This is a genomic window from Pseudomonas sp. NPDC087814, assembly GCF_044742865.1.
In the GTDB taxonomy this organism is placed as follows: Bacteria; Pseudomonadota; Gammaproteobacteria; order Pseudomonadales; family Pseudomonadaceae; genus Aquipseudomonas.
The window spans coordinates 55,849-110,434 of record NZ_JBIUVK010000016.1 but is presented as its reverse complement, the minus strand read 5'-3'; the positions used below and the strand labels follow the sequence as shown (position 1 = coordinate 110,434).

At 62.1% G+C, this 54,586-nt stretch carries 58 protein-coding genes (2 of these 58 running past the window's edge); 20 read left to right on the top strand and 38 right to left on the bottom strand.

The window, feature by feature from the left end:
* Positions 1 to 1,506, top strand: the final stretch of a protein-coding gene (locus ACIOMR_RS15140; protein WP_401194986.1) for an AAA family ATPase. 2,133 nt of this gene lie to the left of the window's left edge; the window shows 1,506 of its 3,639 coding nt (coding positions 2,134-3,639); its start codon lies off the left edge, out of view; it ends in the stop codon at positions 1,504 to 1,506.
* Positions 1,503 to 2,096, top strand: coding sequence for a glutathione S-transferase (locus ACIOMR_RS15135; protein WP_401194983.1), 594 nt, complete (start codon positions 1,503 to 1,505; stop codon positions 2,094 to 2,096). Before ACIOMR_RS15140 ends, ACIOMR_RS15135 begins: the two co-directional genes overlap by 4 nt.
* 131 nt (positions 2,097 to 2,227) lie before the next feature.
* Here ACIOMR_RS15135 and ACIOMR_RS15130 read toward each other — a convergent pair whose 3' ends face one another.
* From ACIOMR_RS15130 to ACIOMR_RS15110, 5 genes are all read right to left on the bottom strand, one after another.
* Positions 2,228 to 2,407, bottom strand: a complete 180-nt coding sequence (locus tag ACIOMR_RS15130; RefSeq protein WP_003211212.1) for a hypothetical protein — start codon at positions 2,405 to 2,407, stop codon at positions 2,228 to 2,230.
* A gap of 156 nt (positions 2,408 to 2,563) precedes the next feature.
* Positions 2,564 to 3,739, bottom strand: a complete 1,176-nt coding sequence (locus ACIOMR_RS15125; RefSeq protein ID WP_401194981.1) for a lactonase family protein — start codon at positions 3,737 to 3,739, stop codon at positions 2,564 to 2,566.
* On the bottom strand, positions 3,726 to 4,022 hold the full coding sequence (locus ACIOMR_RS15120) for a DUF5629 family protein (RefSeq protein WP_177055131.1): 297 nt from the start codon (positions 4,020 to 4,022) through the stop codon (positions 3,726 to 3,728). The genes ACIOMR_RS15125 and ACIOMR_RS15120 overlap by 14 nt, the downstream gene beginning before the upstream one ends.
* A gap of 118 nt (positions 4,023 to 4,140) precedes the next feature.
* Entirely contained in the window at positions 4,141 to 6,516 is a 2,376-nt protein-coding gene (locus tag ACIOMR_RS15115; RefSeq protein ID WP_401194978.1) for an RND family transporter, read from the bottom strand.
* Between the two features lie 15 nt (positions 6,517 to 6,531).
* Positions 6,532 to 7,572 carry a YCF48-related protein gene (locus ACIOMR_RS15110; protein ID WP_008435949.1) on the bottom strand — a complete coding sequence of 347 codons (1,041 nt, stop codon included), beginning with the start codon at positions 7,570 to 7,572 and terminating at the stop codon, positions 6,532 to 6,534.
* A 428-nt stretch (positions 7,573 to 8,000) separates the two neighbouring features.
* Between ACIOMR_RS15110 and ACIOMR_RS15105 the strand changes: the two genes are divergently transcribed.
* Positions 8,001 to 9,116, top strand: coding sequence for a Gfo/Idh/MocA family protein (locus ACIOMR_RS15105; protein WP_087694111.1), 1,116 nt, complete (start codon positions 8,001 to 8,003; stop codon positions 9,114 to 9,116).
* Positions 9,117 to 9,218: 102 nt separating this feature from the next.
* Here the strand turns inward: ACIOMR_RS15105 and ACIOMR_RS15100 are convergent, their stop codons facing one another.
* The 5 genes from ACIOMR_RS15100 to ACIOMR_RS15080 form a co-directional block, all read right to left on the bottom strand.
* The gene (locus ACIOMR_RS15100; protein ID WP_401194975.1) at positions 9,219 to 12,332 is read right to left on the bottom strand and encodes an efflux RND transporter permease subunit; all 3,114 of its coding nucleotides are present in this window, start codon (positions 12,330 to 12,332) and stop codon (positions 9,219 to 9,221) included.
* Positions 12,329 to 13,600 carry an efflux RND transporter periplasmic adaptor subunit gene (locus tag ACIOMR_RS15095; protein ID WP_401194972.1) on the bottom strand — a complete coding sequence of 424 codons (1,272 nt, stop codon included), beginning with the start codon at positions 13,598 to 13,600 and terminating at the stop codon, positions 12,329 to 12,331. The genes ACIOMR_RS15100 and ACIOMR_RS15095 overlap by 4 nt, the downstream gene beginning before the upstream one ends.
* On the bottom strand, positions 13,593 to 14,831 hold the full coding sequence (locus ACIOMR_RS15090) for a TolC family protein (protein ID WP_401194969.1): 1,239 nt from the start codon (positions 14,829 to 14,831) through the stop codon (positions 13,593 to 13,595). The genes ACIOMR_RS15095 and ACIOMR_RS15090 overlap by 8 nt, the downstream gene beginning before the upstream one ends.
* 96 nt (positions 14,832 to 14,927) lie before the next feature.
* A complete protein-coding gene (locus tag ACIOMR_RS15085; protein WP_177009771.1) occupies positions 14,928 to 15,272 on the bottom strand; it encodes a hypothetical protein in 345 nt (114 codons plus the stop codon).
* A 300-nt stretch (positions 15,273 to 15,572) separates the two neighbouring features.
* The gene (locus tag ACIOMR_RS15080; RefSeq protein ID WP_003219728.1) at positions 15,573 to 16,478 is read right to left on the bottom strand and encodes a hypothetical protein; all 906 of its coding nucleotides are present in this window, start codon (positions 16,476 to 16,478) and stop codon (positions 15,573 to 15,575) included.
* A gap of 368 nt (positions 16,479 to 16,846) precedes the next feature.
* Between ACIOMR_RS15080 and ACIOMR_RS15075 the strand changes: the two genes are divergently transcribed.
* Both ACIOMR_RS15075 and ACIOMR_RS15070 read left to right on the top strand, forming a co-directional pair.
* Positions 16,847 to 17,530 carry a response regulator transcription factor gene (locus tag ACIOMR_RS15075; RefSeq protein ID WP_003219726.1) on the top strand — a complete coding sequence of 228 codons (684 nt, stop codon included), beginning with the start codon at positions 16,847 to 16,849 and terminating at the stop codon, positions 17,528 to 17,530.
* A complete protein-coding gene (locus ACIOMR_RS15070; RefSeq protein ID WP_008435962.1) occupies positions 17,508 to 18,905 on the top strand; it encodes a cell wall metabolism sensor histidine kinase WalK in 1,398 nt (465 codons plus the stop codon). Before ACIOMR_RS15075 ends, ACIOMR_RS15070 begins: the two co-directional genes overlap by 23 nt.
* Before the next feature lie 126 nt (positions 18,906 to 19,031).
* Here the strand turns inward: ACIOMR_RS15070 and ACIOMR_RS15065 are convergent, their stop codons facing one another.
* The 3 genes from ACIOMR_RS15065 to ACIOMR_RS15055 are packed head-to-tail and all read right to left on the bottom strand — an operon-like array spanning position 19,032 to position 21,296.
* Positions 19,032 to 19,448 carry an SRPBCC family protein gene (locus ACIOMR_RS15065; RefSeq protein WP_102369400.1) on the bottom strand — a complete coding sequence of 139 codons (417 nt, stop codon included), beginning with the start codon at positions 19,446 to 19,448 and terminating at the stop codon, positions 19,032 to 19,034.
* 29 nt (positions 19,449 to 19,477) lie between these two features.
* Positions 19,478 to 20,275: an SDR family NAD(P)-dependent oxidoreductase gene (locus tag ACIOMR_RS15060; protein WP_401194963.1), complete on the bottom strand. Its 798-nt coding sequence runs from the start codon at positions 20,273 to 20,275 to the stop codon at positions 19,478 to 19,480.
* A 16-nt stretch (positions 20,276 to 20,291) separates the two neighbouring features.
* Positions 20,292 to 21,296, bottom strand: a complete 1,005-nt coding sequence (locus ACIOMR_RS15055) for an aldo/keto reductase (protein WP_003219721.1) — start codon at positions 21,294 to 21,296, stop codon at positions 20,292 to 20,294.
* 118 nt (positions 21,297 to 21,414) lie between these two features.
* On the opposite strand from ACIOMR_RS15055, the gene ACIOMR_RS15050 reads away from it, so the two are divergent.
* Positions 21,415 to 22,356, top strand: a complete 942-nt coding sequence (locus ACIOMR_RS15050; RefSeq protein WP_177035703.1) for a LysR substrate-binding domain-containing protein — start codon at positions 21,415 to 21,417, stop codon at positions 22,354 to 22,356.
* Positions 22,357 to 22,428: 72 nt separating this feature from the next.
* On the opposite strand, the gene ACIOMR_RS15045 is transcribed toward ACIOMR_RS15050, so the two are convergent.
* From ACIOMR_RS15045 to ACIOMR_RS15025, 5 genes are all read right to left on the bottom strand, one after another.
* A complete protein-coding gene (locus tag ACIOMR_RS15045; RefSeq protein ID WP_080673247.1) occupies positions 22,429 to 22,638 on the bottom strand; it encodes a YXWGXW repeat-containing protein in 210 nt (69 codons plus the stop codon).
* A 237-nt stretch (positions 22,639 to 22,875) separates the two neighbouring features.
* Positions 22,876 to 23,352, bottom strand: a complete 477-nt coding sequence (locus ACIOMR_RS15040) for a periplasmic heavy metal sensor (protein WP_003219717.1) — start codon at positions 23,350 to 23,352, stop codon at positions 22,876 to 22,878.
* Entirely contained in the window at positions 23,349 to 23,780 is a 432-nt protein-coding gene (locus ACIOMR_RS15035) for a hypothetical protein (RefSeq protein ID WP_003219715.1), read from the bottom strand. The genes ACIOMR_RS15040 and ACIOMR_RS15035 overlap by 4 nt, the downstream gene beginning before the upstream one ends.
* Positions 23,777 to 24,358: an RNA polymerase sigma factor gene (locus ACIOMR_RS15030; protein WP_177040030.1), complete on the bottom strand. Its 582-nt coding sequence runs from the start codon at positions 24,356 to 24,358 to the stop codon at positions 23,777 to 23,779. Before ACIOMR_RS15030 ends, ACIOMR_RS15035 begins: the two co-directional genes overlap by 4 nt.
* A gap of 47 nt (positions 24,359 to 24,405) precedes the next feature.
* On the bottom strand, positions 24,406 to 24,726 hold the full coding sequence (locus ACIOMR_RS15025) for a YXWGXW repeat-containing protein (RefSeq protein WP_003219711.1): 321 nt from the start codon (positions 24,724 to 24,726) through the stop codon (positions 24,406 to 24,408).
* Positions 24,727 to 24,996: 270 nt separating this feature from the next.
* Here ACIOMR_RS15025 and ACIOMR_RS15020 point away from each other — a divergent pair, with 270 nt between their 5' ends.
* Positions 24,997 to 25,140 carry a hypothetical protein gene (locus ACIOMR_RS15020; protein ID WP_166742173.1) on the top strand — a complete coding sequence of 48 codons (144 nt, stop codon included), beginning with the start codon at positions 24,997 to 24,999 and terminating at the stop codon, positions 25,138 to 25,140.
* Positions 25,141 to 25,144: 4 nt separating this feature from the next.
* Here ACIOMR_RS15020 and ACIOMR_RS15015 read toward each other — a convergent pair whose 3' ends face one another.
* On the bottom strand, positions 25,145 to 25,393 hold the full coding sequence (locus tag ACIOMR_RS15015; protein ID WP_008435982.1) for a DUF1652 domain-containing protein: 249 nt from the start codon (positions 25,391 to 25,393) through the stop codon (positions 25,145 to 25,147).
* A gap of 243 nt (positions 25,394 to 25,636) precedes the next feature.
* Here ACIOMR_RS15015 and ACIOMR_RS15010 point away from each other — a divergent pair, with 243 nt between their 5' ends.
* Entirely contained in the window at positions 25,637 to 26,581 is a 945-nt protein-coding gene (locus tag ACIOMR_RS15010; protein ID WP_401194955.1) for a sensor domain-containing diguanylate cyclase, read from the top strand.
* Between the two features lie 287 nt (positions 26,582 to 26,868).
* On the opposite strand, the gene ACIOMR_RS15005 is transcribed toward ACIOMR_RS15010, so the two are convergent.
* The 4 genes from ACIOMR_RS15005 to ACIOMR_RS14990 all read right to left on the bottom strand — a co-directional run bounded on the left by ACIOMR_RS15005 (position 26,869) and on the right by ACIOMR_RS14990 (position 29,303).
* Positions 26,869 to 27,129, bottom strand: a complete 261-nt coding sequence (locus ACIOMR_RS15005) for a hypothetical protein (protein WP_003219703.1) — start codon at positions 27,127 to 27,129, stop codon at positions 26,869 to 26,871.
* Between the two features lie 4 nt (positions 27,130 to 27,133).
* Positions 27,134 to 27,580: a GNAT family N-acetyltransferase gene (locus ACIOMR_RS15000; protein WP_401194952.1), complete on the bottom strand. Its 447-nt coding sequence runs from the start codon at positions 27,578 to 27,580 to the stop codon at positions 27,134 to 27,136.
* 91 nt (positions 27,581 to 27,671) lie between these two features.
* The gene (locus ACIOMR_RS14995) at positions 27,672 to 28,571 is read right to left on the bottom strand and encodes a helix-turn-helix transcriptional regulator (RefSeq protein ID WP_401194949.1); all 900 of its coding nucleotides are present in this window, start codon (positions 28,569 to 28,571) and stop codon (positions 27,672 to 27,674) included.
* A gap of 36 nt (positions 28,572 to 28,607) precedes the next feature.
* Positions 28,608 to 29,303 (bottom strand): fumarylacetoacetate hydrolase family protein, encoded by a 696-nt coding sequence (locus ACIOMR_RS14990; protein ID WP_102369405.1) that lies wholly within the window; start codon positions 29,301 to 29,303, stop codon positions 28,608 to 28,610.
* 172 nt (positions 29,304 to 29,475) lie between these two features.
* Between ACIOMR_RS14990 and ACIOMR_RS14985 the strand changes: the two genes are divergently transcribed.
* Positions 29,476 to 30,027, top strand: coding sequence for a DUF4262 domain-containing protein (locus ACIOMR_RS14985; protein ID WP_003219697.1), 552 nt, complete (start codon positions 29,476 to 29,478; stop codon positions 30,025 to 30,027).
* Positions 30,028 to 30,030: 3 nt separating this feature from the next.
* Here ACIOMR_RS14985 and ACIOMR_RS14980 read toward each other — a convergent pair whose 3' ends face one another.
* Entirely contained in the window at positions 30,031 to 30,360 is a 330-nt protein-coding gene (locus ACIOMR_RS14980; protein ID WP_023658946.1) for a hypothetical protein, read from the bottom strand.
* A 213-nt stretch (positions 30,361 to 30,573) separates the two neighbouring features.
* On the opposite strand from ACIOMR_RS14980, the gene ACIOMR_RS14975 reads away from it, so the two are divergent.
* Positions 30,574 to 31,119, top strand: coding sequence for a hypothetical protein (locus ACIOMR_RS14975; protein ID WP_003219695.1), 546 nt, complete (start codon positions 30,574 to 30,576; stop codon positions 31,117 to 31,119).
* A gap of 62 nt (positions 31,120 to 31,181) precedes the next feature.
* Here the strand turns inward: ACIOMR_RS14975 and ACIOMR_RS14970 are convergent, their stop codons facing one another.
* From ACIOMR_RS14970 to ACIOMR_RS14960, 3 genes are all read right to left on the bottom strand, one after another.
* A complete protein-coding gene (locus tag ACIOMR_RS14970) occupies positions 31,182 to 31,820 on the bottom strand; it encodes a hypothetical protein (RefSeq protein ID WP_134326911.1) in 639 nt (212 codons plus the stop codon).
* Positions 31,821 to 31,937: 117 nt separating this feature from the next.
* Entirely contained in the window at positions 31,938 to 32,258 is a 321-nt protein-coding gene (locus ACIOMR_RS14965) for a multidrug efflux SMR transporter (protein ID WP_087693029.1), read from the bottom strand.
* Between the two features lie 67 nt (positions 32,259 to 32,325).
* A complete protein-coding gene (locus ACIOMR_RS14960) occupies positions 32,326 to 32,772 on the bottom strand; it encodes a carboxymuconolactone decarboxylase family protein (RefSeq protein WP_029615984.1) in 447 nt (148 codons plus the stop codon).
* A gap of 195 nt (positions 32,773 to 32,967) precedes the next feature.
* Between ACIOMR_RS14960 and ACIOMR_RS14955 the strand changes: the two genes are divergently transcribed.
* From ACIOMR_RS14955 to ACIOMR_RS14945, 3 genes are all read left to right on the top strand, one after another.
* Positions 32,968 to 33,570, top strand: coding sequence for an FMN-dependent NADH-azoreductase (locus ACIOMR_RS14955; RefSeq protein ID WP_087693030.1), 603 nt, complete (start codon positions 32,968 to 32,970; stop codon positions 33,568 to 33,570).
* A gap of 17 nt (positions 33,571 to 33,587) precedes the next feature.
* Positions 33,588 to 35,000, top strand: coding sequence for a PLP-dependent aminotransferase family protein (locus ACIOMR_RS14950; protein WP_177040036.1), 1,413 nt, complete (start codon positions 33,588 to 33,590; stop codon positions 34,998 to 35,000).
* 77 nt (positions 35,001 to 35,077) lie between these two features.
* The gene (locus ACIOMR_RS14945) at positions 35,078 to 35,677 is read left to right on the top strand and encodes a TIGR00730 family Rossman fold protein (protein WP_401194940.1); all 600 of its coding nucleotides are present in this window, start codon (positions 35,078 to 35,080) and stop codon (positions 35,675 to 35,677) included.
* A gap of 55 nt (positions 35,678 to 35,732) precedes the next feature.
* On the opposite strand, the gene ACIOMR_RS14940 is transcribed toward ACIOMR_RS14945, so the two are convergent.
* From ACIOMR_RS14940 to ACIOMR_RS14930, 3 genes are all read right to left on the bottom strand, one after another.
* Complete coding sequence (locus ACIOMR_RS14940) at positions 35,733 to 38,222, bottom strand: TonB-dependent siderophore receptor (protein WP_401194937.1); 2,490 nt, start codon at positions 38,220 to 38,222, stop codon at positions 35,733 to 35,735.
* Positions 38,223 to 38,311: 89 nt separating this feature from the next.
* Positions 38,312 to 39,256 carry a FecR family protein gene (locus ACIOMR_RS14935; protein ID WP_008435992.1) on the bottom strand — a complete coding sequence of 315 codons (945 nt, stop codon included), beginning with the start codon at positions 39,254 to 39,256 and terminating at the stop codon, positions 38,312 to 38,314.
* A complete protein-coding gene (locus ACIOMR_RS14930; RefSeq protein ID WP_003219688.1) occupies positions 39,253 to 39,798 on the bottom strand; it encodes a sigma-70 family RNA polymerase sigma factor in 546 nt (181 codons plus the stop codon). The genes ACIOMR_RS14935 and ACIOMR_RS14930 overlap by 4 nt, the downstream gene beginning before the upstream one ends.
* A 174-nt stretch (positions 39,799 to 39,972) precedes the next feature.
* Here ACIOMR_RS14930 and ACIOMR_RS14925 point away from each other — a divergent pair, with 174 nt between their 5' ends.
* Entirely contained in the window at positions 39,973 to 40,284 is a 312-nt protein-coding gene (locus ACIOMR_RS14925; RefSeq protein ID WP_401194935.1) for a hypothetical protein, read from the top strand.
* A gap of 51 nt (positions 40,285 to 40,335) precedes the next feature.
* Here the strand turns inward: ACIOMR_RS14925 and ACIOMR_RS14920 are convergent, their stop codons facing one another.
* The gene (locus ACIOMR_RS14920) at positions 40,336 to 42,483 is read right to left on the bottom strand and encodes a TonB-dependent receptor family protein (RefSeq protein WP_401194933.1); all 2,148 of its coding nucleotides are present in this window, start codon (positions 42,481 to 42,483) and stop codon (positions 40,336 to 40,338) included.
* A 216-nt stretch (positions 42,484 to 42,699) separates the two neighbouring features.
* Here ACIOMR_RS14920 and ACIOMR_RS14915 point away from each other — a divergent pair, with 216 nt between their 5' ends.
* From ACIOMR_RS14915 to ACIOMR_RS14905, 3 genes are read left to right on the top strand one after another with little or no spacing between them, the layout of a single operon-like run.
* Entirely contained in the window at positions 42,700 to 42,858 is a 159-nt protein-coding gene (locus tag ACIOMR_RS14915) for a hypothetical protein (protein WP_003219684.1), read from the top strand.
* A 4-nt stretch (positions 42,859 to 42,862) separates the two neighbouring features.
* Entirely contained in the window at positions 42,863 to 43,501 is a 639-nt protein-coding gene (locus ACIOMR_RS14910; RefSeq protein WP_008436005.1) for a helix-turn-helix domain-containing protein, read from the top strand.
* A gap of 60 nt (positions 43,502 to 43,561) precedes the next feature.
* Positions 43,562 to 44,083 carry a hypothetical protein gene (locus ACIOMR_RS14905; RefSeq protein ID WP_043225000.1) on the top strand — a complete coding sequence of 174 codons (522 nt, stop codon included), beginning with the start codon at positions 43,562 to 43,564 and terminating at the stop codon, positions 44,081 to 44,083.
* A 262-nt stretch (positions 44,084 to 44,345) separates the two neighbouring features.
* On the opposite strand, the gene ACIOMR_RS14900 is transcribed toward ACIOMR_RS14905, so the two are convergent.
* Both ACIOMR_RS14900 and ACIOMR_RS14895 read right to left on the bottom strand, forming a co-directional pair.
* Entirely contained in the window at positions 44,346 to 45,674 is a 1,329-nt protein-coding gene (locus ACIOMR_RS14900) for an LLM class flavin-dependent oxidoreductase (RefSeq protein ID WP_401194929.1), read from the bottom strand.
* A gap of 74 nt (positions 45,675 to 45,748) precedes the next feature.
* A complete protein-coding gene (locus tag ACIOMR_RS14895) occupies positions 45,749 to 46,273 on the bottom strand; it encodes a MarR family winged helix-turn-helix transcriptional regulator (RefSeq protein ID WP_003219677.1) in 525 nt (174 codons plus the stop codon).
* Positions 46,274 to 46,393: 120 nt separating this feature from the next.
* On the opposite strand from ACIOMR_RS14895, the gene ACIOMR_RS14890 reads away from it, so the two are divergent.
* A complete protein-coding gene (locus ACIOMR_RS14890) occupies positions 46,394 to 47,194 on the top strand; it encodes an SDR family oxidoreductase (protein WP_003219675.1) in 801 nt (266 codons plus the stop codon).
* A 14-nt stretch (positions 47,195 to 47,208) separates the two neighbouring features.
* Here the strand turns inward: ACIOMR_RS14890 and ACIOMR_RS14885 are convergent, their stop codons facing one another.
* The gene (locus ACIOMR_RS14885; protein ID WP_003219674.1) at positions 47,209 to 47,463 is read right to left on the bottom strand and encodes a hypothetical protein; all 255 of its coding nucleotides are present in this window, start codon (positions 47,461 to 47,463) and stop codon (positions 47,209 to 47,211) included.
* An 86-nt stretch (positions 47,464 to 47,549) separates the two neighbouring features.
* Entirely contained in the window at positions 47,550 to 47,855 is a 306-nt protein-coding gene (locus ACIOMR_RS14880) for a putative quinol monooxygenase (protein ID WP_003219672.1), read from the bottom strand.
* Between the two features lie 152 nt (positions 47,856 to 48,007).
* On the opposite strand from ACIOMR_RS14880, the gene ACIOMR_RS14875 reads away from it, so the two are divergent.
* On the top strand, positions 48,008 to 49,723 hold the full coding sequence (locus ACIOMR_RS14875; protein ID WP_401194924.1) for an amidase: 1,716 nt from the start codon (positions 48,008 to 48,010) through the stop codon (positions 49,721 to 49,723).
* Here ACIOMR_RS14875 and ACIOMR_RS14870 read toward each other — a convergent pair.
* From ACIOMR_RS14870 to ACIOMR_RS14860, 3 genes are all read right to left on the bottom strand, one after another.
* Positions 49,714 to 49,989: a hypothetical protein gene (locus ACIOMR_RS14870; protein ID WP_003219667.1), complete on the bottom strand. Its 276-nt coding sequence runs from the start codon at positions 49,987 to 49,989 to the stop codon at positions 49,714 to 49,716. The two genes, ACIOMR_RS14875 and ACIOMR_RS14870, sit on opposite strands and share 10 nt — an antisense overlap.
* 138 nt (positions 49,990 to 50,127) lie before the next feature.
* Positions 50,128 to 52,278, bottom strand: a complete 2,151-nt coding sequence (locus ACIOMR_RS14865; RefSeq protein ID WP_401194921.1) for a phosphocholine-specific phospholipase C — start codon at positions 52,276 to 52,278, stop codon at positions 50,128 to 50,130.
* A 54-nt stretch (positions 52,279 to 52,332) separates the two neighbouring features.
* Positions 52,333 to 53,544: a DNA-binding transcriptional regulator gene (locus ACIOMR_RS14860; protein WP_003219663.1), complete on the bottom strand. Its 1,212-nt coding sequence runs from the start codon at positions 53,542 to 53,544 to the stop codon at positions 52,333 to 52,335.
* Between the two features lie 153 nt (positions 53,545 to 53,697).
* On the opposite strand from ACIOMR_RS14860, the gene xylA reads away from it, so the two are divergent.
* On the top strand, positions 53,698 to 54,586 hold the 5' portion of the coding sequence (xylA, locus tag ACIOMR_RS14855) for a xylose isomerase (RefSeq protein ID WP_401194918.1). 428 nt of this gene lie beyond the right edge of the window; 889 of the gene's 1,317 nt are visible here — the first part of the coding sequence; its start codon is at positions 53,698 to 53,700; the stop codon falls past the right edge of the window.

Sequence of the window (54,586 nt, the reverse complement as noted above, 5' to 3'; positions counted from 1 at the left end):
AGCCTCACCCAGGACGAGCAACGCCAGGGCGCCCTGCTCAACCTGCAACAGAACGCCGGGCGTTTGCAGCAACAACTGCAAGCCGCTCAGGACGCCAGCCAACAGGCGCGCCAGTTACTGATCGACCAGCAACGGGAACTGTCCAACGACCGCGAACGCCTGGACGAAGAACTCAACGCCTTCGCCAGCCTGCTGCCCACCGAGACCCTCGAAGGCCTGCGCAGCGAGCCGGCGGCGACCTTCATGTTGCTCGACCAGCAGGTCAGCCAGCGCCTGGAACAGCTCGACAACCAAAAGGAAGAATTGGCCGAGCAGCTGCAGCGCCAGCAAGCCATCGAGAAAGAGCAGGACCGCCAGCAACATCGCCAGCAGCAGCTGGAGACTTTGCACAAACAGCTCGCCGAACAGAGCGCCCTGCAACACGCCGCCGAGGAAAAGCTCGCCGGTCTGCTGGGCGAAAGCCCCAGCGCCGAGCACTGGCAACAGCAGCTGGACCAGGCCGTCGAGCAGGCTCGCCAGCATGAGAGCGAGGCCAACCAGCAGTTGCAGGACACCCGCAACCAGTTGATCCAACTGGCCGCCGACCTCAAATCGCTGCAAGAACGCCAACAGTCCCTGGAAACCGAACACGCGGCCCTCACTACGCGCCTGAGCGACTGGCGCGCGTTGCACCCGGAACTCGATGACGAAGGCCTGGCGCGCCTGGTGGCCTTCGATGAGCCGCAGGTGGCCGAGCTACGCCAGCAACTGCAACACAGCGAAAAAGCCATCGAGCAGGCCAAGGTGTTGCTGCAAGAGCGCGAACAGCGGCTCAAGGATCACCAGGCGCTGCACAACGGCAACCTCGACGCCGAGCAACTGGACAGCGCCCTGGCCGAACTCAATGCCGCGCTGATCATTGGCGAAAAACACTGCGCCGAACTGCGCGCCCAACAGGCCGACGACCAGCGCCGCCAGGATGCCAACCAGGCCTTGGCGGCCGAGATCGCCAAGGCCTACGACGAATGGCAACGCTGGGCACGCCTGAACGCGCTGATCGGTTCGGCCACCGGCGATACCTTCCGCAAGATCGCCCAGGCCTACAACCTCGACCTGCTGGTGCACCACGCCAACGTCCAACTGCGCCAACTGGTGCGCCGCTACCGCCTCAAGCGCGGCGGCAGCATGCTCGGCCTGCTGGTACTCGACACGGAGATGGGCGACGAACTGCGTTCGGTGCACTCGTTGTCCGGCGGCGAGACGTTCCTGGTGTCGCTGGCGCTGGCCTTGGGCCTGGCGTCGATGGCGTCGAGCACGTTGAAGATCGAGTCGCTGTTTATCGACGAAGGCTTCGGCAGTCTCGACCCCGAGTCGCTGCAACTGGCGATGGACGCCCTCGACGGCTTGCAGGCCCAGGGCCGCAAGGTCGCGGTGATTTCCCATGTGCAGGAAATGCACGAGCGGATTCCGGTGCAGATTCAGGTCAAGCGCCAGGGCAATGGCTTGAGCACCCTGGAGGTCAAGTGAGCGAGGCCGTGTTGTATTCGTTCCGCCGTTGCCCCTATGCAATGCGGGCGCGGATGGCCCTGCGGTATTCAGGGCTGGCGGTGCAGATCATCGAGGTCAGCCTCAAGGCCAAGCCGGCTGAGATGCTCGCGTTGTCACCCAAAGGCACGGTGCCGGTGCTGAGCGTGGATGGCCGGGTGATCGATGAAAGCCTGGCGATCATGCGCTGGGCACTGGCACAGAACGATCCTGAGGGTTGGTTGCTTGGGGATGATCGGGCGACGCAGGCGCTGATTGAAGAGAATGATCAGGGCTTCAAACATCAATTGAATCGATACAAGTATGCCGAGCGCCATCCGGAGTATCCGATGGAGCATTATCGGGCCGAGGGTGAGGTGTTTTTGATGAAGCTGGAGGGGTTGCTGGCGGAGCGGGAGTATTTGCTGGCCGGGCATTTGAGCCTGGCGGATGTGGCACTTGCGCCGTTTGTGCGGCAGTTTGCCCATGTGGATCGGGAGTGGTTTGGCCAGGCGCCCTATCCGCGATTGCAGGGCTGGTTGCAGCGCTTCCTGGAATCGCCGTTGTTCATCGCCGTGATGGCAAAAACCTGAGACTGTCGCAGGACAAAATGTGGGAGCGGGCTTGCTCGCGAAGGCGGTGTATCAGTCAGCCCATGTATAGACTGACCCGGCGCTTTCGCGAGCAAGCCCGCTCCCACATTTGATCTTCATCAGCTTCAAGATCAGTTCTGGATTTTGTGGTCCAGCGCTGCGTAGAAGTTGGCGCTTTGTTGCAGGTATTTCTGGGTGTAGGCGCTGGTGCTGGTTTTTTTGCTGCTGATTTCAACACTGGCGCTGGCTGGCAACGCTACGGTGGCGGAAACAGCGGAAGCGGCGATGATCGAGAAAAGATTGAAGTTCATGTCGGTAACCCTTGTGTTCGGTTGGCTTGGTGGCCTGTGTTGGCCTTGGAACCAAACTTACGCCCGAGGGGTTAGCCTTAGAAATTCATTGAAACACTAGCCGCTATTAATAGTATTAATACAACAAGTCAGGCCCCGCACTGCGGGGCCTGTGGCTTATTGCCGCACCAGGAACTTGAGGTCGCTGGGGGCATCAATCGCCAGTTTCTGCACGGTTTTGCCCAAAAGACCGGTCTTGGGATCGCGCTCGACGACCACAATCTCGTTGCTCTTCTGGTTGGCGATCAGCAGGAACTTGCCGCTGGGGTCCAGGGCGAACTCCCGGGGATGGTCACCTTCCACCGATCGGCGCTGGATCTCTTTGAGCTGCGCAGTGGCCGGGTCGATGGCAAACACCAGCATCTGGTTGGCGGTGCCACGGTTGCTCACGTAGAGGAACTTGCCGTCGCTTGAGGTGTGCAGTGCAGCACCGGCCTTGTCGGACACCGGCTGGCCATCCGCGAAGTTGACCAGTTGCTTCTGGGTCAGCTTGCCATCGTTGTAGTCGAACACCGCCACTTGCGCGCTCATCTCGGTGGTCAGCCACGCGTGCTTGCCGTCTGCGGTGAACAGCAGGTGCCGCGGGCCGCTGCCCGGTGGCAATTGCACAAACGCAGGGGCCGCCGGGGTCAGCGGCAGTTCATGGTTGGCCTTGGGGTCGTAGTGGTAGGCAAAGATCTTGTCCGCCCCCAGGTCCTGGACAAACACGTATTTGCCGTCCGGCGAAGACACTACCGAATGCACGTGGTTGGACGCCTGACGCTCCGGGTTGACCCGGCTGGCCGGGTGCCCGCTCAACTGCACCGGCGGCGACAGCTTGCCCTGGGCATCTACCGGCAACACCGCGAGGCTTCCTCCCGGATCTTCCAGCACCGAATAGTTGGCCACGAACAGATAGCGCCCATCACTGGCCAGGCTGGAATGGGTCGGCTCGTTGCCCAGGCTCTGCACCTGGTTGATCAGGGTCAGTTGATGGTTCTTCGGGTCGATGCTGTAGCTGCTGACGCGCCCCACCGGGTCTTTTTGGCCCGGGCCGTTTTCGTTTACCACAAACAGGTGCTTCTGGTCCTTGGACAGGGTCAGCCACGACGGGTTGGCCGCCTTGGCGGCGAGCACCGGCTGGCCGTTGAACTGCCCGGTACGGCTGTCGAACTGCAAGCGGTAGATACCTTCACTGGTGCCGGCGGTGTAGCTGCCCACCAGCAACTCATAGGTGTCCACCGGCGCAGCCTGGACCGACATTGCGCCTACGCTGCCGGCCATCAGCAGGGGCCAGAATTTACGCATCATCATCCGCTTCATCCTCGTCATTATTGTTGCCGGTGACGCCGCTCATGCAGACCAGGCGGTGTTCGCCCGAGTCACCGGTAAGGGTCCAGCTTTGCAGGGTTTGATCAAAGGTCGCCGCCTTGACTTGCTCCAGGGTGAAACTCCAGCGCTTCTCGGCGCGACCGTCCATGCAGATGATCGATAACGTCTGGTCATCCAGGCTGAAATCGAAGCTGTGCAGGCCATCGATTTCGACCATCTGGCAGTCTTCAAAAGCGTCGGGCAAGGTAGCGGTGTCGGCAGTCATAACCATCAATCATCAAGAGGAAAGACCTCATGATAGGTCAAATCGTTGCATCGGCCTAAGCCCGCGCAATGCAAAACGCCGTGGCACAGGCCACGGCGTTTTGGCAAACAGCGTTGGATCAGTGGGCGAACAGCGAATTGCCCTTCTGCCCCGCCAGCTTCTCGGGCTTGATCAGGAAGCGTGCCAGCGCCGGCAGCAGCCACAACGCGCCGAACATGTTCCACAGCAGCATGAAGGTCAGCATCAGCCCCATGTCGGCCTGGAACTTGATGGCCGAGAAGATCCAGGTGCATACGCCGATTGCCAGGCACAGGCCGGTGAACAGCACGGCTTTACCGGTGGACTTGAGCGTCTGGTAATAGGCTTCCTGCAACGGCAGGCCGGCCCGCAGGAAACTCTCCAGGCGGCTGTAGATGTAGATGCCGTAGTCCACGCCGATCCCCACCCCCAGCGCCACCACCGGCAAGGTCGCGACCTTGACACCGATGCCCATGAACGCCATCAGCGCGTTGCCCAGCACCGAGGTCAGCACCAGCGGCAGCACGATGCACAGGGTCGCCGCCCACGAGCGGAAGGTGATCATGCACATGGTGGCCACGCACAGGTACACCAGGATCAGGATGGTCAGCTCGGACTCCTTGATCACCTCGTTGGTGGCCGCCTCGATCCCGGCGTTACCGGCGGCGAGGATGAATTCCAGGCCGTCCTTGTTGTTCTCCTTGGCGAAGTCCTGCACCGCATGCACCGCGCGGTCGAGGGTTTCGGCCTTGTGGTCGTTGAGGAACACCAGCACCGGCGCCAGCGAACAGTTGTTGTTATACAGGCCATCGGCACGGGCAATGGAGTTGTTCAGCACGTCCGGGTTGCGCGACAGGGTTTCCCATTTCAGGTTGCCCTCGTTCATGCCCTTGATCATCTGTTTGGACACGGTCACCAGCGAGATGGCCGACTGCACGCCTTCGGTGTTCTGCATCTTCCACATCAACTGGTCGATGGGCGCCATGGCTTCATACCGCGAGCAGCCTTCGGGCGGAGTCTTGACCATCACCACCAGCACGTCGGAGCTGGTGGAGTAGTTGTTGATGATGAAATTGTTGTCCTTGTTGTAGCGCGAGTCCGGGCGCAGTTCCGGTGCACCCTGATCGAGGTCACCGATCTTCAGGTTCTGGCTGTACCAGAGGCCGCCACCAAAGGCGATCAGCGCCAGGGCAATCGACACCGGCGCGACCCTAGGGCTGGCGAACTTCGACAGCAGGCGCCAGAACGGGTGTTCGCGGTGCGCATCCTTCTTGCTCTTGGCGATGGCGCGTTTGCTGATGCCGACATAGGAGATCGCCACCGGCAGCAGGATCAGGTTGGTGAACACGATGACCGCCACCCCCACCGAAGCACCGATTGCCAGCTCGCGGATCACGCCGATATCGATGATCAACAGGGTGATAAAACCGACCGCATCGGCGAGGATCGCGATCATGCCCGGCAGGAACAGCTGGCGGAAGGTACGCCGGGCCGCGGTCAGGGCGTTGTCGGCATCACTGGATTGCAGGGCGATGCCGTTGATCTTCTGTACGCCGTGGGAAATACCGATGGCGAAGATCAGGAACGGCACGAGCATCGAGTAGGGATCCAGCCCGAAACCCAGGGCATGCATCAGCCCGAGCTGCCAGATCACCGCCACCAGCGTGGTGCTCAACACCGCGACGGTACTGCGCAGGCAGTTGGTGAACCACAGCAGCAGCACCAGGGTGATGACGAAGGCGATACCGAAGAACATCACCACCATCACCAGGCCGTCGATCAGGTCGCCGACCTTCTTGGCGAAACCGACAATGTGGATCTTGACGTTGGGGTTCTGCGCTTCGAACTTGTCGCGGATCTTGTCTTCGAGCTCATGGGAGAACTTGCGGTAGTCCAGGGCCAGCAGCTTGCCCTGGTCCTGTGGGTCCGGATAGGACTCCAGCAGCGGAATGTCGACGATGCTCGACTTGAAATCGTTGGCCACCAACCGCCCGACCTGCCCGGACTTCAGCACGTTGTTGCGCAACTGGTCGAGGCTTTCCGGCGAGCCGTTGTAGCTCTGCGGGATCACTTCACCGCCGGCAAAGCCTTCTTCGGTAACTTCGGTCCAGCGCACGCTGGGGCTCCACAGGGACTTGAGGCCGGAGCGGTCGACGCCGGAGATGTAGAACACCTCATCGTTGATCTGGCGCAGGGTCTCCATGTACTCCTTCGTGAAGATGTCACCGTCCTTGGCCTCCACCGAAATGCGCACCGTGTTGCCCAGGTTCGCCAGGTCGTTGCGGTGCTCCATCATCCTCTCGATGAAGGGGTGCTGGAGGGGGATCATTTTTTCGAAGCTGGTGGACGGGCGAATCAACGTCGCCTGCCAGAACAGGAAAATACTCACCAGCAGGCAGATCGTGATGACTGCCGGGCGGTTATTGAAAATCAGGCGCTCGAGAAACGTGGCCTTGTCGTTGTGATGACTGCTCATTGTGTCCCCGCCTTCTTATTGTTTTGTCGGCTCGGCGCCGGTTGGACTGGCCACGCGAACGCCGCCCTGCCCCGCCAGAATCAAGTTGCCGTTGCCCGCCGCGGTGACCGCCGACAGCGAAATGCGGTCCGGGCGATTGAATACGCTGAAGGTCAGGCCGTCGTCGTGGCTGACCACCACGCTGCCACCGTTGCCCACCACCACGATGGAACCGTCGTCCAGCAGGGTCGCCCCCGACAAACCGAATTCCAGCGCGCCACGAGTGGCGTTCAGCTCCACCGGCTCCCAGGTGCTGCCAAAATCCGTGGAGCGGAACAGGTTGCCACGCAGGCCGTAGGCCAACAGCGTCTGCGCCTGGGCGGTGCCGATCACGCCGAACAGCGAGCCCTCGTAGGGGCCTTCGAGTTTTTCCCAGGTCTGCCCCTCGTCATGGGAGCGGAACATGCTGCCCTGCTCACCGACGATAAACAGCCCGGCGTCTTTCACCTGGGCGATGGCGTTGAGGTGGTATTGGTCTTCGTTGTCGAGGCGGTCGCTGACGTCGTCCCAGGTCTTGCCCCCGTCGGTGGTTTCGATCAGCGCACCGTAGGCACCCACGGCAAAGCCGTTGCTGGCATCCTTGAACCAGACGTCGAGCAGCGGTGCTTCGCGCTTGAGGTCCTGGAATTGTTGGGTCCAGGTCACGCCGCCGTCGGTGGTGGCGAGGATCTGTGCGTCATGGCCCACCGCCCAGCCGTGTTGGTCGTCGGCGAAAAACACGGCGGTCAGCAGTTGCCGGGTGGGGACTTTGGCTTGGGTCCAGGTGACACCCTGGTCGTCGGAATAGAGGATGTGCCCGCGATCACCGACCGCGACCAGGCGCTTGCCTGCGTGGACCACGTCGATCATCAGGCTTTTGGCGGCCTTGGGGGAGTCAATGGCGAACACCGCGGCGGCGGTGGTTTCTGTGGCGGCATGGGCCGGTGTCGACAACGCGACAACCCCCAGCAACGAGAGCGCTGTGGCCAGCAATGCGACCCTGCGCGTGGCCTTCGGGCGGAAAAACACCACACCCATGACAGGCTCACTCATAGACCTTTCTCCCATTTATTATTGTTAGGTCGTCTTGCCGTGGGGAGCCCTGAAACCTGCAATCTAGAGCGCCTTGGGCAAGCTGGGCCATCCTAGCGGGCTTTGGAATCGTCTGACAATCGGCGCTACGTTATGTTTTGTTAACTGGAGGGGTTTGGGTCGGTGCTGAATGTAGTGCTATCAGCGGCGGTGATCCGTGGAGGGGGGCTGTTGGGGTGAGGGGGCTTGCTTCCGCTGGAGTGCGCAGCGCTCCTACGCTTTTTGGGGCCGCTGCGCAGCCCAGCGGGAGCAAGCTCCCTCGCCACGGGATGAATGGAGAGCCCTGGAATGAATTTTTATTCTATGTGTTGAGTTTTGGGAATATTTATTCCATAAATAGGCTCCTCAATACAATAATTCGAAGGAACCCGGCTATGCGCGAACTCGGAATCGGCCTGATTGGTACAGGCTTTATGGGGCGTGCCCACGCCTTGGCGTTCAATAACGCGCGGGCGGTGTTCGAGCTGCCGGTGAAGCTCACGCTGGCCGCCCTGGCCGATGCCGATACCGAGCGCGCAATACGCTGCGCCAATGACTGGGGGTTTGCCCAGGCCCATGGCGACTGGCAGCAGTTGATTGACGATCCCAAGGTGGATGTTGTCGCCATCACTACTCCCAACCATTTGCACTACCCCATGGCCATGGCTGCACTGGCGGCAGGCAAGGCGGTGTATTGCGAGAAGCCGCTGGCGGTGAGCCTGGAGCAGGCGGCCGCGATGCGTGATGCGGCGAGCAAGGCCGGGGTGGTGACGCGGGTGGGTTACAACTATCAGCACAACCCGATGATTGGTTTGGCCCGGCAGTTGATCGCCCGCGGTGAGTTGGGCGAGATCATCAGTTTTCAGGGGGAGTTCAGCGAGGATTTCATGGCGGATTCGGCGTCGCCGTGGTCGTGGCGCTGTGAGGTGGGACATGCCGGCGGTGCGTTGGCGGATCTGGGCAGCCATTTACTGTCCATGGCGCGCTATTTGGTGGGGGATGTGGTGAGTGTGTGTGCCGATACGCAAACGGTGCACGGGCAGCGGCCTGCCACCGCCGGGAGTGAGACGCTGCGGGAGATTGCGGTGGATGACCAGGTGCATGCGTTGTTGCGGTTTGCCAATGGGGCACGGGGGACGGTGAGCAGTAGCTGGCTGAAGCATGGGTATAAGAATCACCTGAGCTTTGAGATCAGTGGCACCCGAGGCACGTTGTTGTTTGATCAGGAACGGCTGAATGAATTGCAGCTGTTTCGGGTTGGGCAGGAGGGGTTTCAGCGGGTGTTGGCGGGGCCTTCGTTGCCAGGGTATGCGGCGTTCAGTCCGGCGCCGGGGCATCAGTTGGGGTACAACGAGTTGAAGACGCTGGAGGTGCATGAGTTGGTGATGGCGTTGGCCGGCAAGGGCAGTGACGGGACGGATTTTGCGGCGGCTTGGGAGATTGAGCGGTTGGCCACGGCGATTCGGGTGGCGGCCAAGGAGGAGCGGTGGGTCAGGCTGAATGAGGTCTAAATGTGGGAGCGGGCTTGCTCGCGAACGCGGTGGGTCAGCCACGGCATCTGGCGACTGACACACCGCTTTCGCGAGCAAGCCCGCTCCCACATTTGATTGTCGTTAGCTTTTGGATTTGCGCATTAGCCTATATGCCGCCGGGATGACGAAGAGGGAGAGCAAGGGCGCTGTGAGCATGCCGCCAATCATGGGCGCGGCAATCCGGCTCATGACTTCGCTGCCGGTGCCGCCGCCTAAAAGGATCGGCAGCAAGCCGGCGATGATTACGGCCACAGTCATCGCCTTGGGCCGCACGCGTAATACGGCACCTTCGGTGATGGCTTCCAGCAAGGCCTGGTCCCCTCCTCCCTGGCGTTCGGCCCAGGCGTTTTTCAAATACAGCAGCATGATCACGCCGAACTCCGCCGACACCCCCGCCAACGCGATAAATCCAACACCAGTCGCCACCGACAGGTTGAAGCCCAGCCAGTACAGCAACCACACCCCACCCGTCAGCGCGAACGGCAACGTGGCGAGGATCAGCAGCGCCTCATCCACCCGCCGGAACGTCAGGTACAGCAGCACGAAGATGATCAGCAAGGTCGCCGGCACCACCAGTTTCAGGCGCGCATTGGCCCGCTCCAGGAACTCGAACTGCCCCGAGTAGCTGAGGCTCATGCCCGGTTGCAGTTGCACGTTCTGGTTGATCGCCTCGCGCAAGTCCTTCACCACCGACGCCAGGTCGCGATCACGCACGTCGATGTACACCCAGCCGGAAGGCCGGGCGTTTTCGCTCTTGAGCATCGGCGGGCCTTCGCTGACCTTGATCCTGGCCACGGTGCCCAGGGTGATCTGGCTGCCCGACGGGGTATAGATCGGCAGGTTGCTCAACGCGCTCACCGAGTCGCGCCATTCTTTCGGGTAGCGCAGGTTGATGGGAAACCGCGCCAAGCCTTCGACGGTCTCGCCGATGTTTTCCCCGCCAATCGCCCCGGAGACAATGGACTGCACATCGGTGATGCTCAGGCCATAACGCGCGGCGGCCGGGCGGTCGATATCCACGTCGATGTAGCGCCCGCCCGTCAGGCGTTCCGCCAGCGCCGAGCTGACGCCGGGCACCGTCTTGGCGACCTTTTCCACGGCCTGGGTCACGGCGTCGATGTCCATCAGGCTGGAACCCGCGACCTTCACGCCGATCGGGCTTTTGACCCCGGTGGCGAGCATGTCGATACGGTTGCGGATCGGCGGAATCCAGATGTTGGTCAGCCCCGGCACCTGCACCACCCGGTCGAGTTCCTTCACCAGTTTTTCCGGGGTCATGCCCGGCCGCCATTGGTCTCGCGGCTTGAACTCGATGGTGGTTTCGAACATTTCCAGCGGCGCCGGGTCGGTGGCGGTTTCGGCGCGGCCGGCCTTGCCGAACACGTGGGCGACTTCCGGCACGCTCTTGATCAAGCGGTCTGTACGTTGCAGCAATGCGCCGGCAGTTTGCGTCGACAAACCAGGCAACGCCGACGGCATATACAACAGGTCACCCTCATCCAGCGGCGGCAGGAATTCACCGCCCAGGTGCGACACTGGCCATAGCGCACTGGCGACCATCAGCAGCGCGACCAGCAAGGTCATGCGCGGCCAGCGCAGCACCGCGTCGAGGGCCGGTTGGTAGAGTTTGATCAGGCCGCGATTCAGCGGGTTGCGTTGTTCATCGGGAATACGCCCGCGAATCCAGTAGCCCATCAGCACCGGGATCAGGGTCACCGACAACCCCGCTGCAGCGGCCATGGCATAGGTCTTGGTGTAGGCCAGCGGCCCGAACAAGCGGCCTTCCTGGGCTTGCAGGGTGAACACCGGGATAAACGACAAGGTGATGATCAGCAGGCAGAAAAACAACGCCGGCCCCACCTCCACTGCCGCATCGGTGATGACCTTCCAATGCGCCTCCCCCTTCAATTCCTGGTTCGGATGCGCGTGGTGCCAGGCTTCGATTTTCTTGTGGGCATTCTCGATCATCACCACCGCGCCATCGACCATCGCGCCGATGGCAATCGCAATCCCACCCAGGGACATGATGTTCGCGTTGATGCCCTGGAAGCGCATGACGATAAAGGCAATCAACACCCCCACCGGCAACGAAATGATCGCCACCAGCGAGGAGCGCAGGTGCCACAGGAAGATCCCGCACACCAGCGCCACCACCAGGAACTCTTCGAGCAGCTTGTGGCTGAGGTTGTCCACGGCGCGATCGATGAGTTTGCTGCGATCGTAGGTGGTGACGATTTCCACCCCGGGCGGCAGGCTGGTTTGCAGTTGCTCCAGCTTGGTCTTGACCGCCGCGATGGCCTCGCGGGCGTTCTTGCCGCTGCGCAGGATCACCACGCCGCCCACCGCCTCGCCTTCGCCATCCAGTTCACTGATGCCCCGGCGCATGTCCGGGCCCAGCTGGATCGTCGCCACATCCCCAAGGGTCACCGGCACGTTGTGGGTGTCGAGCCGCAGGGGAATGCCGCGAAAGTCCTCCAGGGTTTTCAGGTAGCCGGACGCACGCACCATGTATTCCGACTCACCCATGTTCAGCACCGAACCGCCGGTTTCCTGGTTGGCCTTGCCGATGGCTTCCACCACCTGGGCCTGGGTAATGCCGCGACTGGCCAGGGCCAGCGGGTCGATCTGCACCTGGTACTGCTTGACCTGGCCGCCGATGGTCGCCACTTCGGCGACATTGGGCAGGGTCTTGAGCTCGAACTTGAGGAACCAGTCCTGCAACGAGCGCAGTTGCGCCAGGTCGTGTTTGCCGGTGCGGTCCACCAGCGCGTACTGGTAGATCCAGCCGACACCGGTGGCATCCGGGCCCAGCGCCGGCTTGGCCGACGCCGGCAAACGCGCCTGCAACTGGCTCAGGTATTCCAGCACCCGCGAGCGCGCCCAATACAGGTCGGTGCCCTCGTCGAACAGCACGTAGACGTAGCTGTCGCCGAAGAACGAAAAGCCACGCACGGTCTTCGCCCCCGGCACCGAGAGCATGGTGGTGGTCATCGGGTAAGTGACCTGGTTCTCGACAATCTGCGGGGCCTGGCCCGGGTACGGCGTGCGGATGATCACCTGCACATCCGACAGGTCCGGCAAGGCGTCCACCGGGGTGTTCTGGATCGCCCACAAACCCCAGGCCGTCACGAATAAAGTCGCCAACAACACCAAAAAGCGGTTGGCCACCGACCAGCGAATCAACAGGGCGATCATGGCCGGGCTCCCGGTTGCATGCTCATGCCGTCCATGGCCCCCTCATCTGAAAAACCGCCGGACGATTGAGTGGTAATTCCCTTCAAACTTGCTTCGGAGTCCAGCAGAAATTGACCGGAGGCCACCACCTGCTGGCCTTCCTGCAGGCCGGCGAGGATGACGGTGTTGTCCTGGTTTTCTGCACCTACCTGGACTTCTACCGGGCGATATCGCCCGCCCTCCTCGGCCACCATCACCAGCACGCGTTTGCCGGTGCGAATCAACGCCTCGCTCGGCAGCAACAGCACCGATTGGCCGCTGGATTGGGCCAGGCGCACCTGGGCGGTCATACCGGGGCGCAACATACCGTCAGGGTTGGGCAGTTCGACCCGAACCTGCACGGTGCGGCTGTCCATGGCAGTTGCCGGCAGAATCGCGGCGACGGTGCCTTTGACGACCTGTCCCGGCAACCCGACAAAACGGCTCTCGACCGTTTGCCCAACGGCCAGCGCGGCGCCCTGGGCTTCAGGCACGGCGACCTGCAGCCACACGGTGCCCAGGCCATTGACCCGCGCCAGGGTTTGGCCCGCCGCGACAGTCATGCCTTCGCGTACGTCGAGGGTTTGCAACGCGCCGCCCAGCGGGGTGGTGATGGTCATCACCGATTGCGCCCGGCCGCTGCGCTCCATCTGCGTGATCAGCCCGGCGGGCATGCCGCTCAAGCGCAGACGCTGGCGGGCGGCAGCCAACAAACCTGGATCGCTGTGTCGCAGAGCAAGGAACTCTTCCTGAGCGGCGGCCCATTCGGGCACCAGAATGTCCGCCAGAGGCGCCTGAGCCTTGAGCACATCCCCCGGCGCACGGGCGTAAACCCGCTCGACAAATCCCGCAGCGCGCGCCTGCACCACCGCCACATCGCGGTCGTTGAAGGCGAGGATTCCCGACAGCTCAAGACTTGACGCCAGCACCCCACGGCTGACGCTCGCCAGGCGCACGCCGATGTTCTGGGTCAGGCTGGGGTCGATCTGAATCGCCGTACTCTCCTCGGCGCCACCGGCGTAGCGCGGCACCAGTTGCATGTCCATGAAGGGCGACTTGCCCGGCTTGTCGAATTTTTGCTGCGGGTACATCGGGTCGTACCAGTACAGCGCCTTTTTCTCGTCCGGCGCCCGCATCGTCCCGACCATGGCCGGCTGTGCCTCGCGTGTCTGCGCCAGCCAATAGCCGCCACCCAGACCCAGCAGCAGGACGCCGCCCAACAGGGCCATATTCACGATTCGGTTATTCATTGGCGGGTTCCCCGTAAGCAAAATACAGCTGGGCGCCGGTCAGGGCGCGCTGTTCAATGGCATCAATCTGTTTGAAGCGCGCCTCGACCCACTCGCGGCGGGCGCTGACCACGCTCATCAGGTCGCCCTTGCCCGCGCGATACCCCGCCAGGCTCAGCGACACTTTCTCCTCGGCCAGCGGCACCAGGCTGTCCTGGCTGCGCTGCACGGCGCGGTCCAGGCGCTGGTAGTTGGCCAGGTCGTCTTCGAGTTCCTGGGTATGTTCACGGGTCTTGGCTTCGCGTTCGGCGTCCAGTTGGTCGAGTTCGGCCTGCTTGGCGGCGATACCGGGGTTTTGTCGGCGACCGGGGAAGATCGGCAAATCGAAGGTGAATTGCAGGCTGACCATGTCGCCGTACTCACGGCCTCGGTGCTGGTAGTCCACTTCCCAACTCCAGTCCGAGGTCTTTTGCGCCCTGGCCTCGTTCAGCCGGGCTTCGGCCTCGCGGGTGCGCGGTGCAAAGGCTTGCAGAACCGGGTGCTGGTGCAGGTTGTGGGTGAAGCCGGTGGTGTCGATTTTCCAGTTCGGCAATTGCCCGCTGGGGGCTTCGCTGGCGGCCGGGCCGATCCAGCGCTTGAGGGCCGCCCGGGCCTGGGCGCGTTGCTGGATCAGCTCATCCTCGCGCTCGGCCAGGTCAGCCGCTTCCTGCTTCGGGATCACAGCGTCGGAAGGCTGCCCGCGACCGCCGGCCAGTTGCGCACGCACGGTGTCTTGCAGCAGGCGATTCTGCTGATAGAAGTCCTTGAACAGTGCCTCTTTGCGCTCCACCGCATAAGCGCGAATCCACGCCTGGGCGGTGGCCTGACGCACATTCAAGCGCTCGATCCGGCCTTCGGCGGCAGCCGTGTCCACGCTGGCCGACGCCAACTCAACCCGTGCCTTGCGCTTGTCGCGGCTGGGCACTTGTTGCTGGATGCCGATCATTTGCTCGGTCATGTCATCGCCATACAACGTGCCGCGATTGGGCCCGCCGACGGGGAAATTTTGCAGGCCTACTACCAGTTTCGGGTCCGGCAGTTCGCCGGCCGGAATCGCCGCCTGGGTCGCGGCCTGCAATTTGGAGGATTCAGCCGTCAGCGACGGCGCGTTGTTTTGCGCCAGGCGCAAGGCCTCATCCAGGGTCAGCGCAGACGCCAGCGTCGGCCACGCCAGCACGCCCATCACCAGGGCACGCACGCATAGGAAATTCATCTTGAAGTGTCCTGTTCTGTTGCGCTGCGCACCGCTTTACGCGGCCCACAGCAAGGCCGTCCCGGTTCAGGGACGAGTCTTCAGGTGCAACAGGATTCAGCGACGGGGCGGGCGCCAGACGCCGGACGGCGTGCGGTCGGGAATGAAGTCGGAAGAGACGCTGACAACCAGCGCATTGGAAGCAGTCACCGGGGCCTTGAGCACCGGCATCGACAATTGCAGCATGCCGCCGGTCTTGCACTCCTGGCCGGGCTTGCAGCTTTTGCCGTGGTCGGCGGCTGCGCCGTCCTGGCAACAGTCAGGGGCCATGTCGCTCATCATCTGCATGTCGGACATCTGCATCGGGCACGGCTCGGTGCTCGACGGCACACCCGCCATCCCGGTCAGGGGAAGCGCAAGACTCAACAGCAGGACCAGGAAAAAACGCAGATAGCGGCTCATGGGACGGGAGCTTAGCCAAAAGGCGGTTAAGCAACAATTAACAAAATCCGGAGATTTCGCCTTCGCCCGGAATGCAGCAACGACACAAAACAAAATGTGGGAGCGGGCTTGCTCGCGAAAGCGGTGTATCAGCCAGTTCATATGTGACTGATACACCGCTTTTTTCGCCAGCAAGCCCGCTCCCACATGAGGACCGAGCAAGCCTCAGGATCAGTGCATGAAGATCGCGATCAGGATAATGACCGGGATAGGCACACCGAGGAAAAACAGCAGTAATGAGCGCATGACGTTCTCCTTGAATTAACGAACGGAAGTGGTGTGGGGAGTGGTTTCCAGATACACCACGGCATCCCGGCGACGACCACCAAAGGTTGCAGCGAGGCTGGCAAAAAACGCACCGATCAACAGCGCCACGAAGGTCCACAGCGACGTGTAGGCAGCCACTTTTGCAGCCGTGTCGGCAGCCTGCTTGGCTTTCAACTTGGCGTCATCCAGGGCTTTTTGAGCCTGGCCATAGACCTGGTCAACACGCGCCTCGGCATCGGCCTGGCTGAGGTTGGTCCGCTGGCTGATCAACTGTGCAAGGTACGCACGGTCTTCAGGTGCCAGCTGACCATTGTTGCTCACGGTACGAGCGAAGATGCGAGCGACCACACCATGCACCGCGTCATCACTGACGGCGGCCGGGCGATCATCACGGAACAGGCTGTCGACGTAGTAGCCAAAGTCTTCGCCCTTGGAGGCAGCGCCAGCCACCTGGCTCATGCCACTGACGGCACCCGAGGCCACACTGGCACCGGCCTTCACACCACCGCTGACCACACTGCTGACCGAACCGACGATCAGCACCGCCGTCACCAGTGTCGCCACGGCCCAGGCCAGGAAGCCATGGGCGGTGTCGCGAAAGTACACCTCATCGCCGTGCATATTGGCCCATTTCACCCGCAGGCGACCGGCGATGTAACCGCCCATCCCCGACGCGATGATTTGCGTAACCGCCAGCCAGACAATGGTAGAAATGCCAAGCCCTTTGGCGCTGATGCCACTGTCGGCCCACGGCGACACCGCCGAAAAGCCCAGGCCGAAGCCCAGCAGTACCAGAATCAAGGACAGCGCAGCCGCGGCAGCGGCCCCGGCAAAGATCGCGCCCCAGGAAACCCCGGAGAGCGTGCTCGACTCTTGCAGCGTGGATGAGGATGTAATCATTGTTGTTTTGCTCCAGGCATGAAAAATAGTGTTACAAGTCTCAAAAGGGACAGTGCAGGCGACGTGCCAGAAGCTCTAAAATTAAAACATCATATATTTCAACAACTTAATTAAGTTGAACTAATTTGAACCATGCAACTTGCAAGAAATGGCCTGGAGCGGCGGGCGTATTGCATTCCTCGTAGGAAATAACCCGTACGCACCCCATGGCATGCAAAAAACCCTACACACACAGCGTTCGTTCAGATTCAGCGGGTTATGGTGAATTGTGTCGTTTGTGCCTACATAAATTTTTATTTAGGAAGCGGGCTATCATTTCTTGGCAAAATGCCCGCACTTCAGTGTGAATCGCTCACCAGGTAATCCTTATGACCCGCATTTTGACCATCGAGGACGACGCCGTAACGGCCCGCGAGATCGTTGCCGAGCTGAGTAGCCATGGACTGGACGTAGACTGGGTAGACAATGGCCGCGAAGGCCTGGTCCGTGCCGTCAGCGGTGATTACGACCTGATCACCCTCGACCGCATGCTCCCGGAACTGGATGGCCTGGCCATCGTCACCACCCTGCGCACTATCGGCGTATCCACGCCGATCCTGATGATCAGCGCCCTCTCCGATGTGGATGAACGGGTACGCGGCCTGCGGGCCGGTGGTGATGACTACCTGACCAAACCGTTCGCCTCCGACGAAATGGCCGCCCGCGTCGAAGTGCTGCTGCGGCGCAAAAGCACGGTCAAGGAGTTTGAAACTGCCTTGCGCGTGGCGGATCTGGAACTGAATCTGATCAGCCGTGAAGCCAGCCGCGCCGAACAGCCCCTGAGCCTGTTGCCGACCGAATACAAACTGCTGGAATTCCTGATGCGCAACACCGGGCAAATTCTCTCGCGGATGATGATCTTCGAGGAAGTCTGGGGTTATCACTTCGACCCGGGCACCAACCTGATCGACGTGCACATCGGTCGCCTGCGCAAAAAAATCGACCCGCCGGGCCTCACGCCGCTGATCCGCACGGTACGAGGTTCCGGGTATGTCATTGCTGAACCCCTCTAAAGGCTGGCGCTCTTCCAGCAGCCGGCTGCTGGCGCTCTACAGTTCGTTGTTCGTGGCCTGGAGCTGCATCCTCATGGGCGTGCTGTACTACGAGGTGTCCGGTTACCTGGGCGACCTCTCGCGCCACTCCCTGATGCAGCGCCAGCACCTGTTCCAGCGGTTTGACGGCGAAGAGCTGGTGGAAGCCCTGACCACCAGCATGACCTTCGACATGAAGGGCGTTGACGCCTACGGCCTGTTCGACAATCAGTTCAACCCCATCAGCGGCCCGATCCGCGTGATACCGCCCGACCTGCCAATGGACGGGCACATCCACGCCCTGGCCAACTGCATCGACTCCGACGACCCGAAACTGCCGCGCGACAGCTGCGACGCCGTAGCCACCCACACCGAAGACGGCCGCTGGCTGATCCTGGTGCGGGCCAACGGCTCGCTGTTCGGCGTGACGCGGATCATCCTGCACGCCTTGCTGTGGGGGATCACCCTGACGATCATTCCCGGCGCGGCTGGCTGGCACCTGCTGCGACGGCGTCCGTTGCGACGGATTCGCGGGATCCAGGCGAGTGCCGAAGCCATCGTGGCCGGCGACCTGACCCACCGTCTGCCATTGTCCGACCGCCGCGACGAACTGGACATGCTGGCGGCCATCGTCAACGCGATGCTCGACCGCATCGAGAAGCTGATGAACGAGGTCAAGGGCGTGTGCGACAACATCGCCCACGACCTGCGCACCCCGCTCACACGCCTGCGGGCGCAGCTGTACCGAATCCAGCAACAGGCTGATGAAGACGCGCCCCACGCCCTGCAACTGGACGCGGCCATCGCCGAGACCGACACCTTGATGGCGCGTTTTCGCGGCCTGCTGCGGATTTCCGAACTGGAAGACCATCAGCGCCGCTCGGGCTTCCTGGTGCTTGATCCCCTGCCCTTGCTGCAGGAACTCCACGACTTCTACCTGCCCCTGGCAGAAGAAGGCGAGATGGAACTGCTGCTGCAAGTGCCGGACTCATTGCCCTGGATCACCGGTGACCGCGCGCTGCTGTTCGAAGCCCTGGCCAACCTGCTGAGCAACTCGATCAAGTTCACCCCGCCGGGCGGCGAAGTGATTTTGCGCGGCGTGAACGATGCCGGCAGCACCCGCATTGAAGTGCTCGACTCCGGCCCCGGGATTCCCGCAGCTGAACGTGCGGCAGTGTTCCAGCGGTTTTACCGGGTGGACGAAGGCAATCAACAGCAAGGCGGGTTTGGCTTGGGGCTGTCGATTGTCGCCGCGATCATCAACCTGCACGGTTTCAAACTGGAAGTCGGCAGCAGCGAACGAGGCGGCGCAAAGCTGATCCTCGAATGCCGCCAACAACTGATGCCCGAAGCCTGAAGCCTGAAGAACACCACAAAACCAATGTGGGAGCGGGCTTGCTCGCGAATGCGGAGTGTCAGTCAACCCATCTGGCACTGATCCACCGCATTCGCGAGCAAGCCCGCTCCCACATTTGATCTTCATTCAGCCCGGAAAATTACCCCGCAACGCATCCAGCCCACCGCTGTAGACACCGCTGAACAACTCCTCCACCGCCGCATCCGTCACACCGGCCACCGGAGTGAACACGCCCGACCAGGTCACCTTCGCGGAGCTGTCACCCAGCGCCTCAACCTTCAACGTCGCCAGATACTCACTCACCGGAAACGGCGACTCGCTGATCGAATAACTGTAGGTACGCGCCGCATCATCAAAGCGTTGCAACCGTTCCACCACCACCCCGCCATCCGCCGTTTGCAGGTGGCGCACGCGCCCGCCTTCACTCGGCTCGCTCTTGACGATAAAGGGCAGCCAGTCCGGCAGCGAATTGAAGCCGCCGACCAATTGCCAAACCTGTTCGGCCGAAACCGGGATTTCAATAACAGCAGATGCTTTTGCCACGATTAACACTCCAAACCATTCAAGAAAAATCAGATCGCCATGCTGTCGACAACACCGCCGTCGACCCGCAACGCGGCACCGGTGGTGGCAGAGGACAACGGTGAAGCAATGTACGCCACCAGATTCGCCACTTCATCCACATTCGCTGCGCGCTGGATGATCGACGTCGGCCGCGCATTGCGCACAAACACATCGGCCTCGTCCCGCGCACTGCGCCCGGACTTGGCCACGGCGTCCTTGAGCATGTGCTCCAGGCCATCGGTAAAGGTCGGCCCCGGCAGGATCGAATTGACCGTCACCCCGGTGCCCGCCAGGCGTTTGGCCAAGCCATGGGACACCGCCAGGTTGGCGCTTTTGGTCACGCCGTAATTGATCATGTCAGCCGGCGTTGCCACCCCGGATTCCGACGACACAAAGATCACCCGGCCCCAGCCCTGCTCGACCATGCCCGGCGTGTAATGCCGCGACAAACGCACACCGGAGATCACGTTGACCTCGTAGAAACGCGTCCACTCGCTGTCGGGGGCGTCGAAGAAATCGACGTCGTTGAAGATCCCGAGGTTGTTCACCAGGATGTCGGCGCGCGGCTCGGCGGCGAACAGCTTTTCAGCGCCCTCGGCCGTACCGAGGTCCGCCACCAGCCCACGCAGATCCGCGCCGGGCACGGCCTGGCGAATGGTCGCCAGCGCCTCGTCGACCTTGCCCGATTCACGCCCGATCACCACCACCGTAGCGCCGGATTGCGCCAGCGCCTGGCTGATGCCCAGGCCTATGCCGGCGGTGCTGCCACTGACGATTGCGACTTTGCCACTGATATCAATTTTCATGTTCGCGTTCCTGTGGTTAGAGCGGCAGCGGTGCACGGGCCGAAATCAATCGTGCCTCGCGCAGGGCCTGCCAAAAGGCTGCGGGAATCTTCTCTGACAACGCCGCGACGTCTTCAGCAATGCGCCCCGGACGACTGGCACCCGGAATCACTGCCGCCACTGCCGGGTGGGCCAGGGAGAATTGCAGTGCAGCGGCTTTCACACTCACGCCATGGGCCGCGGCAATCGCCTTGATCTGCTCGACCTTGCTGATGATCGCCGGGCTGGCTTTCTGGTACTCAAAATGTGCGCCGCCCGCCAGGATCCCGGAGCTGTAAGGGCCACCGACCACGATCTCGACGTTCTGCGCCTGGGCTGCATCCATCAAGCGCTGCAAGGCGCGTTCATGGTCGAGCAAGGTGTAGCGACCGGCAAGCAGGAAACCGTCGGGCTGGGCTTCGGCCAGGTCCAGGGTCAACTCGCAAGGCTCGACCCGATTGACGCCCAAGCCCCAGGCCTTGATCACGCCTTCTTCACGCAGGCGGGTCAGCACCTTGAAAGCACCGGTGCGCGCCTGATTGAAGTAGTCCAGCCATTGATCGCCGTAGAAATCCTGGGCGATGTCGTGAATCCACACGATGTCGAGGCGGTCGGTTTGCAGGCGGTTGAGGCTGTCTTCGATGGAGCGCAGGGTGGCATCGGCGCTGTAGTCGTTGACCATCTTGTTCGGCCGGCCATGTTCAAACACGCCGCTTTTCTCGCCGAGGTCGCGGGCGCTTTCTTCCACTTCATCCAGGATCACCCGGCCGACCTTGGTGCTGAGCACATAGTCGTCACGGTTGTACTTGGACAGGGCCTGGCCCAGGCGGATTTCCGAGAGGCCCGAGCCGTAGAACGGGGCGGTGTCGAAGTAACGCACGCCCTGGTTCCAGGCTGCTTCAACGGTGGCTTGCGCCTCCTCTTCAGGAATCGCACGGAACATGTTGCCCAAGGGGGCGGTGCCAAAACCCAGCACGCCGGGCAGTTTGTCTTTCAAGCTCATGGGGTAAATCCTCAAGATTGTTCAAGGTCGCTGTGTTGACCGTTGAGCAGATCGTAGATTGCAGAGATCGGACCGTCCAAGACATACTGCGACCAACTTGAGTCCCTTAAGGTCTGACATGATCGACTTCCGCCAATTGCGCTACTTCGTTGTAGTCGCTGAAGAAGAACACGTGGGGCGTGCTGCCGAACGGTTGCACATCTCCCAATCGCCCCTGAGCCGGCAGATTGCCCAATTGGAAGAGCGCCTGGGCCTGACCCTGTTCGAGCGCAGCCAACAGCGCATCCGCCTGACCCGCGACGGCCAGACGTTCCTCGCCGAAACCAAGGCGCTGCTGACCCACGCCAACCGCCTGGAGTCATTGGGCCGGCGATTGGGCAAAGGCGAAGAAGGCGGACTGTGCATCGGCTACATCGAAAACGCCATGCACGCGGGGGTGCTGCCCAACGCCCTGAAGGTACTGCGTGACGCGCGGCCCAACGTGCATATCGCCCTGTACAACCTGCCCTCCGCCGAACAGCTGGAAGGCCTGCGCCAACGCAGCCTGGATATCGCTCTGGTGGGTGAACCACCGGCGGCGGATGACCCGGACCTGATGGCATTGCAAGTGCTGGACGATCCGATGCTGCTGGCGCTGCCCGAGCAGCATCCGCTGGCCAGCGTCAGCGAGTTGCTGCCTGAGCATCTGGCCGAGCAGCAATGGATTGGCGTGCAGCGCAAAGCGGGTGCAAACCCGGCGGATGACTTTGTTGCGGCGTGCATTCGGGCAGGGTTTACCCCGCAGATTCCGATGGAAGCCAGCGAGCCGTTTACCGCGTTGGGATTGGTAGCGTCGGGGTTGGGTGTAGCGATGGTGCAGAAGGGTCTGAGCCGCAATGCGCCACCGGGTGTGGTGTTGCGAGAACTGCCGTGGCTGACCTACACCACGCCGCTGTGGGCGGCGTGGCATCGGATCAACTTGCGGCCGCTGGTGGAGACATTCAGGAAAGTCCTGACAGAGCCCCTATCACCTGTGGGAGCCGGGCTTACCCGCGATGCAGGCACCTCGGTCTGTCAGTAACACCGCGGTGACGCCATCGCAGGCAAGCCAGCTCCCACAGGGTTTAGGTGTCGCAGTTGAACGTGTGGTGGATCAGTACCGCCAATGCCCCGGCACCCATAACCACTGCCCGTTCCCCCAGCGATAGTGCCCCCGCACCCACTGATACCCTGGCGCCGGCGCCACCGGCACCACCTCGACCAAAGGCGGCGGACGCCGCGGATGAACAGGCTCGACAATACAACCGGACAACGCAGCCGCCATCAACGTGGCGGCCAGCGTAGCTTTGAATAGGCGGGACATGGCACGGTTCCCCAATGAGATTGGCCTTCGCCTGAGTGGCGGGCCTACCCGGGTTAAACGCCGCGACCCGGGAAAATCCGTCGCCCGTCTCGGTTATTAATGCTCGTTCCCACGCTCTGCGTGGGAACGCATACCGTGACGCTCCGCGTCACCACTGCGCAAGACTTGAACCTTGCATCGCCAACTGGACGCAGAGCGTCCGGGGCGGCGTTCCCACGCAGAGCGTGGGAACGATCATCAGTGGCTCTTGGCGACCTTGCCCTTCGCCTGCCCCTTCATATACAACGCCTCCACCAACCGCTGGCGCTCATCCCGGGGCAAGGTGCTGGCGAACTGCGCCAGGGTGTTGTCCACCAGCGCCCTGAGCGCCATGTCCGCCTCCCGGGCCTTGCCCAAATCCGTCACCAACGCCTCACGGTCGAGAGTCGGCGCCTCCAGTTGCTTGATCACGTCCAGCCGCGCCTCGCGCCCGGCAAGTACCAGCGGCTGGCTGTCGGCGCGGTTCTGGCGCAACAACTGGCGCAGTTCCTTGCGCCGTTCCGGCGGCAGCTTGACCATCGCCTGGCGCAGGCCATGCTGGTTAACCACCGCCTCGGCGGGCTTGGTGTTCGCCAACCAATGGTACAAGCCACCGCCGACACCGCCGATCAAAAACACGTTGAACAACACCGACACAACCAGCAGCGGCTTCAGGTACTTGGGTGACGGGGTCATTGCTCGCTTTCCTCGGCGTTGACGGTGAAGACGACTTCGGCGTCGCCCTGGTCGAAGACACTCGGCAGTACTTCAGGGCCAAGCATGGGCAACGGCACGCTCAACGATGCCACCAGGATTCCGGCGGCGACCCCGGCGATGCCCACGCCAACAAAACCGGCCGGCGACAGCCAGCCGGCGTAGCGCGCCCAGAAGGACTGGCGCTGGGGAAACGATTGACGAATCTGCCGCGCCAGCGCCGGGTCGACGGGTGCCAGTTGATAGCCGTCCAGCTGGCCGTCGAGCCATCGCGCCTGATGCAGCACCTCAAGGAGGCTGGCATCGCCTGCATCCAGCAGGGCCTGGGCCTCGGCCTGTTCGGCGCGCGGCCAACGGTGCAAGTGGCCGCCGTAAGCCTCGGCCAATTGGGCAAATCGTTCAGGCGTCATGGTTTTCCCCTTCCTGGGCGGGCGGGCCCGGGTGTGTCGTCAAGGTAACTGCGCAGGTTGCGCCGGGCCCGTGACAGCAAGCTCTCCAGTGCCTCGACGCTGATGTTCATCAGCGCCGCGGCGTCGATATTCGACAGCTCTTGGTAATACTGCAACACAATCGCCTCACGCTGGCGATCAGGCAGCGACGCTAACGCCGCCGCCATGTGCTCACTGCGGGCGGCCGCTTCCAGCTGTTCATCGGGCGCAGGCGCTGTGTCGACCACCTCGCTCATCGCCTCCTCATCGTGCAGCGGGCGCTCCTTGCGCCGACGCAAATGGTCTTGGCACAGGTTGAGTGCCACGCGGTGCAGCCAGGTGTCGAAACGCGCTTCGCCACTGCGCCAGCTTGCAGCCTGGCGCCAGATACGCAGGAAGCTTTCCTGGGCCACGTCCCTGGCCTCGTCGGCATCCCCGAGGATCCGACTGGCGAGCGCGAGCAAACGCGGCAGTTTGCGCGTCACCATTTCGTTGATGGCCGCCGGTTCGTTGTTACCGATGCGGGCCAACAGCTCAACGTCCGGATCAGTGTCTTTCAATAGGGCAAGTCTCGGTCCGGTGGCTAAGGGTCAGGTTGACGGAATGCTCAGCGGATCCAGTGCCCTTCTCTCCAGTACCAGTTGGGGCCGCGCGATTCCCAGTGGCCAGGTTCCCAACGGGCGTTGCGCATCACCGGCTGCCAGTGGCCCGGTACCCAGGCATAACCGCGCCCTTCGTAGCGCCAGTGCCCGCGATCCCACACATAGCCAGGGCGTTCGACGGGAACGGCCTCGACGCGCATCGGCGGTGGCGCTTCGCGGATGATCACTTCGGTCTGGGCAAAGGTCGGCGTGCTGACCAGGGCGGCCAGTGCCAGCGGGATCAACAGGGCATAACGTAATTTGGCCAGCGGTCGTGCAAGTCTCATGACAACTCCTTCATCGGCGATCGCCAGTGATCGCAGTTGTAGGGTTGAACGGCAGGTGTCCGAAAATCCGTCGCAACAAAAAGAACTTTTTATCGCGACCGCTCAGGACGGCAGGCAGGGCCAGTATTGCCCAGGGTTTGCGGGGAGTTGATGAAATTGTTGAAAGGTCGCGACGGATTTATCCATATGGCCGCGTTCAAGGGTTAACCGTTGGTAATCGACAGGCGCGTTCTGTTGGTTGGCGACGCCCATCACCTTGAGGAAATCACCATGTCTCGTCGAATTTCACTGCTGGTTGCCGCCGTCCTGCTCATGAACCTTGGCGGCTGCGTGTTCCTGCCGGGGCACCGCGAGCATTGCTGCTGGCGCGGTTACGGGGTAGTGACTACCCCGACGGCACAAGCGATCTCCTGATCCGCTAACTGACCGCTGCAAAACCCCTGCGCCCGGCCTTGATCTCGGTGCGCAGTTCGCCAATCAGGTTTGAGATGGAACGGATGCTGTCCAGACCCTGGGGCGACACACGGGGCAGCAGCAGGTCGACGCGCCCGGAGGCCGGGTCGAAGATGTTGATGCGCAGCGAACCGTCGCTGTTCAATGAGCAGTCACAGGCGAGGGGCAGGAAGCCCGACTCCATGATGTGGCGAAACTCGGCGATCGAAATCATGCGGGCACCCTTCCCTGTACGGGGCTCGGAGGACGTGATCCGTCTAGGGTAGATGAGCTTTTTCAAACTGCCCGGGAATTAATTCAAAAGTGATACTTGGTGCGCATTTCGGCTAAAACCGCTGGCCGGCTGACGCCAGAAAAACCACACAGCCCCCCTCTTATCCGATGCCACGCGAAGGGCTTGCTTCCTGGCGATGATGGCCAGATGCTCTGGTTTTTTCCGACACCGAGAGCACCCCGCATGAGTATCGAACCTTTGATCGAACCCGACAGTGCTGTGTACAAGACGTTGCTGGAATCGACCAAGGCCATCCCCTGGCGCATCGACTGGCCGACCATGACCTTCAGCTACATCGGCCCGCAAATCGAGGCGCTGCTGGGCTGGACGCCACAGAGCTGGGCCACCGTGGATGATTGGGTGGAACGCATGCACCCGGATGACCGCGAATACGTGGTCAACTTCTGCGTCTCGCAGTCCCGGGCCGGGGTCGATCATGAAGCCGATTACCGGGCGCTGACCGCCAGCGGTGAGTACGTGTGGATTCGCGACGTGGTGCACGTGGAGCGCAAGGACGGCGAGGTGCAGGCGCTGATCGGCTTCATGTTCGACATCAGCGAGCGCAAGAAGACCGAAGAACACCTGATTCGCCTGCAGAAGCAGCTGGAGGAGTATTCGTTCCAGGACGGCCTCACCGGCATCGCCAACCGGCGCATGTTCGATACCGTGCTGGCGCGGGAATGGACCAGCGCCCAGCGCAGCCAGTTGCCGCTGTCGTTGATCCTGTTGGATATCGACTATTTCAAGCAGTACAACGACCTCTATGGGCATATCAAGGGCGACGAATGCCTGCGCCAGGTGGCACGCACGCTGTCGCAGGCGGCCAACCGGCCACGGGACTTCATTGCGCGTATCGGCGGTGAGGAATTTGTGTGGCTGCTGCCGGAAACCGATGCCGAGTCGGCACGGCGCGTGGCCGAACGCTGCCTGCATTTGATCCGCCAGCAGCAGATCGCGCATGAGCACTCTGCGGTGTCGGACCTGCTGACACTGAGCCTGGGCGTAGGCACTTGCACGGTAACGCCGGGCGGCGCGGCGCTGGCCTTTGTCGAAGCCGTCGACAAGTTGCTGTACCAGGCCAAGCGCAATGGCCGGATGCGTGCAGAGTTTGCCAACGTGGCGGATTGACACAAAAGCCGAATCGCGGGCAAAAAAAATCCCAAGTAGCTGATGGAAACTTGGGATTTAAAAATGCATAAACCGTGGGAGGTGAACGCCCGGCTATATTACCCAGCGGGAAAACTTGTAACAAGATAATTTTCAACCTTTCGTCGGATTAAAACAGCGCTAAGTCATTCAATAACCACACTTTTTTAATGGATCCGATTATTGGAAATGCCACTTTTTGGTGCAATAACAGCGCATCGTTAAACAAACTTCGCTGTTTAATTCCGCGATAAAAATAAGGTTATTGATTAAAAGTGCGTGGGCTTCTTCAAATAGTGCTGATACAGGTGTTTGCACGGATCCACCAATACAAGTTCGTCCTGGGGCGTGGCGCGCGAAACACTGGCTGCCTGACGGCATAACGCCAGGCGCTCCGCCGCCTCTTCCCGCTGCCGGTCTACCTGGGCATTGAGCCGAACGAAATAGGTCCCCAACAACACCGCGACACATAGAACCCCGACGCCAAAATAGCGCAAGGCGTTGGATTGAGGGGGTTCCAGCTCACTCATACACTCATTGCACCTTGTGTTTCTGATAGCGAACATCGTCGCCCTCGGCCGTGTCGACCACTGCCCAGCCAAGCCGCTGGTAAAAACCGTTGGCACGGATCTGATCCCGCCCATCCGTGATCAGGAAGAGCGTGTCGTGGTGCTCGAACAGCGCGGCCTCGGCCACTGCCATCAATTGGCGGCCCAACCCAAGGTTCTCGTGAGACGGCAATACAAACAGGGCGAACACCTCGCCTTCGGCAAGATCAACCATTGCAAACGCGACAGGCCTGCCGTCCAGTTCGGCAAGCCATACGCAAGGCGCCTCGCGCATGCTGTCGGTGACGACTTGCGGGGTAATGCCCAGCTCAGCCATCTGCTCGCGGCTTAAGTGGTTCTGCACCACGGCGGTGCGAATGTCGAAAATGGCATTGATATCGCCCGGAGTTGCCAACCGTATAACCGAACCCATGTGCACCGCCTCCCGATGAGACGCTCAATTGTATGTAAATTGAAACACATCGGTTGTGGTGGATTTGTAAAACAGTCAGCCGGATTGCGCGTTAATCCTGCTCACGCCGCCTGAACTGCCCCGGCGCCAGCCCGTGGGCCTTGCGGAAACACCGGGAAAAATACGCCTCGTCGGTAAACCCGCAACGGTGCGCAATCGCGCCGATCATCTGCGGGCTGTTGAGCAGCAGCGTGCGCGCCAGTTGCATGCGCCGGTCGAGCACCAACTGGGAGAAGGGTTTGCCGGTTTCCTTGCGCAACAGGTGGGTCAGGTAGTTGGGCGACAGGAACACCGCCGCGGCGGCATCCGTCAGGTTCAGCGACGGCTCGTGCAAATGCTCGCGGATGTAGCCTTGCACCCGGGCCAGGGCATCCTTGCGCCCACGCCGGGTGGCGTTGTTGGCGGCGAACGCCTGGAGCGGTTCGGCGTACTGTTGGCACACCAGCCCGATCAACTGGAACAGGTAACCCTTGAGCCGCTCCCGGGCGCCGAAGCTGCGGTGGGCGTCCAGGGTGCGCATGTGTTCCAGCCAGGCTTTGACTTCTTCGAAGGCCGCGTCGTCGAGGATGAAGTCCAGCTGCTCCTGGAAGCGGAACGGCGACAGCTCCGGCGCCTGGCCGATGGGGATGTCTTCCAGGTCCAGCGGGTCGCAGGTCAGTTGCGGCAGGAAAAAACCCTGGCTGAAATTGATCAGCATGAAGTCGCCGTCGTCGGGATGGGGAATCACGTGCAGGCGATGGGGCAGGATAAAGGCCAGGGCCTTTTTCGGGAACGGGCGCACCGCACCGCCGATGTGCTGCACGGTGTCGCCACCCAGGTTGATCTGGATCTGGAAATATTCGTGGCGATGGGGACTGGTCAGCGCCGCCCTGCCCCGCTTGTCGCGGATGTAGAAGTCGGAGCGGTCGCTGCGTTGTTCCATGCCATAGGTGGTGATGCGGGTGCCGGGCATACGTACTTCTCGGAGGGCCTGGGCACCACTGTAGCGTCAACCCTGGCCGAGGGTGAAGCTCAGCTCCGCCAGGCCGTCGATCCCGGCGGTCACCACATCGCCCGGTTGCAAGGCGCCGACGCCCGCCGGGGTGCCGGTAAAGATCAAGTCGCCGGCTTTCAGCGCCACGGATTTGGACGCGTGGCTGATCACCTCACTGACCGACCAGATCTGGTCTGCCAGATCGCCCACTTGACGTTGCTCGCCATTCACCTTGAGCCAGATTCGCCCAGTGCCCGGGTGGCCGACGGCACTCACCGGCCGCAGCGGAGTGCAAGGTGCCGACTCATCAAAGGCCTTGGCCCATTCCCACGGCCGCGACAGCTTTTTCGCCTGGGCCTGGAGGTCGCGGCGGGTCAGGTCGATGCCCAAGCCGTAACCCCAGATATGCGCAAACGCATCTTCCGGGGCGATGTCCACGCCGCCCTTGCCGATGGCCACCACCAACTCGACTTCATGGTGCAGATCGGCGGTCAGCGGCGGATAGGCGATCACGCCCTCGGCGGGCACCACGGCATCAGCTGGCTTCATGAAAAAGAACGGCGGCTCGCGGTCGGGGTCGTGGCCCATTTCGCGGGCATGTTCGCTGTAGTTGCGCCCGACACAGAACACCCGGCGCAGCGGGAAGCGGGCGTCGTCGCCGTGGATGGCGAGGGACGGGGTTTCGTTGGGAGTGATGACGTAGCGGGTCATGGCATGTGCCTCTTCGGTTACCTGGGGCCAGTATGCGGACGGGCTCCGGGGCGAAGTTGGACAGGCTTACGCAGATTTTGTACTGGGCGGTGCATCGGTCACTTTGCCGAGCGAACCCAACACTGCTAGCCTCATCGCGCTTTCAACCCCTGATCCCGCAGAAAGGACTCTGATGAACATCATTCGCGCCGTCGCCCTCTTCGCCGCCTCATTGTTCTCGATGAACACTTCAGCCAAGGCCCCGCTTCCGGGATTCCAGTTGCCCAAGGCAGATTCGGAATATGACGAGAAGGTGTTGGCGGATATCAAGAAGATCGGCTGGCACCATGTGCATGTGCGGGCTGAAGACGGTGAGCCTTCGTTCGCCTACTCCCTGGGGTTCTACGCCAACTTCGGCCAACCGGAAATCATCGTATTCGGGCTGCCCCCGCAGATTGCCCAGCAGTTGCTGAACATCGCCGCGATCCGCTTTGCCGGTGCAAAAGCCGCCTATGAAACCTACAAGCCCTATGACGATATTGCCGAAGGCATGCGCATCGCCTTCATTCCTGTAGACCGCAGGCACTACCGCGAGTACCTCGGTTATGCCGGCTGGTTCTACGCCTCGATCAAAGCTGATTTCCCTGCGTTGCAAATGGTCTGGCCGGACAAACAAGGGCGCTTTCCGTGGGAGCCCAACTACGACCAGTCGTTCTCAAGGCTCCAATTGCTGCTGGATAAATAAGGGTTATTTACGCGCCAGCTTGTAGCGCAAACAGTCCTGATAAAAACTCTGGCGAATCACCTCGGGCTTGACCCGCGAACGGCTGTCGTAGGTCTGTTCGGTGATGCCCATGGCCATCATGTGCATCCAGGGTTTCTTGAACTGGTAGGTCTTCAGCTTCTGCCGCGCGGCGTACAGCGAGACGCCCGACAGCTTCAATTCCTGGGCCCGGGCGGCGGTGCCAGCCCCCCAACTGCACATGTACTTGTCGTTGTCCCGCAGCTCCCGTGCCTCAACCGAAACCGCCCCACCCGCCAGGGAACAGGCGATCAGCATGATTCCAACATTGCGCATTTGCATCCCGCCTAACCACCTGAAAATAAAAGTGATTTTGGCGAGGATTTTGTTACAAAGGGGCCAGCAAATTGCCTTATCGGTGAATTTTCCGACCTGAAACCGAACCGAGTAACAGCGTTGCCATTCAGGCATTTTGCCACTATTGGTTGCCGATGGCCCATTGCCTGACGATAATCGCGGCGCTCTCCCACACTCACGCAAGGAAACGCCGTGAAAAAGCTTCTACTGTTGACCCCATTGCTCGCGCTGCTGTTGCAAGGCTGCGGCGTCACCATGACGCAATACGAGCCGAACTTCGATAACGTCCAGGTCCTCAAGCAGGCAGCGCCGCTGCAACCCGTCAGCAATGCCCAGGTGACGGCCGCGTCGGGCGAAGGCTCGTTGTCTGTACGTGCCAACCCGATCCGCTCGCCCAGTGGCAGCATTCCGGCGCATATCCAGGCTGCAATCACCCAGGAACTGCAACTGGCAGGCCTGCTGAACCCGCAAGCAGAACGTCATCTGCAAGTGCTGGTGGTGAAGAATTCGCTGTCGGCAGGCATGGGCTCCGGCAACGGCACCCTGGCCGCGCGGTTTACCCTGCTCAAGGGCAATGACGTGGTGTACGACGCGACCAAGGAAGTGAATCACACCTGGCCCAGTTCGTTCTTCGGGTTCATTGCGATCCCGAATGCCGCCAACGCCTACAACCCGATGGTGCGGGATTTGCTCAAGTCGCTGTACAGCGACCCGTTGTTCATCAAGGCGCTTAAGTAAGGCCTGGGCTGCGAGGATCGGCCACCCTGCCCTCGCAGCTGTTTCAAACGTTCAGTTACGTGTCACGCCCGTGGCACGCCGGCATCCAGCGCCGAATACTTCAGGTTATTACCGTCGACCATTTGCTTGAGCAGGGCATTGACCTGGCGGGTGAAGGTATCGGTCACCGCGTCTTTCGGCGTATTGGCCATCAACGGGATGAACCAGATGCCCATCCAGGTATTGATCGAGTCGTGGTTGGTGCCGGTGCTCAGCGCCTGGCCTTGTGCGTCCACCGATTCCAGCTTCATGGTGTACTGATCAGTCCCCAGCGCCGGAATGATGGTGAAGGTAAAGCCGCTGATAAAGGCCAATACCAGTTGGCCGCCACCCGGTGGATGGTTGTAGACCTTCAGGCGCAGGCTGTAATCGCCTGGCTGCTTCTGGAATTCATCCAGGGTCACGCGACCAAACAGGCCGGAGTCAGTCAGGACTTTCTGCAGCTGTGGCTTGAGCATGTCACGCGCTTGTGGGACTTCGGCCGCGGCGGCATTTGTCGGCTCGCCCTGGTAGAACTTGAAGTCTACGTAGACGTTCGGTTTGTTGGCGTAGCTGGCCTTCGACGGCAGCGTGACGGGTGCCACTTCGTCTTTCGTGAAGCTGGCGCAGCCGCCCATCGACAACGTGATCAGGGCCAACCCCAGCATTTTTCCAATGTGCATTACGACTTCCTTAGTGAATGGAGCGTCTCCATGGCCGGAGTTGCTGGGGGCGGATGATAAAGAGTGGGTGGGAATGTTAAAAGGCCATCTCCGAGAAATACCCGCTCGCAGGCAGCACTAGTTGGCGGAGACCAGTTTCAGGCCGATCACGCCGGCCAGGATCAGCACGATGCACAAAACCCGCAATGGCGCGGTGGAATCGCCCAGCAATGCCATGCCGAGGATCGCGGTGCCCGCTGCGCCGATTCCAGTCCAGACCGCGTAGGCGCTGCCCACCGGCAGGGTGCGCAGTGCCATCGACAGCAGGATCACGCTGGAAACGCCGGTCACGACGGTGAGCAATCCGGGGGTGAATCGGGTGAAACCGTCCGAGGCCTTCATCGCGAACGCGAAGGCGATTTCAAGGATGCCGGCCAAGCCGAGCAGTAGCCATGCCATGGGATGAGCCCTCAGGAAATACAGTGGGTGTGTGGCGAGCAGCCCCGCCACACCGAATCAGCGTTGGCTATGCCTTGGCAGCTGCCGCTGGCGTGGTACGGAAGGTGATGCCCAGTCGGTTGAAGGCATTCATCAAGGCGATGCCGTAGGTCAGGTCAGCCAGTTCCTTGTCGCTGAACTCGGCGGCCGCTGCCGCATAGTCGGCGTCCGAAACATCACTGGCGGTCACGGCTTCGGCAAAGGCCAGCGCCACGCGCTCACGCTGGGTGAAGACTGCGCCAGCGTCGTGCCACACTGGCACCAGCACCAGCTTGTCCACGGCCAGGCCTTGCTTGAGCAGGTCCCGCGAGTGCATGTCGATGCAAAAGGCGCAGCCGTTGACTTGCGAAACCCGCAGGTAGACCAGGTCGATCAGCTCCTTGGACAGGCCGCTGTTTTGCAGGTAGACGTAAACCCCGCCGAACGCCTTGTAACCTTCAGGGGAAGCTTTGGAGTAGTCGAGACGCGTTGTCATGGTGAAGTCCTGTAGCGGTTGGATGAAGCCGCCATCTTGCGGCGCCATGGCCTACCCCAAAAGAGCCATGATCTGGCTTGAACACCAGACCATGAATGCCCGGATATGGCCTACTCTGAATCTTGATTCTTGGCTCTTTGGCCTGGGTCATGGGGTTCGTAGACTGAGGGCCATCCATCCAGGAAGCAACGCACCATGAATATCCTCCATGTCAGTGCCAGCCCTCGCGGGCAAGCGTCGGAGAGCAACGCCCTCTCCCTCAAGATCATTGAATGCCTGCGCCAGCGGCATCCAGACGCCGAGGTGATCCAGCGCGGCATTGCCGCAAATGCCCTGGCACCGGTGGACGAGCCTTATGCAACGTCCCAGCAGTCCCTCGTGGACGTCTCGTCCGAGGGGTCGATGGCCCAGTCCGAGCGGCTTGTTCAGGAACTGGAGCTGGCCGACATTGTGGTGATCGCCACCCCCATGCATAACTACTCGGTGCCCGCGGCCCTCAAGCTATGGCTCGATCACATCGCACGGGTGCGCCGCACCTTCGATATCTCGGCCCAGGGCAAGATCGGCCTGTTGCAGGACCGGCCAGTGTTCGTCGCCATCGCCTCAGGCGGGCGGTTTTCCGGGGAGCGCGCGCACCAGCCGGACTTCCTGACGCCGTACCTGAAAACCATACTGGGCATGATCGGCCTGCATGACGTGACCTTCTTCACCGTCGAAGGCACCGCTTCCCGCCCGGAAACTCTGGCCCAGACGCGCCGCCAGACCGACCAGGCGCTGCACGATTATTTCGCCACCTGAACAGGACCCGCCGCCGGATGAGCACTTCGATCAAGGCCTTTTCACCGCTGGACGCCGGCGCCGCGGAGCCGATTTACCGGCAACTTTACTGGCGGTTCCGCAGCGCGATTGCCGACGGTTTGCTCAAGCCGGGCGAACGCATACCCGCAGCCCGGGCCCTGGCCAAGGAGCTGGGGTTGGCCAGGGGCACCATCGATACGGCTTATTCGCTGCTGGCAGCCGAGGGTTATATCCAGCCCCGAGGCCAGGCCGGCACGGTGGTGGCTGAAGGGATCAAGGCCAGCCTGCCGGAGCGCCCCATGACGGCCAGCGACCACAATGCCGTGCGGCACAAGGCCGCCGTGTTGCCGTTTCAAATGGGGCTGCCCGCACTGGACGCGTTCCCTCGCAAGATCTGGTCGAAAATCGCCGCCCGCTGCGTGCGGGCCACCCAGGTCGCCGACATGGCCAACCCGTGCGTGTTCGGCCTGCACTCGCTGCGCACGGCGATTGCCAGCTACTTGCAGGTTGCCCGGGGTATTCACTGCTCGCCGGCACAAGTCTTCGTCACCTCGGGCTACCGCAACACGCTGGGGCTGATCGCCCACGCACTGCTGGAACCGGGCGATCGGGTGCTGGTGGAAGACCCGGGCTACCTGTTCACCCGGCCGTTGCTGGATTACCTGAATATCAAGGCCATACCGGTGCCGGTGGACCCGGATGGCATGCAGGTATCCCGGGCCGTGCAACAGGGCAAAGGCGCCCGCGCCGTAGTGGTCACGCCGGCCCATCAAAGCCCGCTGTGTGTCTCGCTGTCCTTGCCCAGGCGCCTGGAACTGCTGGATTGGGCGAGTCGCCAGCAGGCCTGGATCATCGAGGACGACTACGACGGCGAATACCGCTACGTGAGCCGCCCGCTGCCGGCCCTCAAGAGCCTGGACCGCGACGGCCGAGTGCTGTACGCCGGAACCTTCAGCAAGGTTTTGTTCCCCGGCATCCGCCTGGCCTATCTGGTGGTGCCGGCAGCTCAAGTGGAACGCTTCGAACATGTCAGCCAGACCTTCCTCGGGGGCTGCCCGGAGTTGACCCAGGCGATCGTCGCAACGTTTATGACCGAGGGGCATTTTGCGCGGCATATCCAGCGCATGCGCAAACTCTACGGTGAGCGTCGGGAGGCCACCGCCAGGGGCTTGCGCAAGGCCTTGGGCGAGCATATTTCGATTGACGCCCAGCCGGGCGGGATGCACTTGATCCTGCGCCTCAATGCACAACAGTCAGACCGCCTGTGCGTGGAACGCCTGGCGCAGGCCGGCATTTATGCCGAAGCCTTGAGCGACTGGAATATTCAAGGCCAGACCGGCCCCGGCCTGCTGCTGGGCTTTGCCAATATCGAGTCCGAGGCCATCGCCGAAGCCCTTGGAAAACGCATCCTGGACGCACTCATGGCCTGATCCGCCAGCCGGTTCTTGGCTCTTTTGCCCACCGGCGAGTGGCGCCATGCTGGACAGCCTGTCCTCACCCGCCTGGAATGCCCATGCCCACTCCCCTGCGCAGCCTTGCAGTTTTCTGCGGTACCAATTTCGGCTTCAACCCGCGCTATGCGGATGGCGCCCAAGCCCTCGGTCGGGAAATCGCCCGGCGCGGCATACGCCTGGTCTACGGCGGCACCCACAAGGACTTGATGGGCGTGGTGGCGGATGCTGCGCTGGCTGAAGGTGGCGAAGTCATCGGCGTGATCACCCAGTTACTGCATGACCGCGGCCATTCCCACGCCGGGCTTACCCACCATGAAGTGACTCAAGACATGCGCAGCCGCAAGACACGCATGAGCGACTGCGCCGACGGTTTCATTGCCTTGCCCGGCGGGCTGGGAACCCTGGAGGAGTTGTTCGAGGCGGCCACGCTGACCCAGGTCGGCGAACACCACAAGGGCGTGGCGTGCCTGAATACGGAGGGGTTCTTCAACCCGGTGCGCGCCCTGTTGGATCACGCCGTGAAGGAAGGCTTCATGAAGGTCGAACACAGCCGGATGCTGATGTTCAACGAAGACCCCGGCGCCCTGATTGATGCCCTGGAGCAGTGGCAGGCGCCGGTGGTTTCCAAGCTGATTGAGCCGGTGGCGAACTAACGCTTTTCGGCCTTGGCGATGCTGCTCCCGAATCCTTTCGCCAAGGCCTTTTTATTTACCACTGATAGGTCGCACTGGCCTGCACGGTACGCTGCGAGCCATACCAGCACCACGAGTAGGAATAGCAGGACGCGACGTACTCTTTATTCGCCAGGTTGGTGGCGTTCACTGCCAGGCGCAGGTTGTCACCCTGACGATTGATGTGCGGGATGTCGTAGTGCACCGCTGCATCGAACAAGGTGTAGCCCGGCACCTTCAGGGTGTTGGCGGTATCGCCCCAGGAAGAACCGACATAGCGCGCACCGGCGCCTACGCCGAAGCCCTTCAGCGTGCCGTCGTGCAGGGTGTAATCCGCCCAGGCCGACGCGGTATGACGTGGTACGGCGTAGGTAGTAGTGCCTTCGGCAGCCACCGCCGGGCCGACACCGATGTCGCTGATGGGCGCATAACGCACGGTGTTGTTGGATTTGCTGATGCGGTTATCCAGGTAGGCATAGGCCGCAGTGATATCCAGGTTGTCGTTCAGGCTGGCCTTGCCTTCCAGTTCAAACCCGCGGGATTGCACTTCACCGTCCTGAATCTGGCAGCGGGAGCCGTTGCACAGGTGGGAAGCGTCCGGGTCCAGCGTCGGTACGTTGGTCTGGCGCAGGTCGAAAATGGCAGCCGTGATGAAGCTGTTGCTGCCCGGCGGCTGGTACTTGATGCCGATTTCCGTCTGCTTGCCCTCGGTCGGCTGGAACGTCGAACCGCCGTAGCCCGTGCCGGATTGCGGCTGGAACGATTCCGAGTAGCTGACATACGGCGCCAGGCCGTTATCGAACAGGTAGACCAGGCCCAGGCGGCCGGTGAAGGCCTTGCTGTCCTGGGACGACTTGGTCTTTTTCTGGGTGGTCATCGCCAGGGTACTGTTGTCGGTGCTGGCCCAGTCATAACGCCCGCCCATCAACAGCACCCATTTGTCCCACTTCATCTGCTCTTGCAGGTACACCCCCGTTTGCTCGCTGCGCGAGGTGGCGTCGCTGGTGTAGGCCGGCACCGGCACGGCCGCGCCGTAGACCGGGTCGAAAATATCCAGCGTAGGCCCTGCCGTGTACACGCCGCTGCCCGACTTGGTGTCGGTGCTGGTGTTCTGGTAATCGGCGCCCATCAGCACGGTGTGCTGCAACGGCCCGGTGTCGAATTTGGCCTGCAACTGGTTGTCGAGGGCATAGGCGTCGATATTCACGTCGCTGGCGATGGTCGAGCGGCGGATGGTGCGGTAATCGCTCTCCAGGTAGTTGCTGTAGAGGCTGCGGTATTGCCCTTCGCTGCGCAGGTAGCGCGCATTCTGGCGCACGGTCCAGACATCGTTGAAGTGATGCTCGAAGGCGTAGCCGATGGAGTAATACTCGCGGTCACTCTTCTCGAAGCTTTTTTCGCCGTCGTAGAAATCCACGTCGATCTTGCGCCCCGTCGGGCTGTGCAGCACCGAGCCCCAGGCTGGCATCGAGCCGTAGGACGCGCCCTTGGGGTCTTTCTGGAAATGCCCGAGCAAGGTCAGCGAAGTGTTGTCGTCCGGGCGCCAGGTGAAGGCGGTGGACAGGGATTGACGCCGGGTTTCGGTGTGGTCGATCTGCCCGTCGGCATCGTCGAACAGGCCGGCAACGCGGTAGGAATAAACGCCTTGGTCGTCCAGCGGGCCACTCAAGTCAAAGGTCGTGCGCTTCTTGTTGAAGGTCCCGTACTCGACGCCGACTTCATGGAACGGCGTGTCCAGCGGGCGTTTGCTGACCATGTTGATCACGCCGCTGGGGGTGCCCTGCCCGTACAGCACCGACGCCGGCCCGCGCAGCACTTCGACGCGCTCCAGGTCGAAGGCGTCTTTTTGCGGCAAGGCATCCCGGCTCGACGGCATGCGCAGGCCGTCGAGGTAGGTCGCCGGGGTGAAGCCACGGATGGTCAACTGGTCGAGACGCGAGGCGGTGGAGCCACGGGTTTCCGGGATCACGGCAGCGCTGTAGCGCAGGATCTGGTTGAGGCTCTCGGCGTTCTGCGCGCGCATCTGGTCTTTGGTGACCACTGAGATCGACTGCGGGGTTTCGATCAGTGCGGTGTCGGTCTTGGTGCCCGACAGGCTGCGGGTGGCCACGTAGCCAGACACCGGGCCGGTGGGGCTTTCCGACTGGTACGCGCCGCTGATGGTGGTGGCCTGCAACTCCATGGCGCCATCGGTGTGCGGGATGGCTTCGAGACGGTAGCGGTGGTCGGCGATCTTCAGGGCTTGCAGGCCGCTGCCGGCCAACACTTGGGCCAGGGCGGCGTCGGTATTGTATTGCCCGTTCAGGCCATTGCTGCGTTTGCCGCGGGTCAGGCTCGAATCAAAGGCCAATACCAGGCCCGCCTGTTCGGCGAGGCTGTTGAGGGCCTGGCTCAGGTCACCGGCGGGAATGGAGAACGCAGCGCTTTCAGCCGCGTAGGACGCTTGAACGGTCAGCAGGGGTACGGCGGCAAACGCCATCGCCACTGAAAGGGTCAATGGCTGTAAAGGACGAGCAAGGCGCGACATGAGAAGTCCTGGGAAATGGGGGTTCTATTAGTCATGACGGCCATGTCGGAAAATCGGGTATGAATGAGAGCAGTTTTTATTCAGACTTTTTACAGCGGCTTGATCACCACCACCAAATCCGTGAAGTACTCCACCTTGATCGGCAGGTTATCGGCCAGTGACGCCAATGCCGCGCCGGTGTCGTCGAGCTTGAATACCCCGGACACGCGCATCCCTTGCAGCGCCTGCGGATCAAAGCGCACCAGCCCATGGCGGTAACCGGCGAGGGTTTGCAGGACCTCGCTCAGGGGTTGGTCGTCGACCTTGAGCAAACCACGGGTCCAGGCGTCCGGGTCGGCGTTGCCGATGGGTTGTGGGGTGCCGGCACGGCCGTCCTGGAGCGTGGACTTCTGCCCCGCCGGCACTTTCACGTCGCCCGCAACGGTGCCTTTGACGGCCACGGTGGACTCGATCACGGTGACCACGGTCGCGCCATCCTCGGCCTTGCGCACCAGGAACCGCGTGCCCAACGCCGTGGCCGTGCCCTGGTCGGTGTGCACCACAAACGGCCGTTGCGCGTCCTTGGCCACCTCGACCCACATCTCGCCCTGCAACAGTTCGATCACCCGTTGGTGGCCGTCAAACTTCACGTCCAGTGCCGAGTTGCTGTTGAGCTGCACCTGGCTGCCGTCGGTCAGTGCCACCTGGCGCCGTTCGCCCACGCTGGTGCGTTGGTCGGCCATCCACACCGGCAGGCGCTCAATCCCGGCCCAGCCGCACAGCAACACACCCAACAGCGCGACGGCCTGGGTGCTACGGGCGGCGAACCTTGTTTTCTGTGGGGCAAATGCACGGTTCAGGGCCATGCGCGCTGGGGCAGCGGGCAACTCGTCGAGGCTGCCCCACAGGCTGCGCATGCGCTCGATGGCGACGGCATGCCGTGGATCGGCCTGGCACCATTTCTCGAAGGCCGCGCGGTCGGCCTCGGTCACGTGGTCGTCGTGCAACAACGTCAGCCAGCGGGCGGCTTCACTGATGATCTGCTCGGAACTCACGACAGCGGGTCCGCCCCGTGCAGGGTGTGATAGCAATGCACCAACGCACTGGAGATGTAGTTCTTCACGGTGCTGGAAGACACCTGCAGTTGTTCGGCGATTTCGCTGTAGGTCAGCCCGTCGAGGCGACTGAGCAGGAATGCCTCGCGGGCCTTGGCGGGCAGGCCGATGAGCATTTCGGCAATGCGTTCCAGGGCCTGCAGTGCCACATGAATCGCCGCCGGGTCCGGCATGCCGGCATCTTCGCTCTGGATCGCCAGGGCTTCCATGTAGGCCTTTTCGATGCGCCGCCGACGCGCGCCATCGATCATCAAGCGCCCCGCCGTGGTGGCCAGGAAGGCGCGGGGTTCCTTGATGGTATGGGGGTCGGCCAGCAGCAGGATGCGGATAAACGCGTCGTGGGCCAGGTCGGCGGCATGTTGCGAGCAGCCGAGTTTCTTGCGCAGCCAACCGTGCAACCAGGAATGATGGTCGCTGTAGAGGGTGGTGATGGTCTGCTGGCGACGGGCTATATCACCGTCAGCTACAGGAAAGTCATGCATGCGCAAAAATTTCTCAAACAAGAAAGATTACCAATTGCGCGAACGATGACAGTAAAACGAAGGGGGAGCAAGGATGGAGTGATGGGTTGCAACGAATCTGCGACTTGCTGTGCCCACCTTGAAAGCGACCAGTGCGCACGCGACACTTCTGCGACTCATACAAGGACATCACGCATGACAACCTTCGCCAACACGGTCTCCACCCGCGAGGCCTATCAACTGCTCAAGGACGTGGCATTAGAGGTTCGAACGCTGAAACCCGTCAGCTCCGGCGACGAGCAAATGGTTGTCGACATCGACGGCTGGCAGGTCACGCTGTCAACCTGCGGGACGGCTCTGGAGTGCTGCCTGCGCTGTATTGCACCGGATAACAGGCAAGGTTCACTGAACACCTGGCAACGTTACGGCACCAATCCGCTCGATCTGATGAGCCTGTGGGAGCGAACGCAGCTGCAGCGCCTGGTGCATGCAGCCTTCGTTCGCTGAACGTACGCTTTGCCCGCAATCACCCACTGCCAACATCAAACACTTTACGGATTAACGCCAGCTCCAGGAAACCCCGGTGTAAACCCCCATGCCATCCCCCGGCGTCGACCGCGCCACGTCCAGCCCCTTGTCGTCATAACCCGGCGTGACCGTGTTCGCGTAACGCCGGTTGGTCAGGTTGCGCAGGTCGACCCAGGCTTGCCAGTCGTGCTTCGGCGCGTCGTACCCGAGCGTCGCGCCGAGCGGTGTGTAGGCCGCCGCGTAGTAGGAGTTGGCGTAGTCCACCGCGACCCGCGATGAATGTTCGCCATTGAGGCTGGTGTAGAAACCGCTCGGGTGGCTGTAGCGCAATTGCGCCTGGTAGTAGTGCCTGGGGATGCCGGGCAAGGTGTTGTCGCCGAAGCGGTCGTCGTTGCGGTAGTGGAAGTCGCTGTAGGTGTAGGCCTGGCGCAGGGCGAGCTGGCCCGTGCGGCCACCGTCCCACAGCGGGCTGATCAGGCTCAGCTCCAGGCCTTGGTGCACGGTTGGGCTGGCGTTGGATTCGGCGATTATTGCGGACGTGGTGGACGTCGCGGCCTGGGTTTCGACGCTGAGCAGTTCGTGGCGCACCTCGGAGCGGTACAGCGCCAGGTCCCACTGGCCGAACCACGCTTCACCGCGACCGCCGACTTCCAGGGTGGTGGCGGTCTGGTTTTTCAGCTTCACCCCTTCACGTTGCAAACCGCTGGCCGGGCCGCTGCCCACGGGGAAGTACTTGTTGGAACCCCAGATCATCGACCACGCATGGGGCGGTTCCACCGAGCGACTCAGGTTGCCGTACACCTGCAATTGGGGGCTGAAGTCGTAGCGCAGGCCAACCCTGGGCGCGTAATCCCAATCGTGCTGGCTGACGGGTGTGTGGGTCTGCGGGTAGCTGACTTCGGTTTCACGACGGGTATAGATCGCCGCCAGCCCGGTGGTCAGCCAAAGGTCCGGCAGCAGTTCCAGGTCGTTGCCGATATGCAGCACGGTGTCCGAACCCAGGTAGCTGTAGTCGCGGGTCTTGGTGCCGGGTGTGTAGCCCGCCGTATTGCCGGTAGGGATCCGCACGAATTCCGAGCCACCGTTGTTCGGCATCGCCTGGGTGGTGCGCAGGCCGAGGGTGGTCTTGCTGTCACGCCCGAACAATGTGTCCTGGCGGATGTAATTCAGGGTGCCGCTGACGTCGGTGTAGGCAACCTTGAGACGGTTGGTGCCCTCGCGCAGGTCCATCGGGTAATCGTGATACGCCAGCCCGACCTCGACCCGGGCGTTGTCGCCCAGGTGCAGGGTGGTTTTGTTGGCGATCCAGGTCGAGCCCGGTTGCGTGCGTTTCGAGTCTCGCGCCACGTTGAGGCTGGCGGCGGCGCGCGGGTCGTGGCTGATCTGGTCGCGGGTCAGTTTGCCGGGGGAATCGTTGTCGGTTTCGCGGTAGCGAAAGTAGAAGCGGGTTTCCAGGTCGGGGTTGAAGCGGTAGCCGAAGTTGGCCGCGATGCCCTTGCCGCTGCCGGCGCTGTGGTCCTGGAAACCGTCGTATTGCGAGTCGGTGAGGCTGATGTAGTAGTCGGCATCCCCCAGCACCTGGCCCGAACTGATCTCCCGCTGGCCGTAGCCATGGCTGCCGGCTTCGTAGCGTACTTGCAGCCTGGGCGCGTCGTAGCCGGTGTGGGTCACGTAATTGACTGCCCCACCCAGGGCCAATGCGCCCTGGTCAAAACCGTTGGCGCCACGCAGCACTTCAACGCGGCTGAGCCACAACGGGTCCTTGAGTTCGTAGGGCGTGCCACCCGGGCCGGTCAGTGGCAGGCCGTCGAAGGTTTCATACAGGCCGGAAGCGTGGGCGCCTGGGCCCCGGTTGATACCCGAGCCACGGATCGAAAGCTTCACCCCTTCGTTGTTTGCCGCCTTGGCATAAACACCGGCCTGGTACTTGAATACGTCCTCGTTGGTGCTCACCCGCCCCTGATCGACGCTGCCCATGTCGATGTAGTTGGTAGCGCCGGGCACGCTCTTGAGCTGGACCTCGGCCAGTTCGTCGGCGCTGAGTTCGGCGCTGCTGACTTCGACGGGGGCCAGTTGCAGCGTGTCTTCGGCCTGGGTGGCCGGGCTGAAGCTCAGGACGGCGCCAAAGCCCAGCAAGGGCCAGGCTTTTCGGGAGGTGAACGGAAACGCGGGGGGCATGGGGGTAAATCCTTGGAATTCGTTTTTGCGACGGGCTCGGTCCGGCACAAGGTCTGTGGTGGGAAGCCCGTGAAGCGCGGCGGGTCACCATTGATGAACGCACAGGCCCCCATCGGTGTTAAGTCCAAAATAGAATTACCAAATGCAAACTCAGTATTTATGGAAATAAGCGGCACCGATTACTGTAGAGCCATTGAGTCCCCAGAGATTTACGTCATGCAAACATCCGCCACCGTCATCGATTTCACCCTCCACCGCAAACGCCGCCAGGCTCGCGCAGCGGCTGAACTGATGTGGGCGATGTATGCGGCACGGGCCGGGGTCGCGCTGTTTACCGCACACGTCACCACGTCCAGCGATACCCGCCGGGCGTGAGGCGATGAATTTCCTGCACGCGATACCCGAAGTGCCCGACCTCCCCACCAAACCCAAGGACTGCAACAGCGGCGACGATGACGCCATCGGCCAGTGCGTCGCGCAGAACTTGCAGCGCCTGCGCAGTAAACGCTACCTGTCGCTGGATGCCCTGGCGCGCAACTGCGGCGTAAGCCGGGCGATGCTCGCGCAGATCGAGTCCGGGCGCAGCGTGCCGTCGATCAAGGTGCTGTGCAAGATTGCCAAAGGCTTGAAAGTCTCGGTGGCGGCGTTCCTGGAAAATCGAGCGTTCGAAGGGGTTGAGCTGCTGCCGGCGCAACAGAGCAAACGCCTGGTGAGTGCCGATGGCAGCTTCATCAGCCGGGCGCTGTTTCCGTACGATATGGCGCGCCAGTCGGAGTTCTACGAGATACGCCTGAAGGCCCTCGGCGAGGAGATTTCAGAAGGTCACGGGCCCGGCATCCAGGAAAACCTGGTGGTGGCCCAGGGCGTGCTGGAAGTCAGCGTCAACGAGGAACGCTACCTGCTGTCTACCGGTGACTCGATTTTGTTCTACGCCGACCAGCCCCACCGCTATCGCAACCCCGCAGACAGTGAGGCGGTGGCATTCCTGGTGATCACCTACCCGGAACGCCTGGACTGAAACGCAAAAAGCCCCGGCACTCGCCGGAGCTTTTTGATTTCACGCCAAACCAATCAGCAGGTGCAGCACATCATCGGCATGCCGTTGCAGCTCATCATCATCGGCATGGCGCAGTCGTTCATCATCTTCATCATCAGCATGCAACAGTTGTTCATCATGTCCATGCTCATGCCAGGCATCGGCATCATCTTGCAGGTCATGCAGTCGGCTTCCATCTTGCATTCCATGACGCACTTCATCATCGGCATAGGCATGCCCATCGGCATCATCATCGGCATGTTCATGGTCGACATGCTGTTCATCATCGCCATGCCGTCTTCAGACATGCACATCATCGACATGTTGGCGCACTGCATCATCATCGGCATGCCGCAGTTCATCATCATCGCCATCATTTCGGCGTTATTCTTGAACATCGCCATGTCCATGCCCGCGGCCGGCTTCATGGTGCACATCATGGCCTCGTCGGTCATCTTGCAGGTCATGGTTGCCATCATCATCGGCATGCCCATCATCGGCATCATCGGCATCGCGTTGTTCATTGGCATCTGCATGGCGTTCATCATCTTCGAAACTCCGTAATCGACAGGAAATGAGTAAGTTCTGGGGCCGATTCTAGAGAGGCCGCACAACGGCGCAAGACGCTGGCCCAGCAGCAGGAATAGACGCTGCATGGGGATTTCCCGGGGCGCGGCAGCGGATAATTCCGCGATGACAGATGCTTTGGCGTGATCACGCCGGCCGGCTCCGCTATCAGGGCCAAACCGGCGCGATGGATATGCGATTGGGGAATGGCCCCCAATCAGAAGGAAATAAACGATCTAACCACGGTAGAAATACCCGCTCATTCGGCGAAGAAGCGGTTCGCCGGACGCGGCAGCCCGAGGTTTTCCCGCAGGGTAGAGCCTTCGTACTCGTGCCGGAAGATCCCGCGCCCCTGCAACTCGGGCACCACCCTGGCCACAAAGTCATCGAGCCCGCCCGGCAGCCACGGGAACATGATGTTGAAGCCATCGCTGCCCTCTTCTTCCAGCCACTGCTGCATCTCATCGGCAATACTGTGGGCGGTGCCGACAAACGAGAGACCTGCATAACCGCCAAGACGCTGGGCCAATTGGCGCACCGTCAACTGTTCGCGATCAGCCAGCGCCAGTACCCGTTCGCGGGAGCTCTGGCTGGCGTTGGTTTGGGGAATCGCCGGGAGGTATTGGTCGGGATCAAACTTCGTCGCGTCGGTACCCAGCGCGATCGACAGCGAGGCAATCGCACTTTCGTAATGCACCAGGCTGTCGAGATGCGCACGAATCCGCCGCGCATCTTCCAGCGTATCGCCGACCACCACAAACGCCCCGGGCAAGATCTTCAGATGGTCGGGATGCCGCCCCACCGCCAGCATCCGGCGCTTGATATCGGCATAGAATTTACGCCCTTCCTCGAGCGTGCCGGGCGCCACGAAGATCACCTCGGCGGTTTCTGCCGCCAATTGCCGGCCGGGCTCCGAGGCGCCGGCCTGCACGATCACCGGCCAGCCCTGCACCGGGCGGGCAATGTGCAGCGGGCCGCGCACATTGAGGTAGCGGCCCTGGTGATTGAGGGTGTGCAGCTTGTCGGGGTCGAAGTACACACCGCTGTCGGCATCGCGAATGAAAGCATCATCGGCCCAACTGTCCCAGAGCCCGGTGACCACATCGTAGAACTCCCGCGCACGGGCGTAGCGCTCGTCGTGGGCGTAGGCCTGCTCCAGGCCGAAATTCTGCGCCGCATCCGGGTTGGCAGTGGTGACGATATTCCAGCCGGCGCGACCGTTGCTCAAATGATCCAGGGACGCGAAGCGCCGGGCAATGTGGAACGGTTCGTCGTAGGTGGTCGAGGCCGTGGCTACCAGGCCGATGTGCTCGGTGGCCTGGCTCAGGGCCGACAATAAGGTGAACGGTTCGAAGGAGGTGGCGGTGTGGCTGCGCTTCAACGCGTCGATAGGCATGTTGAGCAGGGCCAGGTGGTCGGCCATGAAGAACGCATCGAAACGCGCTTTCTCCAGGGTCTGGGCAAACTGCTTGAGGTGCGTGAAGTTGAAGTTGGCGTCACGGTAAGCGCCGGGATAGCGCCAGGCGCCGGTGTGGATGCTGACCGGACGCATGAACGCGCCCAGCTTCAGTTGGCGTTGAGTGGTCATGGAAAGCCCCTGATCGAGAGGGGCCCAGCATCGGATGGGCGAACGGCGTCTGTCTAATAACCAAAGGATCTGACTTATGCCTGCGCGGATCGGCTGTTGTAGTCCGCCAGAAATTCTTCCGAGGCGACATGGTCTGCCATGCCCCGCAGCTGCGCGGCCGAATCATGCCCCAGCACCTCCTCTACCCGGTTATTGGCCGCCGCCCAATACACCAGCGCCTCACTGAACAGCGCTTCGCCCTTGGGCGTGAGCACGCAGCGTTTGGTGCGCTTGTCCAGGGCATCCGGGCGCAGCTCGACAATCCCGTCGCGCACCAGCGGCTTCATCGCATGGGTCAGCGCCGACATCAGGATCGCCAGGCGTCCGGCCAGCTCCTGCAACGTCGGCCCTGCCTGCTCATCCACCGCCGCCCACCGGGCGATTTCACCCAGCAAGCCGACCTGCGTAGCCTTCAGGCCAATCGGCGCCAGCGCTTCGTCATACAGTTGGCCCAGCCGTCGGGCGGCACGGCGCAGTGCGTTGTTGGTGCATGCCACGTCACCCAGCAGGCTCAAAAGGTCGGCGCGGGCATCAGGCTTGTCAGTCTTGTGTGTTGGCATTTTCAGATCCTCCATGCCGGTAGAATGATTGAGTACTAAACCATTGACAAGGACAAACGCCAAGCCTATAACTTGAGCCCTCAACAATATTGGTTGAGTACTCATCTATTGGAGCCGTTCATGTCGACCCCTGCTTCCACAAAAATTGCCCTGATCACGGGTGCTTCTTCAGGTATTGGCGCTGTGTATGCCGACCGATTGGCAGCCCGTGGCTACGACTTGATCCTGGTCGCCCGTCGTGAAGACCGCCTCGAAGCCCTGGCGGCGAAGATCACTCAAGCCTACGGGCGCCAGGTCCAGACCATCGGCGCCGACTTGGTAAACCCCGCGGACCTGGCCCGTGTTGAAAGCCTGCTCGCCGGCAACCCGGCGATCCAGGTGCTGGTGAATAACGCCGGCCTGGCCCGCCTGCATCCGCTGGCTCAATCCTCGGTCGAGGATTCCACGACCCAGATCGCCCTGAACATCACCGCCCTCACCCGCCTGACCCACGCGGCGCTGCCGGGCATGCTGGTGCGCAATGAAGGCTTGATCATCAACGTGGCATCGGTGTTGGGCGTGCACTCGCTGCCGGTCAGCTCGGTGTACAGCGGCACCAAGAGCTATGTCCTGGCATTCAGCCGTGGCTTGCAATCGGAACTGGCGGAAACCGGGGTGAAGGTGCAGATCGTGTTGCCGGCAGCCACCGCTACCGAGATCTGGGACGCGTCGGGCATTCCGCTTTCCGCCCTGGAACAGGAGTCGGTCATGACCACCGAAAACCTGGTGGACGCGGCACTGGCCGGGCTGGATCAGGGTGAGACGATCACCTGGCCGTCGGTGGCCGATGGTTCGTTGTGGGAGACCTATGATGCGGCGCGTGGTGCGTTGTTTGCGGCCACGCAAACAGGCAAGCCGGCGCCCCGGTATGGGATTGTCTGAGGCGCCAGCCGGTTTTATTGAATACCGATGGAAATGCGCCGCACAGTCTGCTCCTCACGGGGCAGGCTGATGTCGCCTTCGTAGGTGCACTCGCGGCCGGTGCAGCTGTTTTCCACGGTCACCGGCGCAAGGCTTTTGACCGGAAAGCGCGGCTTGGGCTCAGCCTGCGGCGTGAGCGGTACAGCGCTGAGGACAGGTGCCTCGTAGGTCAGGTCCAGGCTGGACGCGTGGGCCTGGGTGGCCAGAACGGCGAGCAGTGCGCTCGCCATGACAGTCCTTGTAAACAACATCGAAATCTTTCCGGGCAGCAAAAAATGAAGGGGCAATGATAACCCCTTGAGCTGCCGGGTTGAAGTCAACGTGCCTGGACGGCAGGTTCCAGCACCAATACGTTGGAGGGGCCCGCACGGAATGTCGGGTTGTGCTTCGCGGCTTCCAGCATGTGCGGCGCTGCGTGGTGATCCTTGAGCGCCGCCTTTGAAGCCCACGTCTCGATCAACACAAAACTGTCGCTGTTGCCCTCGACCGGATGCAGGTCGTACTGGATGCAACCGGCTTCGGCCCGGACCAGCGGAGCGAGCCCGGCAAAGGCCGCCAACTGGTCCGCACCCCGGCCAGGCTGGGTATTGATGATGACGACAAGCCGCACTTCATCGGACATAAACAGCACCGTTATCGATAAGGAAATTGAGGCGCCACAGTAAGGGATGCCATTCTCTGGCGCTATGAAAAATCTATCAGTAAGCTACTTTCACTGATTGGATTGAGTCAGCACTCAAGCCCTCCCCCTTTTCTGCACCCGGCGATAACCACGTGATCGAAGTAACCGAAGTTTCCATTGCCCAGCTGCGCACTGCGCTCGAATCCGGCCAGACCACGGCGGTTGAACTGGTCGAGGCTTACCTCGCCAGGATCGACGCCTACGACGCCCCCACGACTGCCACCGCGCTCAACGCGGTGGTGGTGCGCAACCCGCAAGCGCTGGAGGAAGCCCGGGCATCCGACGCACGCCGGACCAGCGGCACAACCCTGGGCCCGCTCGACGGCATTCCCTACACGGCCAAAGACAGCTACCTGGTCAAGGGCCTCACCGCCGCTTCCGGCAGCCCGGCTTTCGCGAACCTGGTTGCCTACCGCGATGCGTTCACCATCGAGCGACTGCGGGCAACAGGCGCCATTTGCCTGGGCAAGACCAACATGCCGCCGATGGCCAACGGCGGCATGCAGCGCGGCGTATATGGCCGGGCCGAGAGCCCGTACAACGCCGACTACCTCACCGCACCGTTCGCCTCGGGCTCCTCCAACGGCGCCGGCACGGCGACTGCGGCGAGCTTCGCGGCGTTTGGCCTGGCGGAAGAAACCTGGTCCAGCGGGCGCGGCCCGGCGTCCAACAATGGCCTGTGTGCCTACACCCCGTCCCGTGGCGTGATCTCGGTGCGCGGCAACTGGCCGCTGACCCCGACCATGGACGTGGTCGTGCCTTACGCCCGGACCATGGCCGACCTGCTTGAAGTGCTCGACGTCGTGGTCGCAGAAGACCCCGACACACGCGGCGACCTGTGGCGGATGCAACCCTGGGTGCCGATCCCCGGCGTCGCCTCTGTACGCCCGCAATCCTATGCAGACCTGGCCGCGACCGGCGATGCACTCGCTGGCAAACGCTTCGGCGTGCCGCGCATGTACATCAACGCCGACCCCGAGGCAGGCACCAGCGACGCCCCGGGAATCGGCGGCCCTACTGGCCAGCCAATCAAAACCCGGGCCTCGGTGATCGAACTCTGGGAAGCTGCGCGCAAGGCACTTGAAGCCGCCGGCGCAGAAGTGGTCGAGGTGGATTTCCCGCTGGTCTCCAATTGCGAAGGCGATCGCCCGGGCGCACCGAAAGTGTTTACCCGAGGCCTGGTGTCCAAGGAATTCCTCCACGATGAATTGTGGGAACTGTCGGCCTGGGCGTTCGATGATTTCCTGCGGGCCAACGGCGACCCTGCGCTGAACCGCCTGGCGGATGTCGACGGCCCGAAGATCTTCCCCCACGACCCCGGCACCCTGCCCAACCGCGAAGACGACCTGGCCGCCGGCATGGACGAATACGTGCGCATGGCCGAGCGCGGCATCACGCCGTGGGACAGGATCAGCACCGTGCCCGCCGGCCTGCGCGGCCTGGAACAGACACGACGCATCGACCTTGAAGACTGGATGGATAACCTGGGGCTGGATGCGGTGATTTTTCCGACAGTCGCCGACGTAGGTCCGGCGGATGCGGATGTGAATCCCGCGTCGGCGGATATCGCCTGGAGCAACGGAGTGTGGGTCGCCAACGGCAACCTCGCCATCCGCCATTTGGGCGTGCCGACAGTGACGGTGCCCATGGGCGTCATGGCCGACATCGGCATGCCGGTGGGGCTGACATTTGCTGGCCGGGCGTATGACGATTCGGCGCTGCTGCGATTGGCATCGGCCTATGAGTCGACGGGCAGCAAGCGCCTGGTGCCGCCGCGCACGCCGGCGCTGGTGGCTCGTCAGGACTGATTGATTTCGCTGCTGATCTTGCGCATCAACCGATCGGCTTCCGACCCGGGTTCAAATCGAAAGCCACGCATCTCATCGAGGAGCAGGCAATCGCTGATGGCCTCCCAAAGTTGCTCTTGGGTCGGCTTGTTGCGCAACAGTATGTATGAAAGCAGCAGGCGTTCGAGGGGAACGCCTCGAATACAGGCCGTTTCAATGATTGCCAGCAGGATAAAGCGCAGTCGAACTTCCCGCTCCGTGGGCCAAACCGTTTTTCGCTTACCCAATGCCGGGCCTCAGTGTCAGGAAAAGCGTGAGGCTATGGCCCAGAGGGGTGGCGTTTCAAGCGCTGCATGGGGAGAAAGCCCTGCTCCTACACAAAACAGGGAAAAAGCCCACGAAATCACCCCGCAGATCAACAGCCTTTACCCACGCTTGCCCATCAACGGATCACTGATGCTATGCGCCCCCGTCTCGATTCGCCCCGCCACCCGCCGCACCCAACCATGCTCGTCGCGTAGCTTGAAGTCATACCAGCCTCCATTGGGCTGGCAGGAGAACGTGCGCTGCACACGACCGCCGCCCGCAATCTCGAGCAGCCACGGCCCCTGCCTGGTGTAAGGGCAACGCTCGATGGTGATTGAGGCCGCACGCTTGCCGGGGTTGACCAGGGTCAGCAGCAAGGTGTCGCCGTGATACGCCAGGGATAACTCCGGCTCGCGACGCTGCAGGTGCCCCTTGAACGAACGGTGGAACCCATTCGGCCCCAACAGCCAGAGCTTGTAGGCGCCCGCGACTTGCCAGGTGTCACTGAGGTGTTTGCCGGCTTCCACCGTGTAGCGGCGCGGTACCTCGTCCAGGTGCAGGCGGTCGTAGACGTGGAACACCACGCCCTGTTCGCCATTGTTGAAGAAGTCCAGGCTCACCGAACTGGCGCGACGGTCAACCGAGCCTTCAACGTTCAACTGGTACGGCAGCGCCCGGGATGGCCGCGCCATTCGTGCCTGGAACGGCGCCTGTTGCTGGCCTACCGTCGGCAGGGCGACCTGGGGCAGCTGCTCCTGGCGTTGACGCAGGGAGTCGGCGGCCTGGCGGCTGATGGTGTGCAGCGGCGGCAGGGTCTCGGTGTTGGGGTTGACGAAGTTGAAGGCCGAGGTGAGGTCGCCGCACACCGCCCGGCGCCAGGCGCTGATATTGGGTTCGCGCACGTGGAAACGCTTCTCCAGAAATTGCAGCACGGAGGTGTGATCAAACGCCTGGGAATTGACCCAGCCACCACGGCTCCACGGCGACAGCACCAGCATCGGCACTCGCGGCCCGGGGCCGTACACCCCGCCGTCCGGCGCGGGTTGCTGGCTAGAGCCGGGCGGTGCCGGGTGGGTGAAGATCTCGCTGTCGAACTTCACCGTGGACTTTCCGGCAAAGCTGCCGTCCAGGCGTTTGGACGGGGCTGACGGCGACGGCACGTGGTCGAAGAAACCGTCGTTTTCATCGTAGTTGACCAGCAGCACCGTCTTGCTCCACACGTCCGGGTTGGCGGTCAGTGCCTTGAGGATTTCCTGGGTGAACCAGCCGCCTTGCACCGGGCTGGAAGGCCCGGGGTGTTCGGAGTAATCGGCCGGCGCCACCAGCCAACTCACCTGTGGCAGGCGCCCGTCGTTCACGTCCTTGCGAAAGCCCTGGATGATCGATTCCAGGTCGCTGCCGCTGACCGCCGGCAGGGTGTTGCCATTGCCTTTGTACAACGGCACGCGGGCGTTCAGTTGATCGCTGTAGGGCACAAAATCCTTGAAGTCTTTCGGTGGCACGGCGGGGTTGCCGGCCGCGACGCTGGCCGCACGAAACTGGCGAAACCCGGCCAAGGGGTTGTCGCCAAAGTTATCCGGCAGGTACTGGTAAACCTTCCAGCTCACACCCGCTTCTTCCAGGCGCTCGGGATAGGTTTTCCAGGTGTAGCCCACGCCCACCGCACCGGGGCCGTCCCATTCGTTGACCACCGCCACCACATTTGCACCGGTCGGGCCGTTGGTGCCGGTCCAGTGGAACAGCCGATTGGGATTGGTACCTGCGTGTACCGAACAGTGGTAGGCGTCGCACAGGGTAAAGGTGTTGGCCAGGGCGAACTGGAACGGCACTTCCTGCTCACGGTAGTAACCCATCGAGGTGGGTGTCTTGAACGTTGGCCAGGCGTTCATCCGGCCGCTGCTCCAGGCGGCGTGCTCGTCGACCCAGGAATGCGGCGTGCCGCTGACCCGCTGCGCGTTGCCACGGGAGCTGTCCAGGTGATAGGGCAGGATCCGCCGCCCAACGCCCTGCTGCTCCCACACCCGGTGCCCGCCCGGCAGTGGAATGGTGAAGCGGTCACTGAACCCGCGCACACCCGGCAAGGTGCCGAAGTAGTGATCGAAGGAGCGGTTTTCCTGCATCAGGATCACCACATGTTCGACGTCCATCAGGGTGCCGGTGCGGTTGTTGGCGGGGATCGCCAGGGCCTGGCGAATGGAGTCGGGCAACAGGGTGTAGGCGGATCCGATGGCAGCTGCTTGCAACAACGTTCTGCGTGTAAGAGTCGGCATAAGACGATTCAATCCCTTGAAGTTCTGGAGCGAGGCTCAGGACAAAATAGGGACTCAAGGCGACAAAGAAATGACATCGCTCGAATCGCGCTCGACCTGCCCCACCTGGTACTCCCTCGGCGTACACCCGAACTCGCGCTTGAACACCGTGTGCAGGTACTGGGCGGATTTGAACCCGCAGTCATAGGCAATATCCGCAATCGCGGCCCTGGTATTTTCCAGGCTGGAAACCGCAGCCGCGAGTTTGAAGCGCAGGATTTCATCGTGGACGCTGCGGTTCAGTTCGCTGCGAAAATGCGCTTCCAGGGACGACCGCGACACGCCGACGTAGTTGGCGACCTGGGCAGTCTTGATGCCCTGGCAGGCGTACTGGCGAATGAAATGCAGCGCCTGCATCACGTAGGGATGGCCGAGGGGTTGGTGCAGGCTTGAGGTCTGCACGTTGACCGCTTCCGGCGGCACCAGGATCTGGCTGCCTGCCGAAGGCATGCCGTGCAGCATCTGGTGCAGCAGGCGCGCGGCAGTGCGGCCCATTTTTTCAGTGCCCTGGATCACCGAGCTCAGCGGCACGCGGGTCAGGGTGCGGGTCAAGGGGTCGTTGTCGATGCCGATCAGTGCCACTTGCTCCGGCACCGGGATGCCGGCGGTGAGGCAGGCCTGCAGCAACTGGCGGGCACGGGCGTCGCTGACCGCGATGATGCCGATGGGTTTGGGCAGGCTGTGCAACCAGGCAATTTGTTGCTCCACCGCCGAGTCCCACAGCGGCGCGCTGGTGCCGAGCCCGCGATACACCTCCACCGGCAAGCCATCGCGCTCCAGCAGGCGGCGGAAGGCTTTTTCGCGCTCCTGGGCCCAACGGTTGATATCGGCTTCAGGCAGGCTGAAACAGGCAAAGCGCGTCAGCCCGGCTTCGATCAGGTGTTCATAGGCCAGCTTGATCAGGGCGAAATTGTCGGTGGCCACGTACGGAGTATGCCGTGGGTAAGCCCGCTCATCCTCATAAGACCCGCCCACCGCCACCACCGGCACATGCACACCCGCCAACGCGGGGCCCATCGCCGGGTCGTCGAAGTCGGCAATGATCCCATCGCCATGCCAGCGCTCGATACCCTTGAGCCGGCAGACGAAGTCCTCTTCCAGGAACAGATCCCACGACACCCGCGTACTGCTCAGGTAGTTGCCGATCCCGGTGATGATGCCGCGATCATAGATCTTGTTGCCATTGAACAGCAGGGCAATCCGGTGCACAGGCGGGACAGTTTTCACAGGGGCGGCTCCATGCGATATGTCGAGCCACTATGCGCGCAAAACCACTCAAAATCGAACCCCGCTCTGGTGATTTTCATAATCGGTTGGCCGGGGGCCGTTGCTAGTATCGAGGCAAGGTTAACGTGCACTCATAACAACAAGGATCTGGCGATGCCCTACTTTCCCGCGGTCGAAAAAATCCTCTATGAAGGCCCCGATAGCGACTCTCCCCTGGCCTTCCGGCACTACGATGCAAACAAGCTGATCCTCGGCAAACCGATGCGCGAGCACCTGCGGATGGCCGCGTGTTACTGGCACAACTTCGTCTGGCCCGGCAGTGACATGTTCGGCTCCGGCACCTTCCAGCGGCCCTGGCAGCAACCGGGGGAAGCCCTGCAAGTGGCACGCGGCAAGGCCGAAGCGGCGTTCGAGTTTTTCTCCAAGCTGGGCATCGACTACTACAGCTTCCACGACACCGACGTGGCCCCCGAAGGCGAAAGCCTGGCGGAGTACCGCGACAACTTTGCGCGGATGGTCGACCAGCTCGAAGGCCATCAGGAACAGACCGGTATCCGGCTGCTGTGGGGCACTGCCAACTGCTTCAGCAACCCGCGCTTTGCCGCCGGCGCCGCCAGTAACCCGAACCCGGAAGTGTTTGCCTATGCGGCGGCCCAGGTATTCAGCGCGATGAATGCCACCCACCGTCTCAAGGGCTCCAGCTATGTGTTGTGGGGCGGCCGCGAAGGCTACGAGACCCTGCTCAATACCGACCTCAAGCGCGAGCGCGAGCAACTCGGGCGGTTCATGCGCATGGTGGTCGAGCACAAATACAAGATCGGCTTCACCGGCGAGCTGTTTATCGAGCCCAAGCCACAGGAGCCCACCAAACACCAATACGACTACGACAGCGCCACCGTGTTTGGCTTCCTGCATCAGTTCGGCCTGGAGAAAGAGATCAAGGTCAACATCGAGGCCAACCACGCCACCCTCGCCGGCCACAGTTTTCACCATGAGATCGCCACCGCCGCGTCCCTGGGCATTTTCGGCAGCATCGACGCCA

Bases quoted from the DNA above. Each gene is read 5' to 3' on its own strand.
- ACIOMR_RS15035 (WP_003219715.1), bottom strand. From the start codon at position 23,780: ATGACGCCTGAACGATTTGCCCAATTGGCCGAGGCTTACGGCGGCCAC.
- ACIOMR_RS15075 (WP_003219726.1), top strand. From the start codon at position 16,847: ATGACCCGCATTTTGACCATCGAGGACGACGCCGTAACGGCCCGCGAG.
- ACIOMR_RS15095 (WP_401194972.1), bottom strand. From the start codon at position 13,600: ATGAATAACCGAATCGTGAATATGGCCCTGTTGGGCGGCGTCCTGCTG.
- ACIOMR_RS14930 (WP_003219688.1), bottom strand. From the start codon at position 39,798: ATGCATGACTTTCCTGTAGCTGACGGTGATATAGCCCGTCGCCAGCAG.
- ACIOMR_RS14965 (WP_087693029.1), bottom strand. From the start codon at position 32,258: ATGGCATGGCTACTGCTCGGCTTGGCCGGCATCCTTGAAATCGCCTTC.
- ACIOMR_RS14945 (WP_401194940.1), top strand. From the start codon at position 35,078: ATGCCCATGCCCACTCCCCTGCGCAGCCTTGCAGTTTTCTGCGGTACC.
- ACIOMR_RS15045 (WP_080673247.1), bottom strand. From the start codon at position 22,638: ATGTCCCGCCTATTCAAAGCTACGCTGGCCGCCACGTTGATGGCGGCT.
- ACIOMR_RS14920 (WP_401194933.1), bottom strand. From the start codon at position 42,483: ATGCCCCCCGCGTTTCCGTTCACCTCCCGAAAAGCCTGGCCCTTGCTG.
- ACIOMR_RS14900 (WP_401194929.1), bottom strand. From the start codon at position 45,674: ATGACCACTCAACGCCAACTGAAGCTGGGCGCGTTCATGCGTCCGGTC.
- ACIOMR_RS15040 (WP_003219717.1), bottom strand. From the start codon at position 23,352: ATGACCCCGTCACCCAAGTACCTGAAGCCGCTGCTGGTTGTGTCGGTG.
- ACIOMR_RS15005 (WP_003219703.1), bottom strand. From the start codon at position 27,129: ATGAGTGAGCTGGAACCCCCTCAATCCAACGCCTTGCGCTATTTTGGC.
- ACIOMR_RS14885 (WP_003219674.1), bottom strand. From the start codon at position 47,463: ATGGCGAGCGCACTGCTCGCCGTTCTGGCCACCCAGGCCCACGCGTCC.
- ACIOMR_RS15050 (WP_177035703.1), top strand. From the start codon at position 21,415: ATGATCGACTTCCGCCAATTGCGCTACTTCGTTGTAGTCGCTGAAGAA.
- ACIOMR_RS15105 (WP_087694111.1), top strand. From the start codon at position 8,001: ATGCGCGAACTCGGAATCGGCCTGATTGGTACAGGCTTTATGGGGCGT.
- ACIOMR_RS15085 (WP_177009771.1), bottom strand. From the start codon at position 15,272: ATGAGCCGCTATCTGCGTTTTTTCCTGGTCCTGCTGTTGAGTCTTGCG.
- ACIOMR_RS15060 (WP_401194963.1), bottom strand. From the start codon at position 20,275: ATGAAAATTGATATCAGTGGCAAAGTCGCAATCGTCAGTGGCAGCACC.
- ACIOMR_RS15025 (WP_003219711.1), bottom strand. From the start codon at position 24,726: ATGAGACTTGCACGACCGCTGGCCAAATTACGTTATGCCCTGTTGATC.
- ACIOMR_RS14890 (WP_003219675.1), top strand. From the start codon at position 46,394: ATGTCGACCCCTGCTTCCACAAAAATTGCCCTGATCACGGGTGCTTCT.
- ACIOMR_RS14915 (WP_003219684.1), top strand. From the start codon at position 42,700: ATGCAAACATCCGCCACCGTCATCGATTTCACCCTCCACCGCAAACGC.
- ACIOMR_RS14940 (WP_401194937.1), bottom strand. From the start codon at position 38,222: ATGTCGCGCCTTGCTCGTCCTTTACAGCCATTGACCCTTTCAGTGGCG.
- ACIOMR_RS14865 (WP_401194921.1), bottom strand. From the start codon at position 52,278: ATGCCGACTCTTACACGCAGAACGTTGTTGCAAGCAGCTGCCATCGGA.
- ACIOMR_RS15000 (WP_401194952.1), bottom strand. From the start codon at position 27,580: ATGGGTTCGGTTATACGGTTGGCAACTCCGGGCGATATCAATGCCATT.
- ACIOMR_RS14995 (WP_401194949.1), bottom strand. From the start codon at position 28,571: ATGCCCGGCACCCGCATCACCACCTATGGCATGGAACAACGCAGCGAC.
- ACIOMR_RS14910 (WP_008436005.1), top strand. From the start codon at position 42,863: ATGAATTTCCTGCACGCGATACCCGAAGTGCCCGACCTCCCCACCAAA.
- ACIOMR_RS14980 (WP_023658946.1), bottom strand. From the start codon at position 30,360: ATGCGCAATGTTGGAATCATGCTGATCGCCTGTTCCCTGGCGGGTGGG.
- ACIOMR_RS15120 (WP_177055131.1), bottom strand. From the start codon at position 4,022: ATGACTGCCGACACCGCTACCTTGCCCGACGCTTTTGAAGACTGCCAG.
- ACIOMR_RS15130 (WP_003211212.1), bottom strand. From the start codon at position 2,407: ATGAACTTCAATCTTTTCTCGATCATCGCCGCTTCCGCTGTTTCCGCC.
- ACIOMR_RS15110 (WP_008435949.1), bottom strand. From the start codon at position 7,572: ATGGGTGTGGTGTTTTTCCGCCCGAAGGCCACGCGCAGGGTCGCATTG.
- ACIOMR_RS15125 (WP_401194981.1), bottom strand. From the start codon at position 3,739: ATGATGATGCGTAAATTCTGGCCCCTGCTGATGGCCGGCAGCGTAGGC.
- ACIOMR_RS14955 (WP_087693030.1), top strand. From the start codon at position 32,968: ATGAATATCCTCCATGTCAGTGCCAGCCCTCGCGGGCAAGCGTCGGAG.
- ACIOMR_RS15070 (WP_008435962.1), top strand. From the start codon at position 17,508: ATGTCATTGCTGAACCCCTCTAAAGGCTGGCGCTCTTCCAGCAGCCGG.
- ACIOMR_RS14950 (WP_177040036.1), top strand. From the start codon at position 33,588: ATGAGCACTTCGATCAAGGCCTTTTCACCGCTGGACGCCGGCGCCGCG.
- ACIOMR_RS15010 (WP_401194955.1), top strand. From the start codon at position 25,637: ATGAGTATCGAACCTTTGATCGAACCCGACAGTGCTGTGTACAAGACG.
- ACIOMR_RS14880 (WP_003219672.1), bottom strand. From the start codon at position 47,855: ATGTCCGATGAAGTGCGGCTTGTCGTCATCATCAATACCCAGCCTGGC.
- ACIOMR_RS14895 (WP_003219677.1), bottom strand. From the start codon at position 46,273: ATGCCAACACACAAGACTGACAAGCCTGATGCCCGCGCCGACCTTTTG.
- ACIOMR_RS15055 (WP_003219721.1), bottom strand. From the start codon at position 21,296: ATGAGCTTGAAAGACAAACTGCCCGGCGTGCTGGGTTTTGGCACCGCC.
- ACIOMR_RS14960 (WP_029615984.1), bottom strand. From the start codon at position 32,772: ATGACAACGCGTCTCGACTACTCCAAAGCTTCCCCTGAAGGTTACAAG.
- ACIOMR_RS15080 (WP_003219728.1), bottom strand. From the start codon at position 16,478: ATGATTACATCCTCATCCACGCTGCAAGAGTCGAGCACGCTCTCCGGG.
- ACIOMR_RS15015 (WP_008435982.1), bottom strand. From the start codon at position 25,393: ATGATTTCGATCGCCGAGTTTCGCCACATCATGGAGTCGGGCTTCCTG.
- ACIOMR_RS14985 (WP_003219697.1), top strand. From the start codon at position 29,476: ATGAACATCATTCGCGCCGTCGCCCTCTTCGCCGCCTCATTGTTCTCG.
- ACIOMR_RS15100 (WP_401194975.1), bottom strand. From the start codon at position 12,332: ATGATCGCCCTGTTGATTCGCTGGTCGGTGGCCAACCGCTTTTTGGTG.
- ACIOMR_RS15020 (WP_166742173.1), top strand. From the start codon at position 24,997: ATGTCTCGTCGAATTTCACTGCTGGTTGCCGCCGTCCTGCTCATGAAC.
- ACIOMR_RS15115 (WP_401194978.1), bottom strand. From the start codon at position 6,516: ATGAGCAGTCATCACAACGACAAGGCCACGTTTCTCGAGCGCCTGATT.
- ACIOMR_RS14970 (WP_134326911.1), bottom strand. From the start codon at position 31,820: ATGCACATTGGAAAAATGCTGGGGTTGGCCCTGATCACGTTGTCGATG.
- ACIOMR_RS14990 (WP_102369405.1), bottom strand. From the start codon at position 29,303: ATGACCCGCTACGTCATCACTCCCAACGAAACCCCGTCCCTCGCCATC.
- ACIOMR_RS14925 (WP_401194935.1), top strand. From the start codon at position 39,973: ATGACAACCTTCGCCAACACGGTCTCCACCCGCGAGGCCTATCAACTG.
- ACIOMR_RS15090 (WP_401194969.1), bottom strand. From the start codon at position 14,831: ATGAATTTCCTATGCGTGCGTGCCCTGGTGATGGGCGTGCTGGCGTGG.